The sequence below is a fragment of the Microcoleus sp. B5-D4 genome (genome assembly GCF_036705145.1).
In the GTDB taxonomy this organism is placed as follows: Bacteria; Cyanobacteriota; Cyanobacteriia; order Cyanobacteriales; family Microcoleaceae; genus Microcoleus.
Genome location: NZ_JAUBTV010000041.1, coordinates 1 through 57,671, shown reverse-complemented (window position 1 = coordinate 57,671; position 57,671 = coordinate 1). Strand labels below are relative to the sequence as shown.

47 protein-coding genes (1 of these 47 running past the window's edge) are annotated in these 57,671 nt (G+C 44.6%); 26 read left to right on the top strand and 21 right to left on the bottom strand.

The genetic code is table 11. The features are described from left to right. A protein-coding gene (locus QUB10_RS19260; protein WP_333204627.1) for an AAA family ATPase crosses the window boundary here: on the bottom strand, positions 1-1,519 show its 5' portion. The gene continues 119 nt to the left of window position 1, outside the view; 1,519 of the gene's 1,638 nt are visible here — the first part of the coding sequence; the start codon lies at positions 1,517-1,519; its stop codon lies beyond the left edge, outside the window. Positions 1,520-1,708: 189 nt separating this feature from the next. Next, entirely contained in the window at positions 1,709-1,993 is a 285-nt protein-coding gene (locus QUB10_RS19255) for a DUF2470 domain-containing protein (protein WP_333179554.1), read from the bottom strand. Between the two features lie 162 nt (positions 1,994-2,155). Here QUB10_RS19255 and QUB10_RS19250 point away from each other — a divergent pair, with 162 nt between their 5' ends. From QUB10_RS19250 to QUB10_RS19230, 5 genes are all read left to right on the top strand, one after another. Beyond that, positions 2,156-2,464 carry a type II toxin-antitoxin system HigB family toxin gene (locus tag QUB10_RS19250; RefSeq protein WP_333204625.1) on the top strand — a complete coding sequence of 103 codons (309 nt, stop codon included), beginning with the start codon at positions 2,156-2,158 and terminating at the stop codon, positions 2,462-2,464. Between the two features lie 134 nt (positions 2,465-2,598). After that, complete coding sequence (locus tag QUB10_RS19245; protein ID WP_333204623.1) at positions 2,599-3,015, top strand: transcriptional regulator; 417 nt, start codon at positions 2,599-2,601, stop codon at positions 3,013-3,015. Between the two features lie 208 nt (positions 3,016-3,223). Beyond that, positions 3,224-4,522, top strand: a complete 1,299-nt coding sequence (locus QUB10_RS19240) for a serine/threonine-protein kinase (protein WP_333204621.1) — start codon at positions 3,224-3,226, stop codon at positions 4,520-4,522. 304 nt (positions 4,523-4,826) lie between these two features. After that, on the top strand, positions 4,827-5,114 hold the full coding sequence (locus tag QUB10_RS19235) for a DUF433 domain-containing protein (protein ID WP_333204620.1): 288 nt from the start codon (positions 4,827-4,829) through the stop codon (positions 5,112-5,114). Positions 5,115-5,116: 2 nt separating this feature from the next. Continuing rightward, complete coding sequence (locus tag QUB10_RS19230) at positions 5,117-5,479, top strand: DUF5615 family PIN-like protein (protein ID WP_333204618.1); 363 nt, start codon at positions 5,117-5,119, stop codon at positions 5,477-5,479. 96 nt (positions 5,480-5,575) lie between these two features. Here QUB10_RS19230 and QUB10_RS19225 read toward each other — a convergent pair whose 3' ends face one another. The 7 genes from QUB10_RS19225 to QUB10_RS19195 form a co-directional block, all read right to left on the bottom strand. Then, a complete protein-coding gene (locus QUB10_RS19225; protein WP_333204616.1) occupies positions 5,576-7,753 on the bottom strand; it encodes a flotillin family protein in 2,178 nt (725 codons plus the stop codon). A 300-nt stretch (positions 7,754-8,053) separates the two neighbouring features. Then, entirely contained in the window at positions 8,054-9,295 is a 1,242-nt protein-coding gene (locus QUB10_RS19220; protein ID WP_333204614.1) for a hypothetical protein, read from the bottom strand. Between the two features lie 267 nt (positions 9,296-9,562). Beyond that, positions 9,563-10,192, bottom strand: coding sequence for a response regulator transcription factor (locus tag QUB10_RS19215; RefSeq protein ID WP_333204637.1), 630 nt, complete (start codon positions 10,190-10,192; stop codon positions 9,563-9,565). A gap of 312 nt (positions 10,193-10,504) precedes the next feature. Beyond that, positions 10,505-11,536 (bottom strand): response regulator, encoded by a 1,032-nt coding sequence (locus QUB10_RS19210; protein WP_333204612.1) that lies wholly within the window; start codon positions 11,534-11,536, stop codon positions 10,505-10,507. Next, complete coding sequence (locus QUB10_RS19205; protein WP_333204610.1) at positions 11,533-18,105, bottom strand: AAA family ATPase; 6,573 nt, start codon at positions 18,103-18,105, stop codon at positions 11,533-11,535. The genes QUB10_RS19210 and QUB10_RS19205 overlap by 4 nt, the downstream gene beginning before the upstream one ends. 169 nt (positions 18,106-18,274) lie before the next feature. Beyond that, positions 18,275-19,243, bottom strand: coding sequence for a sulfotransferase (locus QUB10_RS19200; RefSeq protein ID WP_333204608.1), 969 nt, complete (start codon positions 19,241-19,243; stop codon positions 18,275-18,277). A gap of 99 nt (positions 19,244-19,342) precedes the next feature. Next, complete coding sequence (locus QUB10_RS19195; RefSeq protein WP_333204607.1) at positions 19,343-20,623, bottom strand: glycosyltransferase; 1,281 nt, start codon at positions 20,621-20,623, stop codon at positions 19,343-19,345. A 618-nt stretch (positions 20,624-21,241) separates the two neighbouring features. Here QUB10_RS19195 and QUB10_RS19190 point away from each other — a divergent pair. From QUB10_RS19190 to QUB10_RS19155, 8 genes are all read left to right on the top strand, one after another. After that, positions 21,242-21,487: a hypothetical protein gene (locus tag QUB10_RS19190; RefSeq protein WP_333204605.1), complete on the top strand. Its 246-nt coding sequence runs from the start codon at positions 21,242-21,244 to the stop codon at positions 21,485-21,487. A gap of 24 nt (positions 21,488-21,511) precedes the next feature. Then, positions 21,512-21,760, top strand: coding sequence for a hypothetical protein (locus QUB10_RS19185; RefSeq protein WP_333204603.1), 249 nt, complete (start codon positions 21,512-21,514; stop codon positions 21,758-21,760). A 108-nt stretch (positions 21,761-21,868) separates the two neighbouring features. Next, positions 21,869-22,402: an NHLP leader peptide family RiPP precursor gene (locus QUB10_RS19180; protein WP_333204602.1), complete on the top strand. Its 534-nt coding sequence runs from the start codon at positions 21,869-21,871 to the stop codon at positions 22,400-22,402. Between the two features lie 174 nt (positions 22,403-22,576). Further along, complete coding sequence (locus tag QUB10_RS19175) at positions 22,577-23,137, top strand: NHLP leader peptide family RiPP precursor (RefSeq protein WP_333204600.1); 561 nt, start codon at positions 22,577-22,579, stop codon at positions 23,135-23,137. 115 nt (positions 23,138-23,252) lie between these two features. Beyond that, a complete protein-coding gene (locus tag QUB10_RS19170; protein WP_333204598.1) occupies positions 23,253-26,744 on the top strand; it encodes a type 2 lanthipeptide synthetase LanM family protein in 3,492 nt (1,163 codons plus the stop codon). 4 nt (positions 26,745-26,748) lie between these two features. Then, positions 26,749-27,453, top strand: coding sequence for a hypothetical protein (locus tag QUB10_RS19165; RefSeq protein ID WP_333204596.1), 705 nt, complete (start codon positions 26,749-26,751; stop codon positions 27,451-27,453). 103 nt (positions 27,454-27,556) lie between these two features. Next, a complete protein-coding gene (locus QUB10_RS19160; protein WP_333204594.1) occupies positions 27,557-28,477 on the top strand; it encodes a GNAT family N-acetyltransferase in 921 nt (306 codons plus the stop codon). 24 nt (positions 28,478-28,501) lie between these two features. After that, entirely contained in the window at positions 28,502-28,636 is a 135-nt protein-coding gene (locus QUB10_RS19155; RefSeq protein WP_333204592.1) for a hypothetical protein, read from the top strand. Positions 28,637-28,998: 362 nt separating this feature from the next. Here the strand turns inward: QUB10_RS19155 and QUB10_RS19150 are convergent, their stop codons facing one another. The 5 genes from QUB10_RS19150 to QUB10_RS19130 all read right to left on the bottom strand — a co-directional run bounded on the left by QUB10_RS19150 (position 28,999) and on the right by QUB10_RS19130 (position 37,338). Continuing rightward, entirely contained in the window at positions 28,999-31,971 is a 2,973-nt protein-coding gene (locus tag QUB10_RS19150; RefSeq protein WP_333204590.1) for an NHLP bacteriocin export ABC transporter permease/ATPase subunit, read from the bottom strand. Positions 31,972-31,996: 25 nt separating this feature from the next. Next, complete coding sequence (locus tag QUB10_RS19145) at positions 31,997-32,152, bottom strand: hypothetical protein (protein ID WP_333204588.1); 156 nt, start codon at positions 32,150-32,152, stop codon at positions 31,997-31,999. A 45-nt stretch (positions 32,153-32,197) separates the two neighbouring features. After that, positions 32,198-34,408: an NHLP family bacteriocin export ABC transporter peptidase/permease/ATPase subunit gene (locus QUB10_RS19140; RefSeq protein ID WP_333204586.1), complete on the bottom strand. Its 2,211-nt coding sequence runs from the start codon at positions 34,406-34,408 to the stop codon at positions 32,198-32,200. 224 nt (positions 34,409-34,632) lie between these two features. Next, positions 34,633-36,420 carry an NHLP bacteriocin system secretion protein gene (locus tag QUB10_RS19135; protein WP_333204584.1) on the bottom strand — a complete coding sequence of 596 codons (1,788 nt, stop codon included), beginning with the start codon at positions 36,418-36,420 and terminating at the stop codon, positions 34,633-34,635. A gap of 768 nt (positions 36,421-37,188) precedes the next feature. Beyond that, a complete protein-coding gene (locus QUB10_RS19130) occupies positions 37,189-37,338 on the bottom strand; it encodes an isochorismate synthase (RefSeq protein WP_333056328.1) in 150 nt (49 codons plus the stop codon). 126 nt (positions 37,339-37,464) lie between these two features. On the opposite strand from QUB10_RS19130, the gene QUB10_RS19125 reads away from it, so the two are divergent. From QUB10_RS19125 to crn3, 8 genes are all read left to right on the top strand, one after another. Next, the gene (locus QUB10_RS19125; RefSeq protein ID WP_333204582.1) at positions 37,465-37,626 is read left to right on the top strand and encodes a hypothetical protein; all 162 of its coding nucleotides are present in this window, start codon (positions 37,465-37,467) and stop codon (positions 37,624-37,626) included. 210 nt (positions 37,627-37,836) lie between these two features. Next, the gene (locus QUB10_RS19120) at positions 37,837-39,240 is read left to right on the top strand and encodes a nicotinate phosphoribosyltransferase (protein WP_333204580.1); all 1,404 of its coding nucleotides are present in this window, start codon (positions 37,837-37,839) and stop codon (positions 39,238-39,240) included. 146 nt (positions 39,241-39,386) lie between these two features. Next, on the top strand, positions 39,387-39,986 hold the full coding sequence (locus tag QUB10_RS19115) for a nicotinate-nucleotide adenylyltransferase (protein ID WP_333204578.1): 600 nt from the start codon (positions 39,387-39,389) through the stop codon (positions 39,984-39,986). Continuing rightward, the gene (locus QUB10_RS19110) at positions 39,947-40,696 is read left to right on the top strand and encodes an NrtR DNA-binding winged helix domain-containing protein (RefSeq protein WP_333204576.1); all 750 of its coding nucleotides are present in this window, start codon (positions 39,947-39,949) and stop codon (positions 40,694-40,696) included. Before QUB10_RS19115 ends, QUB10_RS19110 begins: the two co-directional genes overlap by 40 nt. Positions 40,697-40,766: 70 nt before the next feature. After that, on the top strand, positions 40,767-41,060 hold the full coding sequence (locus QUB10_RS19105) for an isochorismate lyase (RefSeq protein WP_333105335.1): 294 nt from the start codon (positions 40,767-40,769) through the stop codon (positions 41,058-41,060). 87 nt (positions 41,061-41,147) lie between these two features. Then, complete coding sequence (locus QUB10_RS19100; RefSeq protein ID WP_333204574.1) at positions 41,148-42,974, top strand: NAD+ synthase; 1,827 nt, start codon at positions 41,148-41,150, stop codon at positions 42,972-42,974. Positions 42,975-42,993: 19 nt separating this feature from the next. Continuing rightward, positions 42,994-43,923, top strand: a complete 930-nt coding sequence (locus tag QUB10_RS19095; protein WP_333204572.1) for a DUF192 domain-containing protein — start codon at positions 42,994-42,996, stop codon at positions 43,921-43,923. A gap of 180 nt (positions 43,924-44,103) precedes the next feature. Next, positions 44,104-44,436, top strand: a complete 333-nt coding sequence (gene crn3 / locus QUB10_RS19090; protein ID WP_333083735.1) for a CRISPR-associated ring nuclease Crn3/Csx3 — start codon at positions 44,104-44,106, stop codon at positions 44,434-44,436. A gap of 887 nt (positions 44,437-45,323) precedes the next feature. Here crn3 and ureC read toward each other — a convergent pair. From ureC to QUB10_RS19065, 5 genes are all read right to left on the bottom strand, one after another. Further along, on the bottom strand, positions 45,324-47,114 hold the full coding sequence (ureC, locus tag QUB10_RS19085; RefSeq protein WP_333204570.1) for an urease subunit alpha: 1,791 nt from the start codon (positions 47,112-47,114) through the stop codon (positions 45,324-45,326). 179 nt (positions 47,115-47,293) lie between these two features. Beyond that, positions 47,294-48,421, bottom strand: a complete 1,128-nt coding sequence (locus QUB10_RS19080) for a glycosyltransferase family 61 protein (RefSeq protein WP_333204568.1) — start codon at positions 48,419-48,421, stop codon at positions 47,294-47,296. Positions 48,422-48,759: 338 nt separating this feature from the next. Continuing rightward, on the bottom strand, positions 48,760-49,077 hold the full coding sequence (locus tag QUB10_RS19075) for an urease subunit beta (protein ID WP_333204566.1): 318 nt from the start codon (positions 49,075-49,077) through the stop codon (positions 48,760-48,762). 34 nt (positions 49,078-49,111) lie between these two features. Next, positions 49,112-49,414, bottom strand: coding sequence for an urease subunit gamma (ureA, locus tag QUB10_RS19070; protein ID WP_015179363.1), 303 nt, complete (start codon positions 49,412-49,414; stop codon positions 49,112-49,114). Between the two features lie 163 nt (positions 49,415-49,577). After that, positions 49,578-50,453 carry an urease accessory protein UreD gene (locus tag QUB10_RS19065; protein ID WP_333204564.1) on the bottom strand — a complete coding sequence of 292 codons (876 nt, stop codon included), beginning with the start codon at positions 50,451-50,453 and terminating at the stop codon, positions 49,578-49,580. A gap of 203 nt (positions 50,454-50,656) precedes the next feature. Here QUB10_RS19065 and fmdA point away from each other — a divergent pair, with 203 nt between their 5' ends. Both fmdA and QUB10_RS19055 read left to right on the top strand, forming a co-directional pair. Further along, positions 50,657-51,832, top strand: a complete 1,176-nt coding sequence (fmdA, locus tag QUB10_RS19060) for a formamidase (protein WP_333204561.1) — start codon at positions 50,657-50,659, stop codon at positions 51,830-51,832. A 287-nt stretch (positions 51,833-52,119) separates the two neighbouring features. Continuing rightward, complete coding sequence (locus QUB10_RS19055) at positions 52,120-52,383, top strand: zinc ribbon domain-containing protein (RefSeq protein WP_333204560.1); 264 nt, start codon at positions 52,120-52,122, stop codon at positions 52,381-52,383. A gap of 113 nt (positions 52,384-52,496) precedes the next feature. On the opposite strand, the gene QUB10_RS19050 is transcribed toward QUB10_RS19055, so the two are convergent. Next, positions 52,497-53,810, bottom strand: a complete 1,314-nt coding sequence (locus tag QUB10_RS19050) for a photosystem II assembly protein (protein ID WP_333204558.1) — start codon at positions 53,808-53,810, stop codon at positions 52,497-52,499. Next, positions 53,803-54,726: a radical SAM protein gene (locus QUB10_RS19045; RefSeq protein WP_333204556.1), complete on the bottom strand. Its 924-nt coding sequence runs from the start codon at positions 54,724-54,726 to the stop codon at positions 53,803-53,805. Before QUB10_RS19045 ends, QUB10_RS19050 begins: the two co-directional genes overlap by 8 nt. 197 nt (positions 54,727-54,923) lie before the next feature. Between QUB10_RS19045 and QUB10_RS19040 the strand changes: the two genes are divergently transcribed. From QUB10_RS19040 to QUB10_RS34280, 3 genes are all read left to right on the top strand, one after another. Beyond that, a complete protein-coding gene (locus QUB10_RS19040; protein ID WP_333204554.1) occupies positions 54,924-55,049 on the top strand; it encodes a hypothetical protein in 126 nt (41 codons plus the stop codon). Between the two features lie 236 nt (positions 55,050-55,285). Beyond that, positions 55,286-57,061 carry an ATP-binding protein gene (locus QUB10_RS19035; RefSeq protein ID WP_333204552.1) on the top strand — a complete coding sequence of 592 codons (1,776 nt, stop codon included), beginning with the start codon at positions 55,286-55,288 and terminating at the stop codon, positions 57,059-57,061. Positions 57,062-57,146: 85 nt separating this feature from the next. Further along, entirely contained in the window at positions 57,147-57,437 is a 291-nt protein-coding gene (locus QUB10_RS34280) for a 7-cyano-7-deazaguanine synthase (RefSeq protein ID WP_445300784.1), read from the top strand. Positions 57,438-57,671 lie beyond the last annotated feature (234 nt).

The following is a 57,671-nucleotide window of genomic DNA, read 5'->3' as shown; positions in this document are numbered from 1 at the left end:
TTTGCGATCGCGCGATCGCAGCTAGAGGTACAGTATCCTCGATCGACCTCAAAATATCCTCCGTCATCAAATCGCGGCGCTGTCCGTTGACAAAAGTGCCAAAAGCCCGGTACAATCCATCTATTACCACTTGTTCAATTTCTGCACCGCTAAAATTCTCAGCGCACTTCGCCAAAACCCCCAAATCAAACTCGCGCAATCTAGTCGGTCGCAAACGCTGCAAATGCACTTTAAAAATATCTTGCCGTTCCGATTCTGAGGGCAAATTCAAAAAGAAAATTTCATCAAATCTGCCCTTTCTCAGCAACTCTGCCGGCAAAATTCGCACGTTATTAGCAGTTGCGACAATAAACACCGGGCTGGTTTTTTCCTGCATCCAAGTGATCAAACTGCCGAATACCCGGCGCGAAGTTCCCGAATCGCCGTCGCTGCCGCTGATAATGTTGCCGAAGGCTTTATCTATTTCATCGATCCACAAAACGCAAGGTGCGATCGCCTCTGCTAATTGTATCATTTGCCTGACGCGGCTTTCGCTTTCCCCGACCACGCCGCCAAACAATCTCCCAGTATCCAATCGTAGCAGCGGCAAACGCCATTCGTAAGCAATAGTTTTTGCAGATAAAGATTTGCCAGTGCCTTGAATTCCTACTAACAAAACTCCTTTCGGATTCGGTATACCGTAGCGACGCGCTTCGTCAGTAAAAGCATCTTGCCGCATTTTTACCCACTGTTTTAAATTCTCCAAGCCGCCCACACTTTTTAGGGATTCTCTGGAGTTAAAAAACTCCAAAATGCCCGTTTGGCGAATTGCTTGCTGTTTTTCCTCCAAAACTCCGTCAATATCTGACTCGTTAATTTGCTGTTTGGCGGCCAAAGCTTTAGCCAAAACCCGCCCGATTCTAGCGCGGCTCAAACCCTGACAAGCTTTAACCAATTGTTCCCTTGCTAAACCGCTAACTTGTAACTGTTGCGGTTTTTCTACAACGTGGGAAATTAAACTGTCGATTTCTTGGACGTTGGGCAAAGGAAAATCAATTACTGTGACTTCTTCTTTCAATTCCTCCGGCAATTCCAGCGTGTGAGAAGTAAGAACTATAGTTTTTTTGCTGCGCTTCAATTCTCGCGTTAAATTCCGCAATTCTCGCACTACCGCCGCGCTTTTTTCGCTGTATGGATATTTCAAAATAGGGTGCAAATCCCGCAGTACAAATATGGTATATTCTTCAACAGCAGTTTTGCTGACGCGATCGAGCGCCGCCATTACCGAACCTTTCCCAGAACCGTTATCCTCCCAGCCCCGCACAAGATCCCAGAACAACACCCGGCGCGCGGGAGTTACTTGCAGCGCTACTTGGGCAATTACAGCCTCGACCGGTTCCTCCTCCGCGCCGACAATGTACAGCAGCGAATAGCGGGCGCGAATCATCAAATCTAGTCGCTTTACCAGTGCCTCGAAATGGTTATTTTTACTGCCCTTGACGACATCTAATTCTTTGGGGTTTGGGTAATTTTCTGTCATTTTATTGGATATCTTAAATATATATTTAACCTTATTAAATATTTTGTTTGCAGTTAGGACTTTAGTCCTTAAAAAGGATTTAACCGAACTAAAGGTTAGTAGTAAGGACTTTAGTCCTTAACAACTATTTAGCCGCACTAAAGTCCGTACTGCGAACGTTAAAATTATAACAGAATCGTGAGCATTTGGCTACTTAGCAACTTTTCGAGCTTGTTTCACCATTTCAATCAGAGTGTGGTGAGCATCTTCGGCGTCTTTTAAAGTGCGATCGAAATTTACTCTGACGGGCACTGTTTCGTCGTTGACTTTAGCGGTTAAATCCATGCCGTTGGCATCAATAGCGAGCATTTGAGCTTCTGTTGCCTGCGGTTGGTCGCCAAATGCTTGAGCATATAGCACGACAGCGCTAGCGTGGTCTTCGTTCATGTGAGTACAGATGCGATCGCTAATCTCAGTGGAAAACTGTTCTGACATGGGGAGATTCCTCAGATGCTATATCGATCGATTGTACTGCGATCGGTAAAACAAATTCGCAGTTGACAAATCACTTCGCAATTTGCTAAGATAATATGAATACAATTTTAGAGGGAGTCTTATAGATTAGATGGGTAAATTTGTTTATGATTGAGGAACTGTATGCACGTTATTTCTGAATCTAGACTCAAAGAATTCTGGGAAAAGTATCCTGACGCTAAAACAAGCCTGCGATCTTGGTACAAAAAAGCGACAATAGCCCTGTGGTCTAACCTAGCTGAAGTGAAAGCCGTTTTCTCATCAGCAGATATAGTTGGAAACTTTACTGTTTTTAACATCAGAGGTAATAACTACAGACTGATTACCTTTATAGATTATGAATCTCGGCCTAAAAAAATTTTTATTCGAGCTGTACTTACTCATGAAGAATATGACGAAGATAAATGGAAAAAAGACTCGTGGTATGAATGATAATTTCATCATTTTAAAACTTACGCAATAATCCTAGTGATAGGGGCAATTCCCCGTGGTTGCCCCTACATTCACACCATACATATATTGAGGAGATGCGTAATTCCTGTCTTTTTTTAATATAGGATACTCACATGAACAACTCTAGCGCTTATATCGAACTACTCAAAACATTTCCTCCCCGACCAATAACTGCTGAGGAGGAATTAATTGCAACTCAAGAAGCGATCGATTCTTTGTTGGACAAAGGCGCACTGACTCCAGACGAACGCGACTACCTCCATGTACTAGGAACTATGGTTTATGAGTACGAGCAAACTTTAGAACCCATACCTGACATTTACGGAGTAGAACTCTTAAAGGCTTTAATCGAAGAATTTGAACTCAGACAAAAAGACCTCGTTCCTATTTTTAAAACCGAGTCTATTGTCTCAGATATCCTCCGTGAAAAGCGCCAACTTACAACCGAGCACATACAAAAACTTGCAGATTTTTTCGGCGTATCGCCGGCTGTTTTCTTTCCGTTGCATCGAGTTAAAACAACTGCTTGAATTGAAAAACATATTTTTGTTTGTAGTAAGGACTTTAGTCCATAAACCTGGTTTTTACGGTAAGACGCATTGTCACCGAGAGATTCTCTAAAAACCCGGTTTCTTGAATCGGAGTGCGTAAATCCTGAGAATGCTTCCTTTTCATTGCTTTTTAAAGGCGACACAGTTTATCATAATTAGCAATTAAAGAGAATTTAAACAACCTGCCATGCTGTGGACACCCGGACAAATTCTGAGAACTCGCCCCTACCGCATCGACACTATCCTCGGAATGGGGGGATTTGGCATCACTTACAAGGCCACACACTTGCAACTTAACTATCAAGTTGTCCTCAAAACGCCGAATCTAAGTTTGCAAAATGACCCGGAATACGCCAACTTTGTGCGCCGATTTATCCGCGAAGGGCAAATCTTAGCAAAATTTTGCCAAAACGCGCATCCTGGAATTGTCCGCGTCAGCGATTTGTTTGAGGAAAAAGGCCTTCACTGTTTGGTAATGGATTTAATTGTCGGGCAAAGTTTATTTAATGCCGTACAGCAACAGGGGCGACTCCCGGATACGGAAGCAGTGGCAATTATCCGCCAAATTGGAGAAGCATTAAGTGATGTTCACCAAGCCGGAATAGTCCATCGAGATGCCCATCCAGGTAATATTATGTTGCGTTCCAACGGGCAAGCGGTATTAATTGATTTTGGGCTAGCGAGTGAATTAATGCCAACTATTATTAGTAGCAGACATCCTCATAACCCTGCTTTTGCTCCTTGGGAACAGCATATCGAAGGTAGTGGTAAACCAACGGTTGATATTTATGCTTTAGCTGCATCTTTATATTATGCGGTAACGGGAAAAGTGCCAACAGCTTCCCTCAATCGGCATTTTAGAAATGCAGCGTTGCCACCTGCGAAGGATTTTGGGGTGAAAGATTGGGTGAGTTTAGCAATAGAAAAAGGGATGGCATCCGAACCGGAAAAGCGGCCGCAGTCGATGCAAGATTGGTTGGGTTATCTGCGGGAACCGATTCCGTCAACGGTTGCCAGTGTTTCGGTACAGCTTAAATCGGCGCGGGGTGTTGATTATACTCGCCTGCGGGATTTATTGGCGGCGGGGAAGTGGAAAGAAGCGGATGAGGAAACACTCAAGGTGATGCTAAAAGCTGCTAGACAGGAGAAGGAAGGTTGGTTCACAAAGGAATCGATCGAGAATTTTCCTTGCGATGATTTGCGGACGATCGACCAATTGTGGGTAAAATACAGTCAGGGTCGTTTTGGGTTTAGCGTCCAGAAAAAAATCTGGTTAGAAATAGGCGGTAAAGTTGATTATGAGACTGAATGCAAGCTGGACGATCGTGTCGGTTGGCGAAAAGGAGGACAGTGGTTGGACAAAAGTAACCTAACCTGGAATAAGCAAGCACCTGCAGGCCACCTCCCTGTGGGTGGTGGTGGGGGGGTTGGGTGGGTGGTTTGGTGTTCTTCTCTCGCATCAAGAGCTGTAAGCTGTAACCTATAGCGATTTCAGCCCTTTGTCAAGTCTTTTTTCTCGAACTTTTGTTTACGAAATTATCTGCTTTTAGTCATTTCAATATCTGTTACACCTTGATATCACTCTTCAAGCAATAGACTCGCGAAATTCGGGTCATAGCAATTGGCCAACACAGACTGTTTGGGGTTCAGAAACCGGGTTTTTGACAAAAATACTTCGCTTTCACCCGCAGATTCGGCCAAAAACCCGGTTTCTTTAGTCGCAGCCCGATCGAGCAATGTTAATAATTTATGCTAGAATTAAACTCTAATTTTTAACCCCAGATTCACCTATGCCAACTTTAACTGATATTGGCACTCTCATCATTTCCACACCAGAAACCTGTGGAAATCGCCCCCGCATAGCAGGAACTAGAATAACAGTTCAACGAATCGCTGTTTGGTACAAAATGGGGATGAAACCAGAAGAAATTATTGCAGAAATTCCCCACTTAAATTTAGCACAAGTTCATGCAGCATTAGCTTACTACTACGCCAATAAAGAGCAAATTGATGCTGATATTGCTGCTGAAGAAGCTGAGTGCGCTCGCTTAGGAAATGAACACAAAGCGGGGAGTTAATCTTGAGCCAAATTCGTTTATATTTAGATGAGGATATTCTGGAACGCTCTTTAGTAAAAGCGCTCCGAAATGCAGGTATTGATGTAGCTACCACTGCTGAAGCTAATAATCTCAGTTGCACCGATGAAGAGCAATTAATATGGGCCACTGCTCAAGGGCGAGTTATCTATACTTTGAATGTGGGAGACTTTTGTCGCTTGCATAAAATGTATATGGAAGAAGGCCAGGAACATTCAGGAATTGTAATGGGCAGACAAAGTTATTCGATTGGGGAACAATTGCGAGGATTTTTGAGGTTAATTTCTACAAAGTCAGCAGAAGAGATGATCGCTCAGCAAGAGTTTCTGGGAAATTATATGGACTAGCAATAATCCTTATCAGCATCCATAGAGATAATTAGATACCCTGACTTCTTTAAGAAGTCAGGGTATATGAGTATTCTATCCTACAAACTGCACAGCCTAACTAAAAGATCGATCGTCAAACGGCAATTCATCAAACCGCGAATCAATATCAGACTCAGAATTCCCAACAGGCGAATTAGCGCGAGATGCCGGCGGCTTTGCTGAATGCACCTTTGCTACCGGTAACTTTGTCGCAGATTCCAAAACAGTCGGCTCGGATTTCTGTAACTTAACTACCGGCAACTCCCCGCCATTTTCTCCATTTTTGCCCGTTTGATTCCACAACATCATTCCCAGCAAACCATCAACCAAACCGCCGCCGCTACCGTTGCCTGTTACCGCAACATCCGGCACAACTCGCACTTTGCGATCGCCTATAATTTGCATTAACTGCAAAGCCGTATAACCCGAACCTCCCAAAGCCACAACACCCGCTCGATAAGCTTCAGCTTGAGCATTTCCTTTCACCCGAATTGACTCAGCTTCGCCTTGAGCTTGTTTCACCTGAGAATTCGCTTTCAACTCAGAAATCTTCACGCCTTGTTCCGATTTCACCATCTCTTGTTGAATCTCAGCCAGCGCCGTTTCCCGCACCAATTGTTGCCGCTGAGTTTGTGCTAATTGCTGCACCTCATAAGTCTTGCACTGTTCCTCAGCAATTTTGCGATCTGTTTGAGTTTGCATCAACTCTGCCGGTGGCAAAATATCCCCGATCAAAGTATCAATTGCTTGCACGTCATAGGTACGCAAAGCTGCTTTGATATACTCGGCTGCTTCCGCTTGCCTGCCACTTCTTGCGGAGAGAAAATCTAATACAGAATAAGCTTGAGCCGAATTGCGGAAATAATTGCCAATTGTCGGCTGCAAAACGTGGTCTACTAAATTCTGCATCGAACCGACGCGAGAGATGACTTTTGGAGCATCCAAAGCGCCGACGTGAATAATCTGAGCTACTTCTAAATCAAAGGCGAAACCGTCTTGAGAACGCACGGTTAAAGACGAAAGTTGAGAATCGTAACTGTGCCTTTCTGTTTTACCCGACCAATTCAATACTATATTAGTAGTCGGCACTAACTCTACTTTCAAAATGCGCGTATTCAGCGGATGTTTCCCCGGATAAAGGGGAGTTACCCAAACGCCTTTATTGCCGACATTTACTAAGTTTCCGTGAGTGAAAGCAGCGCCGCTCACATCTTCTGAGGTTTTGCCGACATAGGAAATAACCGCGCCGACATAGCCGATCGGGATTTCGGTCATCGCCACTTGGTCAACCCCGACAAACCAAGGATTTAAGTTCCACGAACCAGAAAGCAAAACCTGTTCCTGCAAACCGCGCCGCCCGCCAGCGGTGATAAATTTTTGCGCGTTTTGGAAGTTGTCGTGATTCGGGATAATCGGGCCGGCAATTTCGCCATCTTGAATTGGAACGCCGTCAAAAGTTGTGACAATTCCCACTTTATCTGGGGCAATTCTGTACAGCTTTAATTGTTCGGCTGTCATCCCGTGTTTGGCAGCATTTGCCGCTGTAATTACTGTAAATAATGCTGTATTAATTCGATAGCTACCGCCAGTCAAGATGCCGAGTTGTCTACCTTTTTCGCCGCCGCCTTTGAGGAATTGGCGAGCATCTTGAAAATTATCACATTCTGTGATTTTGCCGAGGATGCGCTGCGGTGGAATTGACTGACCACCTGCTGCGATAATGAGAGCAATTTCGCCTTGGGGAACCACAGTTAGAGACTCTTTGCGAACATTGTATTGCAAAGGCCAATAACCCCAGTGCCAACCGGGGGGCAAAGTATCAGCTTGATATCCAGCTTCTCCGTTTAAGGCAATTAAATCTCCGGGGGGTAAAGACTTGCCGCCGAAGCTAAACTTTTTACTGACAATGCCAACTTCACGATCGCCAATTACTACCAATCCGCCAAAAAATAATGGCAGCACCAGAATAATTATCATACCGCCGATCGCGATCGGGATAAATCCACCCGGATCTAGCTGCATTGTCTGCACGGGAACAGTGCTGCGTAACTGCCCTAGCTGCAAGCTAGAATCAGGTTTTGCTGCTAGCTGAGTCGAGGTTTGATTTGCGAGGGGGATATTGCTAGCTGCTAATACCGGCGAGGGTTTCAAACTGGTTGTTGCACTAAGAGCTAAAGACGCCGAAATAGCGGCTGCAAAATGTTTTAAAACGCGGGCTTTGACTTGAGACTTGGACAAAAATGAATAAAGCATTTTTTTTGAGCCGGGCTAATTTGTCCTAGGAGCTCCAGCTTAGCCTTACTAAAAAGTTTTGGCGTAAAACTTAAGGTCTTATTTATCATTATTTGCAGTCATAATAGTCATATTTATCAGTAAAAATACTTATTTCACACATCAAAACCGCTCGACCTTAATCTGCGTGTATCTGCGGTTACAAACTCCCCTAGCTGTTTTTTATTAACTATTTACGATCGCTCCCGCTCAAAAACTAGGTTGGCTAACAGTTAAGATTCAAATAAATTATGCAACATGGAACCAACAGCTATCAATTATTTAAGAATCCCAAGTCGCTCCATAGGCCGGGATTCCTTTGGCTAAACACGCACTCACAACAGTTTTAGTGACGGCTTTATTAGATACGCAAAATACAGCTTGAGCTCGAAATTTTCGGGCTAGCTGAATTGCTAAATCGCCTACATTAGGTCTGCCAAGTTCGCCTGTATCATAAATTTTCAGGCGTGGATGACTGGAGATTAATGACCACATTTTCTTGCCGTAAGTTAACTGGTGCTTATTACCAATCCAGAGGATGTAAAGTTTATGCTTGTTTTCGAGAATGTGAGGTAAAACAGGGGCAATCCCAGCTCCGGTTGCTACTACCACTACTCGCGAATAAGCATTAATTGAAAACATGAAACCTGGCGGTTTAACTCTCCGAACCCAAAAATATTTAGGAATATCGCCTCTCTGAACTTTCTCAATCAAGTTTTTAGTCCAGTCACCAGCGGCTCCAATAATTAGCTGGATTTGCGATCGCCCCGTTTCTTGATTAAAACTCATTCCTGCTACGGAAAATGAATGCCATTCAACCAAATCTGTACTGATTCGGGCAAATGTTCCAATATCTGCCTTGCCCGGAACTGTCAAAAAAGCTACGTTTGGGGAAGGACAATACATACTAAACTTTTCAAATTTCTGTACAGTTAACCAAGGTAAAAATATACTAAATATAATTAAAATTAACATTAAACAAATGGGATTTAAAAAATTTTCTAGGGTAGGAATCTGATTGGCGGTGGCGAGAAACTGCGATAAAGTTAGATACAAAATTACCCCGGCGAGACAACTCCATCCTGCATAGCGGTGAATTTTCTCAAAGCTGTTGTGAAAACGCTCTCGGAAAGGGGGTATGGCTGTTAAAATAATCGCTAATAATAAGATGGCTAACAAAGAACCAGTTGTTAAAAGAAGCAAATTATTGCTAGTTGTTAACTGTCGGTATAAGTCAATACTTAGCCAAAAACAACTCCAAGTTGCAGCCGCAGCATGAACTCCACCTATATAATGAACTGCGGTATTGATGTAATATTTGCCAGAAGTGGCGATTCGTGAAATCCCAACTGCTAATCGGTAAAGAAGATGTACTATCAGTTCGTTTCTTACTAATACTGCCAGCAAAAGATTGCCAATACTGAGGGCGGCTATCGGGGCTTGATTCCAAGTTTCTGTGATGTAAATACTGGATAACAGTAGAATATTGACAAGTGAAATTACCACCCACCAAAAGTGGTGCATATTCAAATTGTGTATTGTCAAAAAACGGGCTTTGGTTTGATGTTTTTGATATCGGTTTATGCAAGATTCGCTCATAATTTCGTCCTACAAACAATCTAAGGATTTAATAAGGCAGAAGTCTTTAGATGAATATCAATTAAGTCTAGAGAATACTGCGACTAAAGTCGCCAGCTTAAAGTTGAGTTTTTAACCTAAAAAAAAGGGTCAGTATTAGCTGACCTTTGGTTGAGGAGATAACCTGAACTTTTGGCTAGTTTTAATGCAAAACTACAGGCTGACAATCCCCCGTTTTAATGCAGAAATCGCGGCTTGCGTGCGATCGCTAACTCCCATTTTGCTCAAAATATTGTTGATGTGAAACTTGACGGTGCTTTCGCTGATGTGCAGAACTTCACTAATCTCGCTGTTGCTTTTACCCGCGACTATGAGGCGGATGACTTCTAATTCGCGATCGCTCAGTTCAGGCCCACTCAGGCGATCGGCTAACTTAACACCCACTGCCAGCGGAATGTACTTTTTACCCTCAAAAACAGCCCGAATTGCTGCTAAAAGCTCCTCTGGTTCCGCATCCTTAAGCAGATAGCCCTTAGCACCAGCTTGCAATCCGCGATAGATGTTTTCATCGCCATCATAAGTCGTCAGCACCACAATCCGGGCACTGGAAAACTCCCCACAAATCGCAGTAATGGCCGCGACTCCATCCCTCACCGGCATCCGCAAATCCATCAGCGTTACATCGGGCTGATGTTCGCGGAACATTGTCACAGCTTCCTGCCCGTTGCTGGCTTGCGCCACAACTTTAACATCTGATTCCTGCTCCAGCAGCGCCACTAAACCTTGCCGCACAATATAATGATCGTCGGCAATTAAAACGCGAATAATATTTGATTGGTTAATCATGTTTACCCTGTTAATTTTATTAAAAAAAACTGAAAATCTCACGACAAACTTACTATCTATAGTCATCCTCAATGATTCAGATAAATTTGTAGGGTAGTGCCTTTCTTTGCCTACCCGCTATCTATCGGGCAACCGGGCGTGGGATTGCCCCTACAATAATTATGCAAATGATTTAGGAGTGCTATATAGTCATCCTAAATCATTTGTGAATTTCTTACTCTCTCCCTTTGGTAAGGGGAGGGTGGGGGTGGGGTAAAAAATTTACTACTTATTTAGGATTGCTATATGGCGCGAAATGTGCACCTTACTTTACTGGCGATTAACTGAAACTATAACTTCTGTTCCGTTTCCGGGGCGACTGTTTACAGTTAGCTGCGCGTTAATGCGATCGGCGCGTTCTCTCATTCCCAATAAACCAAAGCCATTCCTAAAACCGAAACTTTCCGTATCAAATCCCTGTCCGTTGTCTTGCACCCGCAAAAGAAACTTGGATATTTCGTATACTAACTCAATTTTTATCGCCGTAGCTTTGGCATATTTGAAAGCATTTGTTAATGCTTCCTGCCCGATACGCAACAGATTATTTTCTACCTCTAATGGTAGGGAATATGCCGTGCCAACCACTTCAAAAATAGTGTGCGTATCAGTATCTGATGACATTTGTTTAGCAATTTGGTTGAGAGCGCTATACAAATCGCCATCTTCTAACAGTTGCGGGCGCAAAGATTCTACGGATCGCCGCGCTTCAGCAAGGCCAGAGCGAGCCAGTTCGCAGACTGTTTTCATGTGTACTTGTGCTTGTTCTGGATTGGCTGCTATTACCCGATCTGCTGCTCCCAAATGTATGATAATGCCTGCAAAAGTTTGCGCTAAAGTGTCGTGAATTTCCCGCGCCAGGCGGTTGCGCTCTTCGAGAATATTTTGGTCTATGAGTTGTTTAGACATCCTTCTCAGACGCAATTGATTTTCGACGCGAACTAAAACTTCTTGTTGTTGAAAAGGTTTTGTAATGTAGTCTATTCCGCCCACAGAAAAGGCTTTTACTTTATCAAAAATTTCTTGCAAAGCGCTGATAAAAATTATTGGGATGTTTTGAGTTTTTGGAGTAGCTTTGAGCTGCTGGCAGACTTCATAGCCATCCATGTGAGGCATCATAATATCGAGTAAAATTAAGTCGGGTAAGTTGGCATTGATAAAGTTTAGAGCTAATTTCCCACTGGGAGCTAGGTGAACTTTATACCCAGCGACAGATAGTATCCCGCTTAAAAGTTTTAAATTCTCCGGACAATCATCAATCACTAAAATACTTTCTTCGCGGGTAAAACTGAGTTTTTTGTTCATGTCTCATCCCTTAATGTGTGTATTAAATTTAGCAACTGTTCGTACTGAAAATTTTTAATGCAAGCTGCGCTCGCCCTAGCTAAGGGCTGATTGATTTCGCGAATTTGATTGATGACTGTTTGCATCTGTTCCAAATCGAGGTTGCTAATGGCTTGCTGGAGATTTGCTACTAACTCAGTAGGCAGTTCAGAAAAAGCGGTTTTTGTCAATACATTTACTTCATTTTCTGTGAAACTGGGGGCAGCATTTAGTTCTTCAAAAACGAATTGCACCCCGATATGTTTGTGTAGAGCATCAAATATGTTTGCTTCTCTAAATGGTTTGCGAATAAAATCATCGCAGCCGATAGAAAGGACAACGGCTTTCTCTTCCTCAAAACTACTTGCTGTTATGGCAACAATTGCTGTCTGGGGTAGGCACGGGGGCACTACCCCTACAAAATCCTCGTTTTCCGTAGGGGCAATCCCCCTGTGGTTGCCCTCTTTAATTTGTTTGGTTGCTTCATACCCATCCATCACCGGCATCCGCATATCCATAAAGATTAAGTGCGGCGAATATTGCTCCCACTTTTCTATTGCTTCTCTCCCATTTTTGGCTTCGTAAACTTCAAAACCGATCGCAGAAAGCAGTTTAACTAGCAGTTGGCGGTTGTCAAAAGCGTCGTCTGCAACGAGAATTCGATAGCGGGGTTGATTGGGTGCGATCGCCATAACTCTTCTGGTTGGCTGTTCCCGTTGGCGATCAGCACTTTCAACTGAATTAACTTTAATGTCAAATTTGAATATAGTACCGCATCCCGCACGAGAACTGACTGTCATTTCACCCCCCATTAACTGTACAAAAGAACGTGCGATCGTTAAACCTAATCCTGTTCCTTGTTGCGATTCTTCCCCGGTTTTGGTTTGAACAAAAGCTTCAAATATCTTGTCTAATTCACTAACATCAATTCCCGCTCCCGTGTCTTCAACCTCAAAGCAGATTTTATGAGCAAAATCGGGATTTTTAATCTTTACATAAATGCCGCCTTCCGAGGTGAATTTAATCGCGTTAGAAAGCAGGTTAATCAAGATTTGGCGCAATTTAATTTCATCTGTCCGCACATATTGGGGAACGTCTGGCATCCGCTCTACTAATAACTGCAATCCCTTATTTTCGGCCGGCAGTTGGAACATATCTTCGATGTCATCCAGCAGGCGGTGGAGGTCAAAATTTGTCTCGTTGAGAGTCGTGCGTCCCGCTTCTATTTTGGACAAATCTAATACTTGGTTAATCAGTTCGAGCAAATGTTCTCCGCTGCGGGTGATAATACTCAGGTGTTCTTGCTGTTCCTGCAATAGGTTAGAACCGCGATTCATTAATTGGGAAAAACCCAGAATTGCATTGAGGGGAGTCCGCAATTCGTGGCTCATATTTGCGAGGAATGTACTTTTGGCTCGGTTGGCTTCTTGTGCGGCATCTTCAGCTCGTTGTCGCTCGATAATTTCTCGCTGAAGTTCGAGAGTGCGATCGCTCACTTGCTGTTCTAAAGTGCGGTTGTAGTCGGCTAAAACTTTTTCGGCTTGTTTGCGATCGGTGATATCTTGAAATGTGGCGATCGCATAATTAATTTTGCCAGTTTCATCCACAATTGGTGTGCTGGAGACTTCCAAGGAAACAATCCGATCGTGTCGGTGCAGTTCCATATCGTCTACTTTGACCGTTTCACCCCCCAAAGAACGCATAATTGGCATTTGTGCGGTGGGATATAACTCGTTAGTTCCTGCTAAATAAGCTTGACCGATTTCGGCAAATTGAGCGGCATTTAATTCGGGTATATAATTGATGCCGCTGAGTTGGGAAGCTGTGGGATTTGCGTAGGAAATTTGTCCGGCGCTGTCAATTACTGTTACTCCTATCGGCATCGCATTGATAAATTGAGTAAGCCGGTTTTCGCGTTCTTTTACTTCTGTGTAGAGTTTAGCATTGGTAAGTGCGATCGCCGCTTGTCCCGATAACAATTGCAAAACTTCCAGGCGATCGGGCGTAAATGCTTGTGCGGTGAGGTTATTTTCGAGATAAACAATAGCAGCCACTTGACCTTGATTCATCAAAGCCGCACACAAAATAGATTTAGGCTGACGTGCTTTGATGTAAGGGTCATTCGTAAACTTTCCTTCACGAGTGGCATCATTTAACACTAAATTTTCTTGGGTTCGAGCGACATAATTGATAATAGCTTCGGAAACTTCCTGGCAATTTTCAATAGGCTCAGATTGCAACACTCTTATCCGTTCATCATTAATTACACCTTCCGCTTCAATCAGCAATTTCCCTTGGGTTTCTAAAATCAAATATCCTTTTTGAGCGCCGACATTTTCAATCAAATTTTTCATCAATCGGGACAGTAATTTATCCTGTACGATTTCGCCAGAAATTGCCTCTGAAGCTTTCATGACTGTAGCGATATCTAAGGAAGAACTAGAACGGCTGTCAGTCGTTGATGTAGTGGTTGAAATGGCTTTATTTGTATGGCGATGGAGCGTAAATAATTGCGGATATCGCGTTTCTAAATCTTTGACTTTAGCCGCCGCACCCCAGAGTTGATAGCAGTAACGGGATTCCTGCATATAAGCTTTGGCTGTGAGTTCTTTTCCCCTGGATAAATAGAACTTGGCGGCGAGTTCGTAAGCGAGGGCGGCTTCATGGATATACTCGTGTTCTTTGGCTAGGGAAATTGCGCGATCGTAATAGTCGATCGCCTGTGCATCTTTGCCAATAACCCGATATCGTTCTGCCTCCACTAGATTAAATTTGTGCAAGTGATTCATCGGGGCATGATGCGCCCATTTTTTCATTTTTTTCTGATTAGCAGTGACTTTTTTTAAACAGTGCTTTTGCTCCTCGAAAGAAGCATTAGAATAGAACGAAAGCTGAGCCAGCGACTCATAAAAATAACAGTATGATACTTGAAGAGTTCCAGCAGCACTCTCTACATACTGCATGGTGGAAGCTGCATTTGATACAGCTTCAGCATATTGCCCGAATAAATAACAGAGAATCATTTTATAAAAATGCAGGGCAAAAATCGAAGTGCGATCGTTAGCTTCAGTTAATAGTGATAGCGCAGTCCGCTCATCATAGGCTTCCCCAATTAAATAGCAGGGATTTTCCGACTTACCTAATAAATTAAAAACCGACTGCTCTAAAGGTTTAATCTGCCAAATAATCGGGTCATATTTTGATTGTTCTATTGCCTCGCCATAAGTAGCAATATCGCCTTCCAGCCCTGACAATTCAGCGCCGAAGAGGTACGAATAACCGCAGTAAGTTTGAGACGCACAAGCACGTTCTTCCACTTGTCCTGTTTCCAATCCGCTTTTGTAAGCCTCCAACAAAGATGGCAACGTTTCTTTAGCTGGCGCTTTCCAATGACGGATGAAGTCATTAAATGGAAGCAGGACTTTAGTTTTTAATTCTGGCTTGCCAAATTGATCCAACATCCTCAATGCTAGCTGACCAAATTTATAACCACCTTCAATATCTCCCACAACTCCGCACAAAATTAATCCATAAACTGCATAAGCATGGAGAGACTCAGGATAGTTGCCATACTTTACAGATAAAATCACCTGCTTAAACACAATTAAAGGCATGAGTTTAGGGGCCACGCCATAGGCGACAGTAGTCATAAATGACAAGATACGCAGTGCGGCTTGTTTAGAAGGATCGCTTCCTTGAGGTAGATTGGCTAAATCCTCAATGCGTTTCCCAGCTAGGGTTAACTTAACTTCCAGCAATCCGATTATGCTATCTAGATTGTTAGGCTTTGCGGGCAGTTTGACTCCCAACTGCCTCAGAATTTTTAGCCCCAGATTAATTGCCATATCTAGTTGATTTTGGGCAGCATGAGTACCCATTTTTACCTCGATCGTTTTGACGCGATCGAGCACTGTTTTAGCATTGGTTAGTACGAGGTTGCCTAAACTTTCCATCTGCTCAAAATCGCCCACTATGTAAGCTAGCTCTGCGGCTTCTTGATGCAGTTGCAAACTTAGCGGGTATTGCACCTGCCAAGCGTTTTCTGCCAGCAATTGTATCCCCGTTTGCAGATAGTTGAAAGCTGGCTGATAAGCTGCAGATGCCTTGGCTTTTTTGCCAGCAATCAGATTTAACTGAGCCAGTTCATCTTTGTCTTGCTGGCGATCGATTAATTCACTGCTGAAATTGAGTTGATTAACAATGTCAAATATTTTTTCTTCTCGCTTGTTAATGGGAATATTTTGCAGCAGCAGTTGTCCTATTTGTTTGTGGACGATCGGCTTATCCTCTTCGGCAATTAGCGAATAAGCAGCTTGCTGGATTCTGTCATGGACAAATTTGTATTCTACGGATTGGCTACTGGGTAATTTCCCTGCAATTTCTAATTCCACATCTCCCATATTCCCCAGCAACACCACTAAATTTTCAGCAACGGCTGCATACAAATCATCCGCCGTTTCTCTCATATGTTTTTCGCAAATTGAGGCGAGAGTTTTTAGCTCAAATTGATTGCCTATGCAGGCTGCTATCCTTAATGTTTCCTGCGTATTCTCTGATAGTTGTTTAATTTTGCCAGCCATAAATTCGACAACATTATCAGTGAATCCCCTGGCTTTAATTTCCTCTAAATCCCATTCCCATCGGCAAGCGAGCGAGTCAAATTGTAACAGTCCTTCTGTATAAAGCGATTTGATAAATTCATTCATAAAGAAAGGATTTCCGCCCGTCTTGAAAAACACTAACTCGGCCAGGGATTTGACTCTTGATTCCTGACAATTAAGGGCATCGGAAATCAGTTGAGTAACAGAGGCCAAATCCAAAGGTGACAGGAAAATGCGATCGACTTTTGCCCCATTTTTGACAATCTCTTCAATTGTTAGCATTAACGGATGAGCCGCAGAAACTTCGTTATCCCGATAAGCCCCAATTAAAAACAGTCCCGCTGGTGAAGCATTCATCAGCAGTTGCATCAGCTTCAGAGATGCCCCGTCAGCCCACTGCAAATCATCGATAAATATTGTCAGAGGATGTTCGGGTTTGGTAAAAACTTTAATGAAGTTTTGAAACACAAAATTAAAGCGATTTTCCGCTTCAGCCGCACCCAATTCTGGCGGCGCAGGTTGCTTGCCGATAATTAATTCAATTTCAGGAATTACATCAATCATGACTTGACCGTTGATTCCCAATGCGTCTAATAATTTTTCCCGCCATTCTGTGAGATTGGCTTCGCTTTCTGCTAACAGTTGTTTGGCTAAATCCTGAAAAGCATTGACAATGGCGCTGTAGGGAATATTGCGCTGATATTGGTCAAATTTACCGGAGATAAAATAACCGCGCTGTTGAGTAATCGGTTTGTATAATTCTTGCACCAAAGCTGATTTGCCGATACCAGAATATCCCGAAATCAGCATCATTGAGCTTGTGGCACAGGCATCTTGCCTGTGACTGCTGGTGGCACAGGCATCTTGCCTGTGACTGCTTGTGGTACAGGCATCTTCCCCATGTCCACTTGTGGCACAGGCATCTTCCCCATGTCCACTTGTGGCACAGGCATCTTGCCTGTGACTGCTGACTGTTTCAAAAGCTGTTAGTAAACTATCAATTTCTCGCTCTCTGCCATAAAGTTTTTGCGGGATTTGAAAACGGTCAGAAATATCTTGACATCCTAGCGGAAAAACTGATATATTTTTAGCGCTATGCAGTTGATTTAAACATTTTTCTAAGTCCGCTTTAATGCCGATCGCACTTTGATACCGCTCCTCAGCATTTTTCCCCATCAACTTCATCACAATATCGGAAATAATTTGCGGAATTTCGGGATTAGCCTGAGATGGAGACAAGGGCTGTTTAGCGAGATGACTGTGTACCAATTCCAGCACATCCTGAGTGTCAAAAGGCAATTTGTTTGTCAGCAGTTCGTAAAAGGTAGCCCCCAGGGAATAAAAATCCGTGCGGTAATCTAAACTGCGGTTCATTCTGCCGGTTTGTTCCGGCGACATATAAGCAAGAGTTCCCTCTAAAATGTTGGGATTTTTGATGGTGTAGTTCTCCCGCGTCAACTGCGTGGAAATGCCAAAGTCGATGATTTTGAGTTCGCCGCTAGCTGGATTGAAGACAATATTTGAAGGGTTAATGTCTTTGTGAATGATGTGGGCGCTGTGAATTTGTTGTAAACTTTCTGTAGTGACGATCGCAATTCGCAAGAATTCTGCAATAGTAAATTTTTGCTGCTGCATCCAAATTTTCAAGGATTCGCCGCCAAAATCCTCAACAAACATCACCAGCGTGTTTTGATATGGCTGCAAATCATAGGCTTTTATACAGCCACTCAGGTTCAGAGATTGTGTAATTTTATACTCTGTGCGATAGCGGGCGAGTTCTTGGGGTGTGGGATAATTTTCTTTAAGGACTTTGAGCACGACGGGGAGACTGTCGGGTTGTCGGAATGCTCGGTAAACCAGGGAGTTTGCGCTTTCGTAGATGAGCTCTGTGACTTCAACGCCAGGAAAAGTGAGCATATTCAGCCTGCTGTCAACTTTGCAGTCGAACATAGCATAAATTTGCTCCTCACACCAGAGGTGCGTGAGCCATCAGTCGATTTTAGATTTTAGATTGCGACTTACGCACGGGCTGTCAGAAACCGGGTTTTTCACCAAAATCCTTCATCGCAGCCCGCAGATTCAGCAAAAAACCCGGTTTCTTTGGCTTAATGCGTAGTTCCTAATAACCGCAATGGACGAGATACGGTTGGAGTTTCCGGCAGATTTCATCATAGCTATTTTCCACTTCTGGCAATAACTTCACTGGGCGGGGTTCGATCGCTCTTTCATAATCTACAGTAGTTTTTGCTTCTAATTGCAGAAACTCCAAAACCTTCAGGATAGTGGACTCTGGGGTTTGACATAAATCCTCATACTTAATAGAGATGTAATCAGTTGTTGGTAGCGATTTAATGTTTTCCAAAAAATAACTTGTTGATAGCAGAGATGTTTGAGTCACTCGACGTACTCCCAAGCCAAAGAAACTGGAATACAAAACCCGAAAGAGTAAACGTCGGATGGGGTTATCAAATATCTCGCGATACCGCTTGGAAATTAGCTGTAGGTAGGAATTTTTCACAGATAATACTAATCGGGCAGCTTTTAACTTAGAATTCATCACATGGAGCGGATGTCGGTGAATAAAAATAAACTTAGCTTTAGGCAAAACACTCTTGATATACATAAAGTGGGGTAAACACCAGGGATTTTTGAGCAAGAGGGGTTGGTCTGGATTGGAAGTAAACTGAAATTTTTTACACACTTGTGCAAATAAAAGCAGGTTTTCAAAGTTTAAATAAGACTCATAGCCAGCATTTTTTAAAATAAATCCATACTCTTCTGGTAAATCGAGAGTAGGCTTGACTGTATCGATGAGACGATCGCTTATTTCTAAAGATTGAAATAAGTTTTCCAACTCTTGACGAGTTTTCTCCTTGGTTCCATTTATATGGTTATCCAAGATTTCATCATATTTGATTATATGATAAGCATTGAGGTAATTAAAGCACTCATTTGCCACCAATGTTTGATAAAGCACCGTCGTTCCAGAACGATGATCTCCCATAATAAAAATGGGAGTAAAATCGACTCTTTCTAGCAATTGAAGGTAGGATTCATCTGGGATATTGTTTGTGTTTCTGGGTTGCATATTTTTGTGAAATTGCGTTTTTGGGCTAGTTAAGACCAACCAAAACAGGCCGATCGATTTTAGATTTTAGATTTTAGATTTTAGATTGGACTCCACATCTTAGATTTTAGAAGCCAAGACAGGCTTCCCAGTCAATACAGCTTGTTCGATAATGTCAGCGGCGCGCTTGACTCCGCCCGATCGCCCGATCGCCCCTTGCATCTCGATCGCCCTTTGTTTATACGACTCTTGGGTTAGGACTTTCTCAATTGCCGATCGTAGTTTAGTCACGCTCAATTCCTTCAAAGAAACGACTTCGCCAACACCCGTCCAAGCAATCCGCGCTGCCACTCCTGGCTGGTCATTTGCCACAGGAATTGCCACCATCGGTACTCCATTGCTCAACGATTCCAAAGTCGTATTCATCCCGGCATGAGTAATCGTGAGAGTGGCTTTTTGCAGCAATTCTAATTGCGGTGCATAACCAACAACGATCGGATTTCCCGGCAATTGCGGCAAGGATTCTGGAGTCGCACTTCCGCCGAGAGATATTACCAATTGGGCATCTAATCCTTGACACGCAGAGGCAATTATTTTAAAAACATCCAGCAAGCGATTTTGCACAGTTCCCATCGAAGCATAAATCAATGGTTTGCCGGTTAATTGTTCAAAAGGGAAAGGTACTGGTTTGCGCGTCGCAGGATTGTGATAAGGGCCGGTAAAATGGAAATGCGGGGGTAAATATTGCCTGGGAAAGTCGAATTCAGGAGGCTGCTGGCTGAGTTGAGCAAGTTTCGAGTAAGCATCATTCGGGTGGGAGTGCAGAGGTAATTTCCACTCGTCGCGATACTCAGCAATGACCTCTCGAATCGGTCTTGTAAGCAAACTGAGTAACTGATAGCTAAGTTGATTGCGCCAACTCGCTATCCAAGTTGGACTGTATTGCCAAGGTGTACAAAAGGGAGGAATTTTGGGGTCTTGATTTAGGAGTAACGCACTGCAAACTGTGATAAAAGGAAGATTGAGAAAATCCGCGATCGTTCCTCCTTCCGGTGAAACTTGGTCTACGAGCAAAGCTTCTACACCAGCCTTTTTGATAGTTGCTGGAGCTTGTGAAAGGAGAATATCTGAAACTTGGGTCAATAGTTTAATAGTATATCGAAAGGCTGTCAGTTCGCTGAGTTTCCCCAGTTTGGCCAAGCGTTCTGGCATTGAGCCTGCGGGAAATTCATCTTCAGCTAATGGCTGGAATTCTAAGCCGCTTGCTAAGGTTGTGGCTTTAGCATCAAGGAAGTTAAATACAGTAACTTGATGGCCTCGGCGAAGCAGTTCGTTGCCTAATGTTGTCATCGGGTTGAGGTGGCCGTTGGCTGCTGGACAGAAGATGCCGAAGTGGGTCATGAGTTAAGGCTCCGTGTGAATTTAACCTTTTTAGCATTTAATCGGCGGTGTGAGGGGTTTTTGTTGGGCGTTGGGGAGTTGGGCGGTGGGGCGATCGCTTGGAGAAACTCATGAATGGGACGCAGGCTTTAGTCATTGCAAGAGAGTGTTACCAGTATATAGTTGTATGCGATCTGCGATACCTAGCCAAAAGTTCAGGTAATCTCCTCAACTAAAGGTGAGTTAAAGCTAAGTTATTTTTATAGGTTCAAAACTCTACTTTGAGCTAGCTACTTTAGCCAGGAAATTTTCTAAACTAAATTTACGCAAAGGCCAGCCAGAGCCTAGCTGTAAAAAATCCACAAGGAGTAACTTCCATGTCGAGTGAAAGCATCATAAAAAAAGCAACATCTACACCGGAAAACTCAACTAATCAAGAATTGAGCGACTTGGAGCTCGAAGCGATCGCGGGTGGTATGCGTACTCTCACAATCGAAGGCCCAGTGCCGGACTATCTGAAACCCCGCATATCCACGCAACTGATTAACTACATGCAGTCCTATTTCGGGAAATGAGCTGCTTGTAACTAGAAGCGATCGCGCTTCTGCTGAGTTTAAACATTTAAGGAGGAAACATCTGATGGAAAGCAACGATCTATTTTCGCAAGAATTACCGTCTGAGTTGTCCCAAATCGCAGCATCAGAACCGGAAAATTCAACTAATCAAGAATTGGACGAATTGGAATTAGATGCGATCGCGGGCGGCTGTTCCGATGCTGTCGATCAAGCTCGGGCTGCTGGTATCCCTGTTCTCACAATCAACCAACCGCCTCCAAAACTGCGCTTGACAATCCCTACGAAGATGTTGGAACTTTTGGGTTCATAACACAATTTAAAGGAGAAAACTGCGATGGAAAGCAACGCTCCCTTGTGCCAAAAACTCTCGTTCGAGCCGTCAAAAATTACAGCATCCAAACAAGAAATATCGACCCATCGAGAATTGAACGACTTGGATCTCGAAGCGATCGCGGGCGGCTGTTCCGATATGGCCGATGATCGCGCTCGGGCTGCTGGTATCCCTGTTATCACAACCAGCCAACCGCTTGAAAAACCGCGCTTGACAATCCCTATGAATGTGTTTGAATTTTTGGGTTCCTAACACAAGTTAAAGGGAAAATATCGATCTCGCAAAAAACTGTAGCACAGTTTGCTTTTGGCATAACTTGCCTGAAAAATCAGCAAATAATTGACATTGGAGGAAAGTAAAATGCCTGTAGTTCAAGAAGTATTAGAGCGTGTCTGGAGTGACGAACAGCTCAGAAATAACCTGTTTAACAATCCCAAGGATGTTCTGGCAGAGTTTGGGATGAAGCTTCCCGACTCAGTGGCGGTGGAAGTTCACGAAAATAGTTCCAATTTGATGAACTACGTTCTGCCCAACTTTGATGAAATTCCCGCAGGAGTGGATCTAGAAAAGGTAGATCCTGTAGCGGGTAAAATCATGAAAAAGGCTTTGACTGAAGAAGCTTTTAAGACTCAGTTGCTTGCAGATCCAAAGAGTGCGATCGCCTCAGCAGCCGATATTCAACTGCCTGAGTCTCTGGATATCCGAGTTTACGAAGATACTCCCACCGTCAAGCACTTGGTTGTGCCTGCCAACCCTGCCGATGCTGAATTGAATGATTTGGAATTAGAGGCGATCGCAGGCGGCGGCACCAAACCAAATCTGCCGCCTATTGTTACCGACTGTTTCGGTACAGGAGGGTTAGAAAAGTTGCTCAATAGCACCCAACCGTGTTAGGAGTTGCTTGAATCGCTGATTGACAATCACACTAGCAACAGTAGGGTGCGTGACCTTATTAGTTATAGCTACCTGTTAAAAATCGGCGACTTTCACGCAAAAAGCTGTAGCTTGCATAAATTGGTAGAAAATGTCTGACAAATCAGCAAATAATTGACATTGGAGGAAAGTAAAATGCCTGTAGTTCAAGAAGTATTAGAGCGTGTCTGGAGTGACGAACAACTCAGAAATAACCTGTTTAACAATCCCAAGGATGTTCTGGCAGAGTTTGGGATGAAGCTTCCCGACTCAGTGGCGGTGGAAGTTCACGAAAATAGTTCCAATTTGATGAACTACGTTCTGCCCAACTTTGATGAAATTCCCGCAGGAGTGGATCTAGAAAAGGTAGATCCTGTAGCGGGTAAAATCATGAAAAAGGCTTTGACTGAAGAAGCTTTTAAGACTCAGTTGCTTGCAGATCCAAAGAGTGCGATCGCCTCAGCAGCCGATATTCAACTGCCTGATTCTCTGGATATCCGAGTTTACGAAGATACTCCCACCGTCAAGCACTTGGTTGTGCCTGCTAACCCTGCCGATGCTGAATTGAATGATTTGGAATTGGAGGCGATCGCAGGCGGCGGCGGCAAATCAGGTGACGCTAAGTTAGGATGTGCCGTATGTAGTAGCATCCCTATAATCGGGGTAGCATCAGCAGTGGCTTCTGTTGTGGCAGAAGAGACTCTCGAAGGTAAGTAACCTCTGAATTTAGTGACAAATGTAGGTTGGGTTGAGTTCGCGAAACCCAACCTACGCATCTTTCTACGATCTTGATGATTGGTATTAATTACCAATTGCTAATTAACAATTTATTATGAGTGATTTAACGCTTTCACAAACTGTTCGCAAAATTGTCGAAAAAGCTTTATCGCCGGATGAGTGGACAGCTTTTCCGGATGCAGCATCATCCGGCGCTGATGCGAAACCTGAAGCTGAAAAGTTATTAGCGCAGTGGAAAAAACTGATTTCGCTCAAAACTAATGATGCTGCGGCATTTGACAAGCGGTTGCAACACTTGGGGTTAGAGCGCGAGAGTGCGATCTATTATCTTGCCTCCCACTGCTTGCCCGAAAATGCGAGTTTGCCTTCTTGGGCTAAACTGCTCAGCGAAGTTTTAATTCCCAGTAATTTTGCCCAACCTGTAGTAACTGTAGAGCAGTTGCAAGATTGGACGAATGAGGAAATTGATGCCTATAAACTCACTCTCAAGCAAACTCCAATTTTTCCCGAATTTCTTCATCCTTTTATCTCGGTTGTCCTGCGGCAAATTAACGCGCTGATGCCTAATGTAATAGAAATATTTTCAGATAATGCCTGGAAACAAATAGCTCGATATTTGCTGTTAAGACTTTCTAAAATAGCCGCCCGCGTTGTAGCTTTTGAAGTCAAACAGCGGCGCTTTCGAGGTCAATTAATTGGCGTTACCTCCCAAGAGCGATATCAGTATTTTGTTCGCAATATTTTAGGCACGCCAGAGTGTTTGTCCGGGTTATTTCTTCAGTATCCCGTACTGGCACGGCTGCTGGCAGTTTGCTCGGAGCAAGCGGTGGAGGTTGCGGTCGAATTGCTGCAACGTTTACAGCAGGATTTGAATGAATTAAAAGCAACATTTCAACCCAATTCTCATCTCGGCTTGGCGACTTCACTGCTGATGGGGATGTCCGATTTACATCAAGGATCGCGGAGTGTTTGCATCATCGAATTTGAGTCTGGTTTGAAGCTGGTTTACAAGCCGCGCAGTTTCGAGATTGACAGCGCTTTCAACAGCCTAATTGACTGGCTGAATCAAACAGGAGAAACACCAAAGTTGCGACCAACACGCATCTTGCCGCGGGCTGGTTACGGTTGGAGCGAGTTCATTTCAACCGCAGATTGTACTGCTAAAGAACAGGTAGCAAAATTTTACCAGCGTCAAGGAGTTTATGCCGCGATCGCGTACTTTTTATGCGGCACAGACTTCCACTGGGAAAACTTTATCGCCGCGGGTGAATTTCCAGTACCTATCGACTTAGAAGCACTTCTGGCAACTAGCATACACGAAGTACCGGAGGAGTTTAAGCAACTGCCTAAATATTTATATCCCTTGGGTATGTGTAGTGTATTATCTAGCTGTATGTCATTTTTTTGGCGCGCTGGTAATTACGACCAAATTTTGTTTTCCGGCACCGGCATCAACGGCTGCGGCGATCGCCCTTGGCACACCGGAATCACAGTTTGGCAAGGAATTGGAACTGATGAACTCAAACTAACTCGCCAGTACCTCAATTTTTATTTTAATAAGAATCTGCCTCGATCGCAGGGTGATAAAATTCCTGTAAATGACTATATCGATGAGGTGATCCAAGGATTTTCTGCTGCTTATCGGACTCTCATGCAGCATCGAGAAGAGTTGCTCGCTCCTCAAGGAATTTTAGCAGCATTCCGCACGGTAACTACCCGTTCTGTTTTGCGCGATACCAATGATTATGCTAATACTCTGTTTTGGAGTTTGAAACCCGAGCATTTAACATCGGGTGCGGCTTATGATGTTGCCCTAGAGTTGCTTTGTAGAGAAATATTAGTCGGCAACAGCATCCCTTTTACCAAACTATTGGATGAAGAAAAGCGCTGTTGCTGGCAGCAAAATATCCCCAGTTACTACAGTTCGCCTTTATCGCATTCCATCTACTCCAGCAGCGGAGTTTCCTATGAACTAGCGATTAATCAAGTTAGTTTTGAGCAAATGCAGCAGCTCTTGGGCGAAGCTTCAGAAGAAGATTTGATTTGGCAGTCAGAATTATTGCGAGTTTCATTAGAAATGTCTGTTTACCCTAGGGGTAAGCAAGTACAGGAAAAACAAGTCGGCAGCCAGACAGTTGATAATAGTCAATTGTCCTTATTAAGCCTTAAGTCATCTGCACTAAGCGAACAGTGGCTATTGGTAAGCGGTTGGTCAAATTTCAGCGAAAAAAACACCCAAGACGGGCAAGTGACGACCTCTGATGCGCGATCGGCAATGGATACCGACGGGGAATATAATAAACCAACCGCAAAGGCACAGAAACTGCAAAGAAAGGAAGGCTTTGAGCAAGTGATTTGGCATGAAAACCAGTCAGTAAAAGAACGCCTGCTTCAAGGAGCGATCGCTATTGGGGATGCGCTGGAAAAGTTAGCTATGAGTCACGCTTGGGGGAACAGTTGGCTCTGTTTTTCTAGAATTTCTCAAAATTCTACAGTAGTTGCTCCCATACATCCGCTTCCCTGGAATTCAATGGGTGCGGCGGGAACCAGTATTTTTCTGGCTAATCTCGCTTGTCAGACAAAGGATGAGCGGTACCAAAAACTGGCGCGGGGTGCATTAAAATTTACGGCTTCTGCGCTCCAACATTTTATCGATAAGGGATTGTGGGATGAAGTTCCTATTTCTGGATATAACGGCCTTTGTTTATTCATTTATGCTTTGACAGAATGCGGGCGGTGTTTAGATGACGAAATTTTAGGCGATCGCGCGCTGGATTGGGTTTTAAAATTAACGCCCGAGCGGCTGCGTCAGGAGCAAAACCCGGATGTTTTAAACGGTGCGGCAGGAGCTTTGTTAGCTTTGCTGCATCTATACAAACTGCGTCCAGATTCCCGGTTAATTGAACGGGCGACATCCCTCGGCGAAAGCATTCTCAACTGCCAGGAAAAAGCAGGAATCGATCGGGGATGGCGGATGCCAAATTTTGAGCGATCGCTGTTAGGAATGGGACACGGTGCGGCGGGAATTGCCTGCGCGCTGCTGCGTCTTTATGCCTTAACCGGAAACGAGCAATTTCGCATTTCTGCCGAGTCAGGTTTAGCCTATGAACGATCGCATTTTTGTCACGAAACAAAAGACTGGCCAAATCTTCAGAAATCACCGGGCAAACTTCAGTTTATGACAGGTTGGTGCGCCGGGGCACCGGGCATTGGTTTAGCCAGACTCGGTATTCTAGGAATTCTGGGCGACGAGTCAGAAATTAGAGATGAGATTGAATTCGCGATCGCGGCTGCACAGCGGCATTTAGGGAAATACCAGCATCACCTGTGCTGCGGCGAAGCAGGTAGAATTGCTTTTTTGTGCGCTGCAGCACAGCGTTTAGAACGGCCAGAATTGTTCCCTGTAGCTATTAGCGCCGGTCTCAAAATGATTGATTTCTACGAACAAGTCGGCCACTGGCGGCTGCAAGAGTTTTCTGAGCGAAATATTATTCCCGGTTTGCTAGACGGAGTTTCGGGAATTGGTTTAACGCTGTTAGGACTGATTTCACCCGAATCTACTTCTCAAATCATGCTTTTGGACTAAAACGATGAACGATAAAATTAACAGTTTCAGCGTACTTACAGAGCAAGAAGCTCAAAAAGTTCGTTCTACAGTCTGCGAACTAAAAGAGTTTTGGATCGAACGAAATCCCGATATGCCCTTTTATACCTTGGGGGCAGCCAGTTACATTGATGCCGCCAAAGATCGGCAAGATTACTGCTGTATGGCCAAAACTTATAACGCGATATTGCGCGATCGCTTGGGTTGGCTTTACGAACGGTTAGCCGACAAGCTGGCGCAATTCCTGAAAGCACCTGTAAGCTACCGACACGAGTTAGCACTGCCTGGGTTTCACGTCTACCTAGCCTGTAAATTGTTTGAGCGGCCAATTGCTTCAATTCACTGCGACTCCCAGTACAATCTGGTCAATTGGGAATCTCCAGACGAGACAAATTTCAATAATCCAATCTCTTTCACTTTAGCAATTTCGCTGCCAAAATTTGGCGGAGGTTTGAATGTGTGGAATTTGCATTATCCGGAAATAATTCAAATTAGTGACGCAGATTTTGTCCAGCTTGTCAAGTCGAGAATCAAAAACTATTATCCCTACCAAATAGGTCAGCTAATCTTGCATTCCGGCCATACCGTCCATCAGATTGCACCCGCAAAAAATATCCAACCAGATGATGAGAGAATCACCCTTCAAGGGCACGCACTTTTCAGTCAGGGCCGCTGGCAAATTTATTGGTAATTAGCTCAATTAGCTAGTGCTGGATGCCATAAAAAATCTGTTAGCTATTTTTATTAATCACTTTTCATAGAGAAGTAGGCAATTGTATTGGGAGGATTTGAATATGCTTGCATTGAATCGCATCGATAATCATTTAACAGGATTTGCTTATCAAGCATTTACCTTTCCGCGATTTCGCTACCGCTTGCAAGTCTTAAAACCAGAAGGCTCTACTGTTGCGATCGCGGCTTCTGATTCAAATGAGCCAGTGGGTTTAGCCTTAGCTGACATTTTACCCGACGGTAAAGCGGGGGAGGTACTATCTATTTTTGTGGAGAAGAAATACCGCAATCTAGGAGTTGGTACATCTCTGCTTGCCCGTTTGGAGGAAGAGTTATTATCGCGAGGTTGCGCGAGCGTTAATTTAGTTTATACAACAGGACAGCCAACAACATTAGCTTTAGAAAATTTGCTGCAAAAGTGCAATTGGACACCTCCCCAGCCTCGGATGATTGTGTGTAAATCGACAACCGATAAAATCGCAAATGCACCTTGGATGCAGAAAGCAACCCTACCGGCTGCCTACACAATCTTCCCTTGGGTAGAAATTACGGCAGAGGAACGTATTTTAATTAAACAGCAGCAAGCCGCAGCACCTTGGATTCCACCGCAGTTGATTCCTTTTGAAAACGAGGAAAATTTTGAACCTTTAAACAGTGTAGGTTTGCGTTACCGAGGACAAGTAGTAGGATGGGTAATCACCCATCGAATAGCACCCGACACCATCCGCTACACTTGCAGTTTTGTCAGACAAGACCTCCAAAAAATGGGTCGGATTATTCCTCTCTATGTTCGAGCAATTAAAATTCAGGAACAAGCAGGGATTCCCAAAGGGATTTGGACAGTTCCGTTCGTCTATACCTCAATGGTTAGTTTCGTCAAAAAACGCATGGCATCGTACATGATTTCTATTGATGAAAGCAGGGGTTCTTTTAAATCATTAGGAGATGGGGGGACGAATGTCTTCCTTGAAGGACGAGTTTGACCTGCTAGTCGGAGAAATTTTTCTATGTTACAAGCACTCTACTTGATGCAGCAAGCCCCCGATATGGGTAACACTACAATATTTAGCGTTGGCTTAGTTATCGCCTGCTTGCTATTGCTAATTTTGTTGTGGTTGCCCGATTTGCTAACAAAAGAATAAGCCTAATTTGGCTCGATTCATAGTGATGGCTGTAGGGGCGGGTTCACCGAAATCTCTCGAACCGATCGAACAATCCCATAAACCCGCCCTCCCCCGCCTTGATTTACATCAACATTTTTCCAATAAATTAGCGGTACATTGGTATTGTTGGTGGGGTGGGGGCGGGTTTACGAGATTGTCGATTTTTGCCAGATATTGTTGGTGAACCCGCCCCTACGGGTTGGATTTACATCAACATTTTACCCCGTAAATTAGCGGTACATTTGTATTGTTGGTGGGTAGGGCGGGTTTACGAAATTGTATATTTTTGCCAGAGATTGTTGGTGAACCCGCCCCTACGGGTTTGTGAAATCGCGTTTACATTACTCTAACTGTCGCGCCACTAATCGAGCAAATAATCCTCCCTGTTTTACCAATTTCTCAAACGAACCAAATTCTACCAAACGGCCGGCTTCAATTACATAAATGCGATCGGCATTGCGAATCGTACTCAGGCGGTGGGCGATGACAACTCGCGTCACATTCAACTTATCCAAACTCTCAGTAACGATCGCCTGCGTGCGGTTGTCCAAAGCACTCGTAGCTTCATCCATCAGGATAACCTTTGGTTTGACAACCATTGCGCGGGCAATTAACAATCTTTGCCGCTGGCCTCCCGAAAGATTCGTGCCGCCCTCGCTGACAACCGTGTGCATTCCCATCGGCATTTGTTCGATATCGGCGGCTAAACCGGCCATTTGCGCGGCTTCCCAAGCTTCCTCCTGCGTTACCATCGCCCCGCAGGTAATATTGTCAAACATCGAACCAGCATTAATTCTGCCGTTTTGCAGCACTACTCCTAACTGCCGCCGCACAGCTTGAACGTCGAGGCCTGCTAAATCTTGATTGTCGTAATAAACAGTGCCACTTTGTGCTATTTCAAATCCCAATAACAGCCGAAATAATGTTGATTTGCCGCTACCCGACGGCCCGACGATCGCGATAAATTCTCCCGGTTGAATATTGATGCTGACATCATCTAAAATTGGGGGGCCGTCCTCCCGGTAGCGGAAAGTTGCCCTATCGACAGTAATTTGACCTTTTAAGCGCCCCGGATCGGCTTTTGTCGGGTCAGATTCCGGGATGCCCTGGACGATCGGTTTGGCTCGCTCCCACAGCGGTACAATTCCTAAAATATCAGTTAGGGTATTGCTCAAGTCAGTGACGCCAGAAAGAAACGTTCCGAAGGCGGAATTAAAAGCAAGAAAGGTTCCCATATTCAGTCCGCCTCCTCCTGTTTGAGAGGTTTGCATGAACACAATTGCAAACCAAAACATCAGAATAGAACTAACTAACGGCAGCGCTTCGTTAAACACAGAAACGCTGTCGTCAATTCGTTTAATTCCAGTTCTTAATTTGATTTGCTGGCTGTACTTTTTCGCCCAAGCTGCAAATGCTCGCCCTTCTGCGGCCGCTACCCGCAGCTTTGAGACTCCGTTAATCAGTTCTACTGTCAGCCCGTTAATGTCGCCATCTCCTGTTTCCATCTGCCGCTCTTTTGGGATTAAGAGCAAGCTGGATGTGACTGTTACTATAACCGCGATCAAAGTTAAACCAATTCCGACTAAAGCCAGTGGCAGGCTGTAAACAAACATCAGCCCCAAATTCAGCAGGGAAAATATCGCGCTCAAAAGTGTCCGCTGCGTCGCGCCGCTGAGTTGGGCACGAATTTGATTAACTGCTAATAAGCGAGTCAGCAAGTCGCCAGAAGAATAGCTGCGAAAAAACGCCGGTTTTAATCTCAGCAATCGATCCCAAACTGCCGGCTGGAGAGTGCCGCTGGCAGCATTTTCGATCCGCAGTGTCAGAATTGTTTGGGCGATGCTAAATACAGCCCGTCCGATCGCGGCAACTAACAACACCAGCCCTAGCTGCCACAGTAAAACGCGATCGCTGTCAGGAATAGCATCATTGACCAAAATCGAGGTAGCTTGCGGCGTCACCATCCCCAACAGCGTTCCCAATATCCCCAGCCCGAAAGCAACGATGATGTCTTTTTCGTAGCCCTTCGTCCCGAAGCGAAACAGTTCCGCAGCGTTGTGAAGCAATAGCGGCAGGGGCCGGTAAAACATGAGAGTTTCTGACGACAACTCTTGGGCGATTGCTTTAGTTACCCGTTGGTGGCTGCGATCGATCGGATCGAACAAAGTATAACGATCTCCCTTACCGGGCAGCAAAGCTACAGGTCGATTTTCGGACTTTGTATAAGCCAACAGCGGGCCACAGTTCTGCCGCCACCAATCTCCAACCAGCAGCACGCGGCGGGTGCGAAATTGGGACGATCGCGCGATCGCCTCCATCGGATCTTTAACTCGACTCAAGTCTTCGGAACCCGCCGGGGGCTCGACGGTAATCCCTTGTGCTTTACCCACAGCCCCAGCAGCGATTAACAGCGGCGTTCCTTCCTCAGACAAGGCAGTTTTCCGGGGATGCAAAACCTCCGTTAATTCTCCCAAAGCTGTCTGAGTTACTTGGCGGTTTAGCTGTTCGCGTTCCTGAAAACGGCGGAATTCCTCTGCTTTTTGCTGGGAAACCAGGAAGTTCAAGCCGCAGTAAAAATACTCGTGCAGCAACGCTAAACTCGCGGGCAGCCCGGAGGCATTTTCCACTTCTGCTGTTGAGAAGATTTGCACCTCAACTTCCCCGGATGCCACCAGCAGCATATTCCCAGCCAGGGGAAACGCTGGGGAAGTGGAATTTAACTTCAATTCCCCGACACTCGCATCGCCCGATCGCACCTGCACCCAGACAACTGTTCCCGGTGGCGATCGCAGAATTTGACCTTTTTGCAGCGATATCTGCTGCGACGCTGCTAAAACAACAGTTTCTGGCGCAACTTTTTCATCCGGGGCGTGAAGCGCATCTATCCCGTAGGGAATCACTCGTTCTCCCAAATGCTCTATCCACCCTTCCACAAGCGATCGCGTTTTGCTGTCACCAGCAGCAACTAAAGCGGCACAATCTGCGATCGCGATCGGTTCCAGTTCCGTTTCGGCGATCGCGATCGCCAGAAGTCCCCAACCTGGTTTTAAATTTTCTCCTTGTTTTTCTGCTTGTCTTTCTCCCCCCCTTAGCAAGGGGGGGTTGGGGGGGGTAATGGCGCCGAACAAAGCCTCGCCTGCACCAACGCTGAACAGATAATAGCGGTTTCCGGCAGGCTTCTCACTTTGTATCTTGGCTGCAAAAACTGCGATCGCGCCCGACTTAACAATCCATACCTGATGCGGGTCATTCAGCAGCAGCGGTTCATTTCCTTTAATTCGGTGCAGTTTCTTAACAGGATTTAGATCGAGCATAGCTAGTAATTTGCGATTAGTAATATCAAGTCGGGTTAATCTCAAAATCTGGCACCATTCTCAATAAGTCTTTCATGGGCGGGCAGGATGCCCAACCCCTACTCCCCACAAGAAAACTCATTTGTGGAACAGGCGACATCTTGCCTGTTCTGGCTCTCCTGCTCATTTGTGGAACAGGCATCTTGCCTGTTATTGAGAATGATGAAATGAGGTTAATTGCTGCTGTTTATTGTTCATTCCCAACCAAAAGAGCATAAGATCCTCCCAGCTTTTGCAACTCCTCATGAGTGCCTCTCTGAACAACTTTTCCCCCTGCTAGCATAATAATTTCATCGCAATCTCGAATCGTACTCAAACGGTGAGCAACCACAATACAAGAAGTACCGCGACGCCTCAAATTGCGATCGATAATTAACTCTGTTTCAGCATCCAGAGCACTCGTTGCTTCATCCAGCACCAACACCGCTGGATTCCTCACTAATGCCCTGGCAATTTCCAAGCGCTGCCGCTGTCCGCCACTCATATTTGTCCCCCCTTCATTGAGTTGAGCATCGTATCCTCCCGGCATATTCAAGATAAGTTCGTGAATTGCCGCATCAATGCACGCTTGCACTAAATCTGCTTCCGGTACTGTCGGGTCCCAAAGCGTGAGATTTTCCCGAACTGTTCCGGCAAATAGAAATATCTCTTGTTCGACCATTGCCAGCGAATTTGCTAGGATAGAACGGGGAATCAAATTGCGGGGAACCCCGTCAAATAAAATTTCGCCATTCATTGGTTCGTAAAGGCCTGTCACAAGTTTGGCAATAGTAGATTTGCCAGAACCGCTGCCCCCCACTAACGCTACCCGCTGACCAGGTTTTACGGTTAAGTTCAAGTTGTCAATTAGCGGCGCTTCCAAGCGGCTGTAGCCAAAACTGACACCGCGCAATTCAATCCAGCCCTGCAAATGAAAAGAATCTGGTGCAAGGGCGGCGCGGCCGTTTCCACTATTAAAAGAATCGCGGTCTGCTTCAGGATCGATCGGGTTTTGCAGAACGTCATCAAGTCGGTTTAAATCGGCTTCTAATTCTTGCAGAGTGCTGCCAAAGTTGACTAGATTGTTGACTGGTCGGAGGAATTGTTGAGTGAGACTTTGATAGGCAATTAACATCCCGATACTCAAACCGCCGTTCATCACCCGCAAGCCCCCAACAACTAAGATAGCAGTTGCAGCTAATGCCGTTAAAAATGCTGGTAATATTGACAATATTTGAGTGGGCAAAGCCAATTCTTGCTGGGCGTTGCTCATTTTGGCATAGTACCCGGCAAACTTAGAAAATAAATCGAATTCTAAACCGCTAGCTTTGACAGTTTCTATAGATTGAATGCCTGCAATCGCAGCACCGCCAACCTTACCTGTTTCCTGAGCTAATCGGGTGTTAGCATCGACGCGGCTGCGGGATAAAGATTGCAGTGCCAAAAAGTTTAAGGCTGCAAAAACAGCGGCAACACTGGTCAATACCCAGTCGTACATCACCATAATTATTGCATAGAAAACCATCATCACCGCGTCGATCGCAGTTGCAGCAAGTTTCCCCGATAAAATTTCAGCAACCTTGTCATTAACTTGGCAGCGGCTGCTAATTTCACCTGCAAACCGCTGGGCGTAAAATCCAACAGGCAAGCGCAAAGTATGCCAGAGGAACTGTCCCGACATCGAAATCGCAAGCTTGTTAGCCAGCCGCCGCAAATAGAAAAGCCGCATCCGCGCTAGCAGCCCTTGGACGGCCGCCGCAAACAGCATTCCCAATATTAAAGGTCGCAGCCACTCGTGACGGTTTTCGACGAGAATTTCATCCACAAAAATTTGGGTAAATGCCGCGCCAGCCAAACGGGGAACAGTCAGTAATAAACCAGCAATTAAACAAAATGCGATCGCCCAACGGGAACTTTGCAATCGGGAATCTAAAGCACTGGCAATACTGGGTTTTTTCCCACCCTTTTTAAACTCCGGCCCAGGCTCAAAAGTCAAAACAACGCCAGTATAAGCAGACTTAAATTCTTCTAGGGAAACAGTCCTCGGCCCCGATGCGGGGTCGTTGAGGTAAACGCGCTTTTTCTTCATCCCCTCAACCACCAAAAAGTGATTGAAATTCCAAAAAACAATAAAAGGTGGGGGTACAGTTTTCAACTCTTCGACAGTTTTTTTAAACCCTTTAGCATCTAAGCCGTAAATTCTGGCTGCTTTGAGGATATTAGAAGCTTTACTGCCATCGCGAGAAACGCCGCACTCGCTCCGCAATTGAGCTAAAGGTACTGGGTGTTGGCAGTAACTCAAAATAATTCCTAAAGCAGCAGCACCGCATTCTACTGCTTCCATTTGCAGCAGTGTGGGAGTACGAACTCGCCTTAAGTTGCGCGGTGTAACAAACTTGTGAATATCGGGTATTTTCATCGGCTATAAGGCTGAAACCCATAATAAATTTTGCTGGTATTCGAGTCTAGATCCCCCTAAATCCCCCTTAAGAAGGGGGACTTTGACTGCTCTTGTCCCCCCCTTCTTAAGGGGGGTTAGGGGGGATCTAGACTTCGATATAAACAAGAGAAACGGTCGGTGTAACGTATTTCTTGTCAGCAATTATCTATCCCTGGGGAAGAAAAAAAACTGACTAATAACGGTTAGTAAACGCCAGTCAAAGAACGAAAAATAGGAATCACGTAAGAAATCGGCGCTAACTGCCCGATTTGAACCCGAACTAGCGCCGTAGTACCGGGGGAAATCTTGAGAGGAGGCCCGTTCGATGAAGACCATTTGTAACCGCTGATAGTGTTCGGATCTTGTTGCAATTCCACAAATATTTGCACGGGAGCACCGCCACCAGCTATGTTTTTTGCGATGCTGTCAGCCAAATTTTCATTGCCGATAATTGCCGACATATCTTGATTAGTAACCGGAAAAGGAGAAACTTGGGTTACTTTGCCGACAATGCCGCCGTAGCGTTCCCGCTTGACGACGCTAGGGGTAACTTGCACGGTCATTCCCGGTTTAATTTGCTTGCCGTCTCTGTCAGCAAAATACACAAGACTGACCATTTTTTCGCGAGAATTTTTAGCTTCAACCGTCCCGATTCTTGTACCGATGTTCAGCATTTGGCCGGCAACGGCGCTAACTTCCAAAACGCGGCCGTCGTATTGGCTGGTAACTTTGCTTTCGGTAGCTAACTGATTCTGCAAGTGGGCAATCTTGCGTTTAACTTCCTGAATTTGATTTGTTTGGGCGATCGACTTCTCTAAATCTTGTTGAGCTAGTTTGACCGCTTGGGTTTCCATGTCTTTAATCTTAGTTTTGATTTCGTCAATTTTATTCAGGTTTTGCAGGTACTCCCGTTCGGTGTTACTTTTCTGAACTTTAAGTTCTTGGAGATTGTTTTTAATTTCGTTAAGGCGGTTGAGATTTTGCAGGTACTCCCGTTCGGTATTGGTAGCTTCTACCTTGAGTTGCTGCCGGCTGTTTTTGATGTCGTCAATTTTATTGAGATTTTGCAGGAATTCGCGATCGCTATTGGTTTTCTGAACGTCGAGTTCCTTTAACTGCGTTTCAATATCCGCCAGTTGCATCTGAGAGTCCGCGAATTCCTGTCTCGCTTGCAGCATTACATCCTCGCTGATCGCCCTCTCTTGTTCGTAAAGAACGCGGCGAGTTTCAAACCGCTGCTGCAAAGTTTCCACCAAAGAAGCGATGTGCTGTTTTCGCTGCAAAAGACTGTCGCGTTTTTTGGCGATCGCGGCCAGAGTTTGCTGCCGTAATATCGGCGCAACTTTTTCTCGCCGCAAACTTTCTTCCAAACTTTGGCGTTTTTCTGCTAAGGCTGTCAGAGTTTGCTGCCGCAGTACCGGCGCAATTTGTTCGCGACGCAAACTTTCTTCCAAACTTTGACGTTTTTGCTCTAATGCCGCCATACTTTGCTGGTGCAATATCGGTGCAACTGACTCTCTATTCAAGCTTTCTTGAAGGTCTTTTTGCTGCTGTTGGAGGGTTTTTAATTCCAGGGCAATCTGCTGTTTTTGCAGCTTATTAGTATCTTGCTTTTGTCCTTGCAGTTGGGCTAATTTGGCTTTTTCTTGTTCTAGCTGCTGCTGGAGGTCGAGTTTATTAATTCTGCCGATTTCTTGACCCCGTTTAACAACATCTCCCGGCTTGATATTTAGCTTTACCAATTGACCGGAACTAGCAGCTTGAAATTGCACGACGCGGCGGGGCAGAAGCAATACGCCTTGACCGGAAACAGTCAGCGGAATTCGCCCGATCGCACTCCAAACCCCCGCAGCAGCAACTAAACAGCCAATTGCAGTTAGTGGCAGCCACGATCGAGGACTAACCACCTGCATCATTTCGTCGAGGCGTTCCGGTGAAGATAAGCGATCGATCGCTTCGGTAGTGAAAAGTTTGTTTTGTTTTACCTGCATCAGCTATTCCTTTCGAGAGTGCGATCGCGGCTGTAAGCAGGGGTGTATTTGAAGGGGAAATTCCTTGCAAGTCAATTGAGGCACAAACAATTTCCCAACAAACGTTCAAAGCTTCCGTGCAATTACTTGAATGTTCTCACTCCTGTTTGCAGCTTGCCTGTAACATCACTTTACGACAATTAACCCTCGTAAGACCTAACTAACAGTAGAGTTTTCAGCTAACAAAAAGACCAGCTTACAGCCAGTCTTCAGACCGGGGAATGACCCGAACTTTCGGCTAGGTATCGCCCGCAGCCAGGGCCTACACATTGGTCACCAGTTAAGCTAAAAACACTTTTGTCAATGGGTAGAATTACTCTAAAGTATCGAAGTAGCAACTTAAAATGTGCTGCGATTTGTTCAATGAGGTCGGTAAAACATTTACGACACCTGCAAGGATTGCTATATAGTTTGATTTTTGATAAAATTAGTGAACCAACCCCAGTGCAACAAAAGGTTCTAGTTTTGCTTGGGGTTTCTCTAATTTATACGCAGTAAACCGCGGCCAAAAATCTTTATTTCAAAAGCTTACTCTACACTGAATATGCCTTTTGTCAATTGTGGAAGTTCAATGTAATTGGTAATGGTAGGTGGGGTAGAAGGAAGGGAAACCCTACCATTACTATTAACATAACAGTCAAAAGTTAACAGTCAACAGTTAATTGTTAACCGTTGACTGTTAAACTGAATGCCTGTGCCGAACTCGCTAGAAACGGCGGGAATGGCTGTTCATTCTTTGGATTTAGCACTTTTGGAAAGCTTACCCTCAAAAGGTTGAACTCCACTATTGGGATAGTTGTCATCGCTGGGGCTAAAAATCCGCACCGCTGCTTCCGAAACGTAACGCATCGCGTTTGCCAAAGATTTAGAAAGATTCATAGAATCTGCCTCTCTTGTCTGAGTTCTGATACTTTTAATATTACTCTGATTTTTTGGCTGTGGATGAGTTTAGCAATATTTATTTGAATTACTTATTGGTCTGCAACAATAAAGCAAGCTGAAGGTTTGAGAAATTACGCATTTTTGGACGATCGACCTTTTGGTGGTAGATTTTTCCTTGCTCAACTCAAGCAGTCGCGATCGCCCTCCGACGCTCAGAAACCGCGTTCTCTAACTCTATTCAAAGGCTGCAAGGAAATATTTTCGCAAAAAACCAGGCACGCTTGAGTGTTTGTGCTTAATTCCTGAGTTTGTTAAATTCAGTATTTATATGGACTTTACCATAATATTAATCTACAAATTAACCTCAATCCGCTATTAAAGGGCATAAGCAGCGAATTTATCCGACAAATATCTGCAATCTTCATCAAATATTTACAAAAAGATATGGTGTTTGTCACTATAATTAAGAAAAAGAAGTTTGTCCGGGGTTTTTTTATGAAAACTACCACAGAAAGCCTGCAGCTCACAGGTTTTGACGAAATCTTAGAAGACCGGGAACTGACGGTTTCTTCAGCAGATTACAGCCTTTTGACCGATCTCTACCAGCTAACGATGGCCGCTTGTTACGTCGGGGAAGGGCTCGACGGGCGGGCCGCGAGTTTTGAGTTGTTCGCGCGCAGGCTGCCAGAAGGTTTTGGCTACGCGATCGCGATGGGTTTGGCGCAAGTTATCGATTATTTGGAAAAATTTCGGTTTTCGCCGGCGCAAATTGAGGCTTTGCAGTCCACTGGGATTTTTGCTGGCGCAGGAGAGCGATTTTGGACTTTACTCGCCACAGCCCGTTTTACTGGCGATGTTTGGGCGGTGCCGGAGGGGACGGCGGTGTTTGCCAACGAGCCTCTGCTGCGAATTGAGGCTCCTCTGTGGCAGGCTCAGTTGGTGGAAACTTATTTATTGAATGCCATAAATTATCAAACTTTGATTGCGACGCGGGCAGCGCGGCTGCGGGATGTGGCGGGCCCGGAGGCTAAGTTGCTGGAATTCGGGACGCGCAGGGCTTTTGGGCCTCAAGCTGCTGTTTGGGCGGCTAGGGCGGCTCTGGCTGCGGGGTTCGACGGAACTTCTAATGTTTTGGCTGCTTTGAAGTTGGGCCGCAAACCTGTAGGTACGATCGCCCATGCTTTGGTAATGGCTGTGGCGGCCCTCGAAGGCAGTGAGAATCAGGCGTTTGCAGCTTTTCACCGCTATTTTCCGGGGGCGCCGCTGCTGATCGATACTTATGATACTGTGGCGGCGGCGCGGATGTTGGCCGATCGAGTCAACAGCGGTGAAATGCAGTTGGAAGGCGTGCGGCTGGATTCGGGCGATTTGGCGGTGCTGTCTCGGGAAGTTCGATCGATCCTTCCGGGCGTTCCAATTTTTGCTAGTGGCGATTTGGACGATCGAGAAATTGCTAAATTAAAAAGTAGCGGTGCTTGCATTGACGGTTACGGTTTAGGAACGAAGTTGGTCAGCGGTTCCCCTGTGAACGGTGTTTATAAGTTGGTGGAAATTGACGGAATTCCGGTGATGAAAGAGGCAAGCGGCAAGGTAACATATCCAGGAAGAAAGCAAATTTTTAGACATATTGAAAATGGGCAAATTCTCACAGATTGTTTGGGATTGTCGGGAGAAAATATTAAGAATTGCGATTCTTACTTACCATTAATGGAGTTGGTTGTAAAGGACGGCACACGAGTGCAGAAGCCGGAAAGTTTGGACGATATCGCCAAACGAACTGCTGCTTCTGTCGCCAGTCTGCGCCCCGAAACTCGCCAACTTGACAACCCGATTTCGCCGCAGGTGGAAATTTCTACAGATTTGCAGAGTCTCACCCAAAAAACGAAAAAGAGCCATTAGTCAGTAGTCATTAGTCATTAGTCAGTAGTCAGTAGTCATTAGTCATTAGTCATTAGTCAGTAGTCAACAATCAACAGTCAACAGTCAACAGTCAACAGTCAACAGTCAACAGTTAACAGTCAACAGTTAACAATTACCGATTCCCTATGCAGAAGATTGCTCTTTTTGGAACAAGTGCCGATCCACCCACAGCGGGACACAAAACAATTCTGAGTTGGCTTTCCCAACATTTTGATTGGGTAGCAGTTTGGGCGTCGGACAATCCTTTTAAGTCGCACCAAACTTCTCTAGAACACCGATCGGCAATGCTGCTGTTAATGATTCAAGAAATTAATTCGCCCAGACACAATCTTTGCTTGCATCCAGAACTCAGCAGTCCGAGGACTGTGGAAACTGTGGAACAAGCAAGATTGCTGTGGCCGGATGCAGATTTGACGCTGGTAATCGGTTCTGACTTGGTGGGGCAACTGTCTCGCTGGTACAAATTTGAACAATTGTTAAAACAAGTGGACTTGCTGATAGTACCGCGACCGGGTTATCCGTCAGAACAATTAGATTTGTGGCAGTTGAGGCGCATGGGTGCAGACGTGGCGATCGCATCTTTGAATGGTCCCAATGTTTCTTCTACCTTCTATCGGGAAACAGGAGACACCCAAGCCCTGACTCCGACCATCGAAGATTACATCAATAGGGAGCATTTGTACGCATGGCACGAGGCACGAAAAAGGGCGAAGGTTGCTCATTAGCTGACTTTAAAGTAGGAGTAGATAATGTTATTTTTTCCGTCGATACCGTGCAGAACCGCTTGTTGGTGCTGTTGGTAATGCGGCAAGACGAACCGTTTATCGATTCTTGGAGTCTTCCCGGTACTTTGGTGCGTCAGGGTGAGTCTCTTGAAAATGCGGCTTACCGAATTTTGTCTGAGAAAATTCGGGTAAAAAATTTGTATCTGGAGCAATTGTATACTTTCGGAGAACCGGGGCGCGATCCTCGGGAAATTACCAGGGGCGATCGCTATCTTTCGGTGAGTTATTTTGCTTTGGTTCGCTTTGAGGAAGCTGAGTTAATTGCTGGGAGTGTAGTGGCGGGTGTGGGCCACCGCGTCGGCGGCATTGCTTGGTATCCCGTGCAACAAGTTCCTAAGCTGGCCTTCGATCACAATCAAATTCTCGAATACGGATACCGGCGATTGCGTAACAAACTTGAATACAGTCCGGTAGCTTTTGAAGTTTTGCCGGATGTTTTTACTTTGAGCGATTTGTATCAGCTTTATACAACTATTTTGGGGGAAACTTTTTCTGATTATTCTAATTTTAGATCTCGATTGTTAAAATTGGGTTTTTTGTGCGATACCGGTGTTAAGGTTTCGCGGGGGGCTGGCCGCCCTGCTAGTTTGTACCGCTTTGATGCGGCCGCTTTTGCTCCTTTCAAAAATAAGCCACTGGTGTTTATCTAGCTGTTACTTGGATGACATTCTGGGATCAATTTAGTAACATTAGAATAGAAGCTATTAAGGAGTGCAGACGATGAAAGACCCTGATGAATGCGCTAATATTCACGAAGTTCGGGAGGAAATTGATATTATCGATCGAGAAGTGATCGAGGCTTTGAGCAAGAGATTTCAATACGTCATCGCTGCCGCAAGGTTCAAAACGAGTGAAGCTAGCGTTAAATCGTTCGATCGCTTTCACGATATGTTACAGCAGCGGCGCGAGTGGGCTCAAGAATCGGGTTTGAATCCTGATGTGGTTGAAAATATTTACCGGGATTTGGTAAATTATTATATTGAGGAAGAGTTGAAACATTACAAATCCAAGTAATCTTTCGCTACATTCAAATCTAGGACTATAGGAAAGTGAGTCCGCGCGGGCGGACTGTTAGCAATATTTATTAGGTGATTTGGTGAGATGAAAATTGCGATCGCACAACTCAACCCTACTATTGGTGATATCTTTGGCAACTCCAACCTAATTCTGGAGGCTGCGAAAAAAGCTGAGGTTGAGGGCGCAAACTTATTGCTAACACCGGAACTTTCCCTGATCGGTTATCCGCCGCGCGATTTGTTAATCAATCCGAGTTTCATTGCAGATGCAGGTGCACAGTTGCTGCAACTAGCGCAAGCTTTGCCGCCGGAGTTGGCAGTCATAGTCGGCACTGCCTTACCTAATGCTAATGCTGTTAAACTCGGCGGAAAATCCTTGTTTAATAGCGCTGTTTTGTTGCAAAATGGCGTGGTCAAACAAGTTTTTCATAAACGCTTGTTGCCTACTTATGATGTATTTGATGAAGATAGATATTTTGAACCGGGAGAAAACAGCAATTACTTTTCTATTGGCGAAGTCAAAATCGGCGTAACAATTTGTGAAGACTTGTGGAACAATGAGGAGTTTTGGGGTAAACGCAGTTACGCGGGCGATCCGGTTTCCGATTTGGCAAAATTGGGTGTAGATTTAGTGGTGAATTTGTCGGCATCGCCTTATTCTGCGGGGAAGCGGGGAGTGCGATCGGGTATGTTGCAGCACAGCGTCATCCGCTGCGGGATACCGATTATTTACGCTAATCAGATAGGGGGAAATGACGATATTATTTTTGATGGCAGCAGTTTTGCTGTAAATCGAAAGGGTGATTTAATTCAGCTATTAGCTTCTTTTGAAACGGATTTTGCGGTGCTGGAATATGACGCAGCTAAACAAGATTTAGTTGCCAGCGGGAACGGGCAAGATGCCCGTTCCACAACTGATTTGGGATTAGGTGAAGGACGACAAAAACTAGGTTCGATCGGCAGTGGCGTTGGCAGCGGCGGGAACGGGCAAGATGCCCGTTCCACAACTGATTTGAGTTTTCATCCGGCAGAAGGAGATGCCGAAATTTGGGCGGCTTTGGTTTTGGGAGTGCGAGATTATGTTCGCAAGTGCGGTTTTTCTAAGGTTGTACTCGGTTTGAGTGGCGGAATAGATTCGGCTTTGGTGGCTGCGATCGCCAGTTGCGCGATCGGGCCCGAAAATGTTCTAGGGGTGTTGATGCCTTCTCCTTATAGTTCGGATCATTCGGTTAATGATGCTTTGGAATTAGCCCGAAATCTTGGCATTGCGATCGAAATGTTGCCGATCGAGGATTTGATGGAAACTTACGATCGCACTCTCGCCAATTTGTTTGTCAATACAACTTTCGGAATTGCTGAGGAAAATATTCAATCGCGGATTCGAGGCAATCTGTTGATGGCAATTTCTAATAAGTTCGGACATTTGCTGCTTTCGACTGGGAATAAGTCGGAAATGGCGGTGGGTTACTGCACTCTCTACGGCGATATGAATGGGGGATTGGCGGTGATTTCTGATGTGCCGAAAACTCGTGTTTATTCGCTTTGTAGGTGGCTGAATTCTGGCGGATATGTAGGGGCGGTGCCCCCGTGCCCGCCCCTGGACAAGGAAATTATTCCGGTTAATATTATTAATAAAGCCCCGAGTGCTGAACTGAAACCGGGGCAAGTTGACCAAGATTCTTTGCCGGATTACGATGTTTTGGATGACATCTTGCAGCGGTTGATCGAACATCACGAATCGGTTCAACAAATTGTCGCTGCAGGACACGATGAAGCGGTGGTTAAACGTGTAGTAAAATTAGTGAGGCAAGCGGAGTTTAAACGGCGGCAAGCAGCCCCTGGTTTGAAAATTAGCGATCGAGCTTTTGGTACCGGTTGGCGGATGCCGATCGCCAAATCTTCCTTCTATTAAACGCATCATTAAACGCAAAATGGTTAACATCGACGGTACTTTCGGCTTCGATTTTCTCGCGGGAACTCTCAGCAACGATACGATGAGAGGATTTGCGGGTAATGATACTATTCAAGGTTTGGGGGGAAATGACCGAATTTTTGGCGATCGGGAAAATGATTCGCTAGCCGGAAATGAAGGCGCTGATACGCTGTCGGGTGGTCAAGGAAGCGATACAATCTATGGAGGACAAGGTGAAGATTGGATTTTTGGCGATCGGGGTAACGATTTGCTAATAGGTGGCGAAGGCGGGGATATCTTAACAGGAGGCGCGGGGGATGATTTATTTGTGATGGAAAAAACCGCCGCCGCATCTACTATTACAGAAGCCGATATAATTACAGATTTTGGCAACGGCAATGATCAAATTGTCTTGACCGAAGGCATGAATTTTAGCGATTTAGAGCTTTCAGTTTCCGACAACCAAACTATTATGAAAGATAAAAATTCTGGTAATTATTTAGGAGTTGTCTCGGGAAATTCTAATCTGACTGAATCCAACTTTATGTCGCTGTTTGGCGGGATAGATATGGGTCAGCTTTTGCCAATTTCTGTTAACACGATTATAGCCGATCGCGCGATCGGACTGGAAGTGGCGCAAACTCCCCAAGAACAAGCCACAGGTTTAATGTTTCGCACAGAATTGCCAGACGACAGGGGAATGCTTTTCCCCATCGAACCCGCGCGAAACGTGCGTTTTTGGATGAAAAACGTGTTGATTGAACTCGATATGGTTTTTCTGCGGGAAGGCGTCGTGCAGGCGATAATTCCTAACGTACCGCCGTGTTTGAGCGAAACCTGCCCCAACTACGGCCCGGATGTTCCCGTTGACGGAGTTATTGAACTCAGAGGCGGAAGGGCGGCCCAATTGGGACTCAAAGTTGGCGATCGGATTCCCAATTTACCCTAAAAAGGTAGATGATATCATGTCTGTTTGATTCGGACTTGTATGATATTAAATTTTGTAGGGGCGGGTTCACCAACAATAATTGCCCATAATCTACAATATAATAAACCCGCCCCCGCCCATACTACCGGACATGATATGATTTTATCGCGTCCTTCAACATTTTTGCATCCTATGAATCCTATGAATCCTATTGAATTAAAAATAATCCCCCATCAAACTCAAGACGGTTTAGCTTACCAACATTTGCGCTTGCGAATTACCACTCAAGACGGTATCATCACACCCGATGATTTACAAGGTTTGAAACTTCCTCAAGACGTTCAATTAAGCCAAGGAATTGTCATTGAAGGTAGAGGAGCAATTTGGCTGTACGGGTATTTAGTGCACGAATGTCATCCGGCGGCTTGGGTTGGATGTTACGATCCGCGATTAGAAGGTGCGGTGGTAGTAGCGACGCACAAGCACGAGGTATCAGTTGGACAGGTATTAAAATTGAGTTTACCAAGCGATTAAGACTCTCCTGAGTTTGAGGTGATAATAAATAAAAAATAAGGTGTTGCTTAATCAGGGTAAGCTGTGGAGCATTTAAACCATTAACGATCCAGGTAAGGTGCGTCAGAAGCGAACACAGACTATACATGGGAAACGCTTATTTACGCTGGGCACCCTACTAAGCTGTGTTGCATCTAGATTGCCTATGGTATTAGAGAGGGAGAGGGGGAGAAGAGGAGAGGGGGAGAGGATTTGACGATTTTTGATGGGGACTCGAAATATACAATTTAAATGCACAACAGCTTATCCTCCTTTAAATGCGTAACCGCTTATGAAAAAAAAGTTGAAAATTCTCAAGCTTTGTCGATACTGGTTTCTATGACTGGCATATTTAGTCTTTCATACCGTAAATCAGCAACGCCAAAAATCAAAGTCTTGTGGGGATTAGGGGTTGGGCGTCCCGCCCGCCCTGAATATACAATTTAAATGCGCGACAGCTTACCGAAGCTATTGAGCGGGATTAATATTGCACTTTATTTTTGGTTTTTGTGTCAGGGTTTGATAGTGCGATCGCTCAATTTTTCTAACAGGAAATCAAATCCCGAATGAAGTAAGATGAGGATTTGCCATTGGGTGGGGGCGGGTTTTTGAGATTGTCGGTTTTGGGCAAATATTGTTGGTAAAACCCGCCCCTACATGATTGTATAATCGGTTAAAACTGAGAGATTGCACCATTGTCAATTAGCTTTTTCTGAACAGGCTTTTCGGCCTGTTCCACAAGAAAATTTATATGTTGTGGAACAGGCCGAAAAGCCTGTTGCTGACGCAAAATGCCTGTTCCACAAGAAAATTTATATGTTGTGGAACAGGCCGAAAAGCCTGTTGCTGAAAATGGTGCAAAATATCAGTTAAAACAAAAAGTACCGCTGGGCCATTGGCAAAACTGTTGCCGGTTCGCAAGTTAACAATTCCCCATCCGCCCTAACTTCATAAGTTTCTGGATCGACTTCCATTTGTGGCAAATAATCGTTGAGTTTCATATCTCTTTTACTAATTTGTCGCGTGCCAGAAACTGCTACAGTGGGCTTTTGCAAACCGAGCTGTGCGGCAATATCTCGATCGCGCGCAGCTTGGGAAACAAACGTCAGACAAGTCGCCCCAATCGCCCCGCCAAAACTGCCAAACATCGGCCGCATATGCACCGGTTGCGGCGTCGGAATGCTGGCGTTAGCATCTCCCATCTGCCCGTAGGCGATCGCCCCTCCTTTAATTACCAGTTCCGGTTTCACCCCAAAAAAAGCCGGCCGCCACAAACACAAATCCGCCAATTTCCCCTCTTCCACGGAACCGACATACTGACTAATTCCGTGAGTAATTGCCGGATTAATTGTATATTTCGCAATGTACCGCTTCACCCTAAAATTGTCATTTTCTCCCCCTGTGGAACGGGCATCTTGCCCGTATAAATCACCTGTGGAACGGGCATCTTGCCCGTATAAATCACCTGTGGAACGGGCATCTTGCCCGTTCAAATTCCCCCTTTGCACTTTCATTTTATGTGCAGTTTGCCAAGTCCGAATAATCACCTCCCCAACTCTTCCCATCGCCTGAGAATCAGAAGAAATCATACTAAACGCACCTAAATCGTGCAAAATATCCTCAGCAGCAATAGTTTCCCTTCTAATTCTCGATTCAGCAAAAGCCACATCTTCAGGAATGCCTCGATCCAAATGGTGGCAAACCATCAACATATCTAAATGTTCTTCTAAAGTATTGACAGTGTAAGGGCGAGTCGGGTTAGTTGACGAGGGCAAAACATTAGCTTGTCCGCACACTTTAATAATATCCGGTGCGTGTCCGCCGCCAGCACCTTCGGTATGGTAAGTGTGAATAGCGCGATTTTTAAATGCGGCAATTGTAGCTTCCACAAATCCCGCTTCATTGAGAGTGTCGGTGTGAATTGCAACTTGCACGTCGTACTCGTCAGCTACACTCAAACAAGTGTCGATCGTTGCTGGTGTAGTTCCCCAATCTTCGTGGAGTTTCAAACCCATTGCACCGGCAAAGATTTGTTCAATTAATCCTTGAGGTTGACTGCTATTTCCTTTACCTAAAAACCCTAGATTTACGGGGAAAGCGTCAGCAGCTTGCAGCATTCGGTACATATGCCAAGGCCCCGGAGTGCAGGTTGTGGCGTTTGTACCCGTTGCGGGGCCAGTGCCGCCGCCGATCATTGTCGTGATTCCAGAGGCGATCGCCACTTCTATTTGTTGCGGACAAATAAAGTGAATGTGAGTGTCAATTCCCCCAGCCGTGAGAATCATTCCTTCACCGGCAATTACTTCAGTACCAGGCCCGATAATAATATCTACCCTATCTTGAATATAAGGATTTCCGGCTTTACCAATTTTGTAAATTTTGCCGTCTTTAATGCCAACATCTGCTTTAACAATTCCCCACCAGTCTAATATTAAAGCATTAGTAATTACCGTGTCAACAGCGCCGTCTGCATTAGAAATAGGCGACTGTCCCATGCCGTCCCGAATGACTTTGCCACCGCCAAATTTAACTTCATCTCCGTAGGTTGTAAAGTCTTTTTCAACTTCTATGAATAATTCTGTATCGGCTAACCGGACGCGATCGCCCACAGTCGGCCCGAAGGTTTCCGCGTAAGCGCGGCGCTCCATTCTGTAACTCATGCTCGCTCCCAATATTAATAAATTTTTAGTTAGCAGTTGAGACCCACTTGAATTATAGTATGTGACGAGTTCCTCAATCTGCAACAGTAAAAAAAAATACAACATTAGGCACGCTTTAAAACCCCGATCGGCATCAATTCTTGCCAAGCGAAAATCGAAAATGCTATGAACGGGCAAATTTACTCCAGCTTTTTCTGGATTTCCCTTTTCAAAATCTCCACATCCACCGTCATATCCATGCCAATGAAACTCCAATCTTCCGCTACATTGTGGTCATCAACCATACGGGAGTATTCTAATCCCAATAGCTGGCAAATGTAATAGAAATATGGCGGAGTGTACCCTCCATAAAAGAATTCCAATACTTTCGTTCCCGGCTGACACCACAGCAAATTTGTAAAACCAGCCCCGTGAGGGCCGACAACCACCGCCGCTTCTGCAAACAGACGAATTTGTTCATCAACAGGGCGCGAGATATCTTCCAAAATTTCAAAATCAAATTCTTTCAAAACCTCTCGCACTTGTAATTCATTTTTAACCTGACGCCTGCCGCTTCTAGACAGATAAAGTTTTCTATAAGGCTTTACCTTTTCCTTAAGACAGAATTTTTTCCGCAAAAGCTCTATATCGTAAGGACTGGGAAAATACCAGTCTTGATTGTTTCCCACCACCACACTTTCTGCATGATATCCCGTATCTCTAGCCCTAGTGTCGATTAGTGAACTTTCAGGAATACCGAGTTTTGTCATAAAGCCCAACTCAAAATCTGTATGTCGTAAAGGATAACAAATTTTGGCTTCTTGCCAAATTTCCTTACCAAAAGCCTCCTCAATTCGACAAAGTTTAGCCAGCACAAAAATGATATAATCATAATAACTGCACCACAAATGCGACCAAGGAGCAACTACCAACGGATAGGTAATTTGGTTAGGTTTGTAAGGCCATTCCAGAATGCCCGCTCCGCTAATCCGAAAATCCAAGTCTAAAAGCAACTTGTTATTCAGCAGCGTGTTGCCAGACGTACAAATAGTTAGAGAATTTATTTTTTGATTCCGGGAAATCTTCCAAACATAATCTGGGTCAAAAGACACGGTTTTTTCCGTTGCAAAAAACCGAGAAGGCACTTTATTTACCGAGGTTAATGCGGGTATATTGATGGGTTCATGCTGCTTTTTATAAACGATGCTGTCATCTAACAATTTGATGCTGGTGCGCCGATCTAACGGGGTTCTCCAGACACGCCTTGATGTGGCAAGCAAGCTCTGCTTCAAGGTTTGTTTGATCTGGTCAACTAATTTTGGGTTCATCACGCGCTTGTGCTGTATATCTTTGCAGTTTTAACAACCACGGTATACCGCAAACGGCAGATTGTAACTAGCTCAAAAGTAGGAGATTGAACTAACAAAAAAAAGCCAGAAGGCAGTTATACAGAAGGCAGAGAAAAAGTTTTGAGCTTACTTTATCACTCTCCATGCCTAGGGCTGGAAGTGATACAATTTTCGATTTTCGATTTGGGATTGGGATGAGCGATCACTATCATAGTGTGGAGAGAGCTTACAGTTGCATTCTTTTTTGAAAGTGCTTGGACTTTTAAGTTAAAAAGTTTCAAATTCCCAACTCAACAATCGTGAACTACCTTCTGGCTTCATACTTCAGCATCCAGATGACCGTTCACTTTTCCATTAAAACCGTAGACTTGACGACTACCAACAAACGGCACTAATTGAACTTCCCTTTCATCTCCGGGTTCAAACCTGACTGCTGTACCTGCGGGGATATCCAACCGCATTCCTTTTGCTTGTTCTCGATTAAATTCTAAGGCTTCGTTTGCCTCATAAAAGTGATAGTGTGAACCGATTTGAATGGGTCTATCTCCCGAATTTCCTACCAGCAACCGCACCGTTTGGCGATCGGCATTTAATTCTATTTCGCCTGCTGAAACAATCATTTCTCCTGGAATCATCTTTTCCTCCTATGAGTGTCTGTGGTTGATTTTTTTAACGGATCGGATCGTGCACTGTAACGAGTTTAGTTCCATCGGGAAAAGTCGCCTCAACCTGAACTTCATGCACCATTTCTGGTATACCTTCCATCACATCTTCCCGCGTCAGGAGAGTTGTTCCATAACTCATTAAATCGGCGACGGTGAGGCCGTCTCTGGCTCCTTCTAAAATGGCTGCGGAAATGTAGGCTAGTGCTTCTGGGTAGTTTAATTTTAAACCTCTTTGTTTCCGGCGCTCTGCTACTAGGGCGGCGGTGAAAATCAGCAGTTTGTCTTTTTCTTGGGGGGTGAGTTGCATTTTTATTCTTGTAAGTGCGATCGCATTATTGGGTTATGATATCGTTTACGGTTGTTTCTGAATGATTAAACCGCAAAGGGCGCAGAGGGCGCTGAGTCTCCAGAAGAGAGAGATGAATAATCTCGTTAGGAGGGCAATTATACATTGAAACTCAAATATCATCCTATTTTATCCAAACTCTGGGCAAACAGCAAGGGCGTTCTGAAAAAGATAAGCGCAGCAAGTGCCAAATGCTGACAAACCAGTCTCTCGCTGCGGTTGTGGATGAACCCCGATATCGGCACAGCAAACCGTTAGGAATACGAGTCACGCCGACGGTGGAATTACCAGGATAAATTGTTGCCTCAGATGGCAAATCTCGCACTTTTTCCACGAACTCTGTGGTGACGGGTTCGCCTACCCAAGCGAGGGTGGCGACTACGGGTTTTCCTGCGAGTCCGTGAGGACTTTCGAGCATTTTTTCTCCACCTTTGAGCAATTGTCTGTCAATCCATAAAGGGGTGTTTTCTTGCCAGATTTCGGTGTGCGATCGCCATTCTCCAGACAAGAACTTTTCGCCCCTAGCACTGCGTCCAAATCTGGTAATTTCCCACAGTAAAATCCTCGCTGTTGGTGCTAATTCTACCCGCAAATTTTGCCGATATATTGCGCCGTCAAAAACTATTGTTTCTTGGGGCAGCCATTCTAAATTAGCACCGGTATCTAGCTGAATGTCAATATTTTGTTGTGATTCTAGTCCGCTGCTACGATAGATTTTACCAGCGGCTGCCGTGGTAATCAAGGCTTTGGCGTTGGGTTGGAGGTGAAAATGGCTGGAAAGTCGATCGCCCCCGACAACTCCCCCAGCCGTGTGCAAGATGACGCTGTGACAAACGTCTTTCCCTTCGGGATAAAACGGGCGCTGCACCTTGAGGGGCGCTTGCATTTGATTGTGAATGATTTGAGTTGCACCGCTGCGGTTAGCGTAGACTAAATCCAGGTAGCCGTGCCATCCATTTTCAACTTGATCTATATGTTGTTTGGTCAAATTTTCAGTCACTAATTTTTTAATTTAAAAACATTCCCGATCAAAAACATACCACGACTGTGGCGCTTCCCTGCAATTAGTTAAATAATGATAATCGTTATCGGAAATATTTTTGGTTTCTGCACTTATTAGTATAATAATTTACATTTATCAACCATCAGATCGGCGAAGATGCGGGTACCATGTAAAAATCAGTAACTAGAGGAGTGCAGAATATGCCTCAAGTTCTCTTCAAAGTTGATTTGACCAAACCGATGTCCGAACAGGAATTAGTCGGTCACAATCGCTGGCATCCAGATATTCCAGCAGTAGTTTCCGTCAATCCCGGCGATGTATTTCGCATCGAGTGCAAAGACTGGACAGACGGACAAATTAAAAATGACGACAATCCCGACGACATTCGCGATGTAGACTTAACAGTAGTTCACGTTTTGAGCGGGCCAATTTACGTTAACGGCGCGCAGCCGGGGGATATTTTAGTAGTCGATATCCTCGATATCGGGGCTTTGCAAGGAGACGAATGGGGTTTTACGGGAATTTTTGCTAAAGAAAACGGTGGCGGTTTCTTGACCGAACATTTTCCGACTGCTGCTAAAGCAATTTGGGATTTTCAGGGAATTTATACCGCTTCCAGACACATACCAAAAGTCAGGTTTGCTGGGATTACTCATCCTGGTTTAATCGGCTGCGCTCCTTCTCAGGAATTGTTGAATAAATGGAACAAACGGGAAGCGGAATTAGTAGCAACAAATCCCGACAGAGTGCCGCCTTTAGCAGCGCTGCCGAACGCCAAGAATGCAGTTTTGGGGTCGCTGCAAGGGGCAGAGTTCGAGCGAGTTGCGGCAGAAGCGGCGCGCACAGTTCCTCCCCGCGAACACGGCGGCAATTGCGATATTAAAAACTTGTCGCGGGGTTCGAGAATTTATTTCCCGGTTTATGTCGAAGGTGCGAAACTTTCGATGGGAGATATTCACTTTTCTCAAGGAGATGGGGAGATTTCATTCTGCGGGGCAATTGAAATGTCGGGGTACATCGACCTCCACGTTGATATTATCAAAGGTGGCATGGATAAATACGCGATGGTCAACCCGATTTTCAAACCCGGGCCGGTGGAACCCCGCTATTCTGAGTACCTGGTTTTTGAAGGGATTTCTGTTGATGAATTTACGGGTCAGCAGTATTATATGGATGCCCACGTTGCTTATCGCCGAGCTTGTTTGAATGCGATCGAATATTTGAAAAAGTTTGGTTTTACCGGAGAACAAGCGTATTTACTGTTAAGCTGTGCTCCTGTTGAAGGTCGCATCAGTGGCATTGTGGATATTCCCAATGCTTGCTGCACTATTGCTTTACCGACAGAAATTTTCCAGATGGATATTCTGCCGTCTTGATTAGTAGGGCGGGCCGGGCCAGTCATTGGTGTCAAATTAACAAAGTAGTATCAGTCTGCTGGCTGAGTTCATAATCCTTCCGATCCCCCCTAACCCCCCTTAAAAAGGGGAGTAGGGGGTGGGACAAGAAATATTCTCAAAGTCAACCCCTACTCCCCTTATTAAGGGGGATTTAGGGGGATCGAGACTCTCATACAAGCGAGATATACATAGAGTTTCATTCTTAAATTGACACAATGTGTGGCCCGCCCTAGTCATTGCATCCAAATTTACCCTCAAAAATTGATATGCCTCTTTACGATTTTAAGTGTGAAACTTGCGGCATTTTTGATAAGTGGCGCCCTCTTGCAGAAGCAGATACACCGGTGCTTTGCCCGAATTGCGAAACTGTTGCTAAACGCATCTTTTCGCCGCCGATGATTCTAACTGGAAAGCTGCGGTTGAAAGGTCAAGAAAATCGGGAACCGGAGGTAGTTAAGCGTTCTGAGGAACCTAAACCGCAGCGGAATCGCGAACACCGAGGGGGACGGCCTTGGATGATCGGTCACTGATCCAGTCCGACAGTCAGGCAGGGGTTTGAACCCCTGCCTCGCAGCTCGCATTCGTCTAAAAAAGCAGCAAAAAAGGTCAAAAACTCTGTCACCAATTTTTAACTATTTTGTACTTATTTTTTTGCTAAAATAACATAGTCATCAACTGAATAATTTAAGTCATAAGGTAACTTAAAGTGCTGGCGAAAAAGTGGACTTATAAATTTCTGAACTGACAATTTTTCTCTAGCAAACTTTCCAAAGTTAGGATGGGATGTCCTGCTACCGGTTGAACTTAAATATTTATACCAAACTAAGTTTAAGCCCAGTTCATCAACAAATTGTCTTACTACACTTAGCTCCTGTTGGCAATCATCAACTCGATGAAGATTGTATGGTATCAGCAACTTCTTTTCTTGAATAATTAGCAAAGCGTAACCCGAATCATTCAAGCTGTTTGTAAATATATCCTTGTAAATCTGAAGGGATTTTTCTCTTCTCTCCTCATCCTTAAAAAAACAGTGAGAAATCACTATAAAATCAAAGAAGTTTTTCGGCAGTCTTTTAGATTGATTTTCCGTATCAAAGATACTAGAAGTGTCAAACCGAAAGTAAGCATTCATTGCCTGGGGTTCCATGTACTGCCGCCAAAACTGGAGTCCGCGATATTGAAAAGCTTTTTGCTGTTCCAGAGAGTAGTAGGATATGTGCATTGGTGGCATTGAAAAAAAGTTGCTACTGCTTTGCAGCAACAAACCGAGTCCGTAAGCAACAGTACCCGGCCCCGCCGCTATATCAAGGATATTAACTTTAGTTGGTAATAATCCAGCCTTGTAAATCAGGAACCAAGCTAGATATGTACAATAGACGTTATCGAGGAAATACCTGATTAAATAGATGTGAGGACTGAGTTCAAAGTTGTATTGAGGATCTTGTCCTTCTTTCAGCTTTTGAATATCGTCAATAGCTTGCTGAAGTAAATAATCAACATTATTTTTTTCACGACTCAAGTTATTAAGCTCGTTCTTGATGAAGCCAGCCAGATGTTTTTCAAAATTATTAAATACTTTGTCATCAATGCCAGTGCATTGAATCATACTTGCATCGCATTCTATCAAGTTGAAGGATTGTGAAATATGTTCAATGAACTTTGTGTCGGGAAACAAGGTTAATTCATCAATCCGCCCCAGCGAATCGTCAAGTTGCCCGAAGCTTAGTTGCATTTCTAATTCTTCTAAATGGCGATCGGCTTCTTTGATGCGATCATTTTTTTGATGCAATAACTTCTCAAGCTGTAGGCGCTCTTTAAATAGCTTCTGCTGCCATGAGAGTTTTGCCCCGGAATTTTCTATTTGTTTTAATAGTTGTTGGGCAACTCGATTATTTTGACTCTTAACGGCTTCGTTAAACTTATGGGAATGCCACCAATTGACTAGCGGATTACTCATAGCCAAATCCCTCTTTACCTTCCATAATCTCAACTCCCGGAAGCATCGCAATTAATTTATTTTTAAACTTGCGATAACTATGTTGTTCGCTATTGTACCACCAAGCGTACTTGTGTTTAAGAGCTAATGCTTCCTCGCGAGTTGACGCAATTAGCGATCGCGCGTTGCTGGCATGAAAATCCTGAATCACCACCCGATCTACAACTTCCAGCTTGCTAATAAAATTAGCTTCATCTTCCGGTAAGGTAGGGAGGAGTGGCGTCACAGTTATAGAAAATCTGACTTCGCAATTTTCTCGGTAAGGAAAGCTGTATCTCAGTTTTTCAATCGCTTTGAGTCTCGCAGGAATACTAGGCGATTTTGGTTCAAAATCTTTCCTCACTTTTTCGCTACCAGTGGGAATGCTCATGTTAACTCGCAATCGCTGAAATTGCTGTAAAATATCGATATCTCTAGTTATCATAGGACTGCGAGTTTGGATAACTAATGTCGGTTGATAGGGAATCATCACTTCTAACAAGTGCCTAGTTAGTTGTTCTTTAGATTCAATGGGCTGATATGGATCAGTGACACTACTCATGTAAATGCTAGGTGAGCGATCGGGTTGTTTTTTGTACCATCTTTGCAACTCTTTATTTAGAATTTCCGCTGCATTTTGCTTAATGATTACCCAATTTCCCCAATCCTGCCGCATCTCTGAATTAGGGCTAAAAGCAGCAGCATAACAATAGCTGCATCCATACTGACAACCGCGGTAGGGATTTAGCGTAAAATCGTAAGCATTGATAAATCCAGTAGCTTTGTTAAGCACTGACTGTGCATTTTGTCCATACACTTTGGCACTTCCGAAATTCTCCCGGACTGCTAAAATGTGTTTTTCACCGAGGGAATATTTTTTAGACTGATACTTTACCATTATTTAACCTGCTACAGTATTAGAATAGAAAAGGTTTAAAAATTAGAAAGGCGATCGCGCTTCGAGCTTACTACTTCACTGTACCGCACTCAACAAATGTCAGCAAAACAGTGGAGGATTACTCTACTTTATAACATTTTTTTAATGAGCCAACAAGTCAACTTTATAAACTTCATGCTAAGCTCGATCGACAAGTAATGCAAGCTTACGGATTTATTGACAGCGACGATATTTTAGCAAAAGTGCTGGAATTAAACCTAGAACTGGCAGAAAAAGAAAAACGGGGAGAGCCGGTAGTTGGGGCTTGTGTTCCAACTGACTAAAAATACTAATCGTTGTTACCATAAAGTTGGTAAATTTGGGTATAATCACAGAGATTGTTGATAGAGATCACAAACACTTTAGTATAAAAACCGAGATAATAGGGGAAGAGTTAAGTTTTGAGCTAAAGATTTCCAAATTCAAAATTAAACAGTCAAAACTGCTTTCCGCCTTCAGCATTAGTGCTTTCTGCTTTTCTTCGCTCAATTACTCCTGATTTCTTTGGGAGGAACTTCCAATGTTATTATTTAACCACAGTCAGTCCAAAAATAGCAAAGTAGAGCATGAGAACTATGCTCAAAAAAAATTGTTACCGACTTCAACTATTAATCTAACTGGGCTAAAGGCAGAATGCAACCATTTGCGGATCGGTCAAAAAATTAGCTATGGCTATGCTTTAGCTATCGGCATAGCGATTGTGGGAACTGGTGCGGGAATGAGATTGGGAGACTACTTTCGCAAGCAAGCTTTAGTTGAGGTGAATGTTGCTGGGCAGCAGCAGCAAATGCTACAAAATTTGCAAAATACCGTATTTGAAGCCCGATCGCACGCGGCGAGATTGCCAGTTGTTTTGGGAAACACTGTGGCGCTGAAATACGAACACGATCGCTTTGTTGGGCAAATCAATCAGGCGAAAATCCTGATTTCAGAAATTGAATCTTTCGCACGAGAAAATCCCGATAGACTAGCAACAGAAGAGGCCACATTGCAGGCTTTCTTGAAGAAATCTGCCCTCGTCATTGATTACTACGGTCAGCTAATTAAATTGCAGTTAAAAGAAGCGGAAGTTTGGAATTTGCAGCCCAACAGCCTCGAATCCGCACAGCTACAAATGTTGAGGACTAGCAGCGGTCAAGAGGCGATCGTACTAGATAAGCTTGCTCAAAGTTTAACCGAGCTAATTTCTACAGTAGAAATTCACAAACAGCAAGGAACCCAAGCATTAGAAGAAGCTGAAAATTTGCGAAACCGAATTATTCTGGGGAGTATGCTAATTTCAGCACTCATCGCCGCCGCGCTAGCCGACAAAACCAGCCGCGCGATCGCCCAACCCCTCGAAACCGTTACTAATTTTGCTCAGCAAGTCACTCGCGAATCGAATTTTAACCTGCAAGTACCAGTCACAACCGACGACGAAATCGGAGTTTTAGCTGTCTCTTTCAATCAATTGATTCAGCGAGTTAGCGAGTATACCAAAGAACTCAAAGAAACTCAATCCCAATTAATTCAAACCGAAAAAATGTCATCTCTCGGTCAAATGGTGGCAGGGATAGCCCACGAAATTAACAATCCTGTCAACTTCATCGGGGGCAACATTGACTATGCCAACCAATACATCGAAGATTTGGCAGGTTTGGTAACTCTCTATCAAGAATATTATCCCAACCCACCAGATGCCATTCTAGAGCGCATCGAAGACATTGAACTCGAATTTCTCAGAGAAGATTTGCCAAAAACCCTCTGTTCGATGAAAATGGGAGCCGATCGCATTCGCGAAATTGTCGTATCCATGCGGAATTTTTCGCGATCGGACGACGGAAAAATGAAATCTGCCGACATTCACGAAGGAATTGATAGCACCCTCGTCATTCTCAATCACCGACTAAAACAAGGTATTCAAGTTATTAAACAATACGGCAATTTGCCTGCGCTTGAGTGCTATCCCGCGCAACTGAATCAAGTATTTATGAATATTATTAGTAATGCAATAGATGCGCTGGAGGAGGTGAAAAAGGAAGACAAAGGCTATTCGCCAACTATTTGGGTGAGCACGGAAATTACGGCCGACAATACTGTCACCGTCAAGATTCGGGATAACGGGCCGGGAATTGCCGCCACCAGTACCCAACAGATATTTGATCCATTTTTTACTACAAAGTCGATCGGCAAAGGTACTGGATTAGGATTGGCTATTTCCTATCAAATCCTTGCCAAGCATCACGGCAAAATTGAGGTGAATTCTCAAATAGGACAGGGCACGGAATTTGTGATTACTTTGCCAGTTGCTGCGTAATATTACGCGGCGCGACTTCGTTTTTGTTTGGACGTGCAAAAATTAGACTATCAAAGTCCTCTTGAGGCGTGCTGGTGATACGGGATTGTACCCCATCAGAGCTCCGTTGAGGCGATCGCTCCCTTCAAAGCGGTTGCAGGATAGCCAGACGCTTAAGCGCGATCGCACCCTTGATCGAATGTCCGAAAGTCTGCCCATCACCTACGTTATCGATCGCAATACAATTTTTCTAAGTTTTGGCATCGCTGGGGCCGAAACTCTCAACGCCGATGGCGTTTACATTAGCGTCAACACTTTAGATTATTCCGGCTATCGGGACTGTCGCCCCCATTATATTCAAGCCATGCAAGAAGTATTTCGGCTAGGGGCAAAATAGGGGAGAGAACGCGATGCACTCTCTATTTTAATACCTCTGATTGAGCTAAAAAAGACATAAATCATTAAATTAGGCAATAATGGGGGAGTGCCTTGCAAAAAAACTTGGTTTTGTTACGGCGGCGGTAAAGTTGCTGACGGCGTTGGCAATTCCTGTGAGGAATGAGAATTAAATAACTTCCACTCTTGAAAGTGGGATGGGCGTCCCGCCCGTCCAAAAAGGACGGGCGGGACG

What these genes read in the sequence shown, in the direction of transcription:
- QUB10_RS19255 (WP_333179554.1), bottom strand. Translation starts at nt 1,993, where the DNA reads ATGTCAGAACAGTTTTCCACTGAGATTAGCGATCGCATCTGTACTCAC.
- QUB10_RS19250 (WP_333204625.1), top strand. Translation starts at nt 2,156, where the DNA reads ATGCACGTTATTTCTGAATCTAGACTCAAAGAATTCTGGGAAAAGTAT.
- QUB10_RS19245 (WP_333204623.1), top strand. Translation starts at nt 2,599, where the DNA reads ATGAACAACTCTAGCGCTTATATCGAACTACTCAAAACATTTCCTCCC.
- QUB10_RS19240 (WP_333204621.1), top strand. Translation starts at nt 3,224, where the DNA reads ATGCTGTGGACACCCGGACAAATTCTGAGAACTCGCCCCTACCGCATC.
- QUB10_RS19235 (WP_333204620.1), top strand. Translation starts at nt 4,827, where the DNA reads ATGCCAACTTTAACTGATATTGGCACTCTCATCATTTCCACACCAGAA.
- QUB10_RS19225 (WP_333204616.1), bottom strand. Translation starts at nt 7,753, where the DNA reads ATGCTTTATTCATTTTTGTCCAAGTCTCAAGTCAAAGCCCGCGTTTTA.
- QUB10_RS19220 (WP_333204614.1), bottom strand. Translation starts at nt 9,295, where the DNA reads ATGCACCACTTTTGGTGGGTGGTAATTTCACTTGTCAATATTCTACTG.
- QUB10_RS19210 (WP_333204612.1), bottom strand. Translation starts at nt 11,536, where the DNA reads ATGAACAAAAAACTCAGTTTTACCCGCGAAGAAAGTATTTTAGTGATT.
- QUB10_RS19205 (WP_333204610.1), bottom strand. Translation starts at nt 18,105, where the DNA reads ATGTTCGACTGCAAAGTTGACAGCAGGCTGAATATGCTCACTTTTCCT.
- QUB10_RS19200 (WP_333204608.1), bottom strand. Translation starts at nt 19,243, where the DNA reads ATGCAACCCAGAAACACAAACAATATCCCAGATGAATCCTACCTTCAA.
- QUB10_RS19195 (WP_333204607.1), bottom strand. Translation starts at nt 20,623, where the DNA reads ATGACCCACTTCGGCATCTTCTGTCCAGCAGCCAACGGCCACCTCAAC.
- QUB10_RS19190 (WP_333204605.1), top strand. Translation starts at nt 21,242, where the DNA reads ATGGAAAGCAACGATCTATTTTCGCAAGAATTACCGTCTGAGTTGTCC.
- QUB10_RS19185 (WP_333204603.1), top strand. Translation starts at nt 21,512, where the DNA reads ATGGAAAGCAACGCTCCCTTGTGCCAAAAACTCTCGTTCGAGCCGTCA.
- QUB10_RS19180 (WP_333204602.1), top strand. Translation starts at nt 21,869, where the DNA reads ATGCCTGTAGTTCAAGAAGTATTAGAGCGTGTCTGGAGTGACGAACAG.
- QUB10_RS19175 (WP_333204600.1), top strand. Translation starts at nt 22,577, where the DNA reads ATGCCTGTAGTTCAAGAAGTATTAGAGCGTGTCTGGAGTGACGAACAA.
- QUB10_RS19170 (WP_333204598.1), top strand. Translation starts at nt 23,253, where the DNA reads ATGAGTGATTTAACGCTTTCACAAACTGTTCGCAAAATTGTCGAAAAA.
- QUB10_RS19165 (WP_333204596.1), top strand. Translation starts at nt 26,749, where the DNA reads ATGAACGATAAAATTAACAGTTTCAGCGTACTTACAGAGCAAGAAGCT.
- QUB10_RS19160 (WP_333204594.1), top strand. Translation starts at nt 27,557, where the DNA reads ATGCTTGCATTGAATCGCATCGATAATCATTTAACAGGATTTGCTTAT.
- QUB10_RS19155 (WP_333204592.1), top strand. Translation starts at nt 28,502, where the DNA reads ATGTTACAAGCACTCTACTTGATGCAGCAAGCCCCCGATATGGGTAAC.
- QUB10_RS19150 (WP_333204590.1), bottom strand. Translation starts at nt 31,971, where the DNA reads ATGCTCGATCTAAATCCTGTTAAGAAACTGCACCGAATTAAAGGAAAT.
- QUB10_RS19145 (WP_333204588.1), bottom strand. Translation starts at nt 32,152, where the DNA reads ATGCCTGTTCCACAAATGAGCAGGAGAGCCAGAACAGGCAAGATGTCG.
- QUB10_RS19140 (WP_333204586.1), bottom strand. Translation starts at nt 34,408, where the DNA reads ATGAAAATACCCGATATTCACAAGTTTGTTACACCGCGCAACTTAAGG.
- QUB10_RS19135 (WP_333204584.1), bottom strand. Translation starts at nt 36,420, where the DNA reads ATGCAGGTAAAACAAAACAAACTTTTCACTACCGAAGCGATCGATCGC.
- QUB10_RS19130 (WP_333056328.1), bottom strand. Translation starts at nt 37,338, where the DNA reads ATGAATCTTTCTAAATCTTTGGCAAACGCGATGCGTTACGTTTCGGAA.
- QUB10_RS19120 (WP_333204580.1), top strand. Translation starts at nt 37,837, where the DNA reads ATGAAAACTACCACAGAAAGCCTGCAGCTCACAGGTTTTGACGAAATC.
- QUB10_RS19115 (WP_333204578.1), top strand. Translation starts at nt 39,387, where the DNA reads ATGCAGAAGATTGCTCTTTTTGGAACAAGTGCCGATCCACCCACAGCG.
- QUB10_RS19110 (WP_333204576.1), top strand. Translation starts at nt 39,947, where the DNA reads ATGGCACGAGGCACGAAAAAGGGCGAAGGTTGCTCATTAGCTGACTTT.
- QUB10_RS19105 (WP_333105335.1), top strand. Translation starts at nt 40,767, where the DNA reads ATGAAAGACCCTGATGAATGCGCTAATATTCACGAAGTTCGGGAGGAA.
- QUB10_RS19100 (WP_333204574.1), top strand. Translation starts at nt 41,148, where the DNA reads ATGAAAATTGCGATCGCACAACTCAACCCTACTATTGGTGATATCTTT.
- QUB10_RS19095 (WP_333204572.1), top strand. Translation starts at nt 42,994, where the DNA reads ATGGTTAACATCGACGGTACTTTCGGCTTCGATTTTCTCGCGGGAACT.
- crn3 (WP_333083735.1), top strand. Translation starts at nt 44,104, where the DNA reads ATGAATCCTATTGAATTAAAAATAATCCCCCATCAAACTCAAGACGGT.
- ureC (WP_333204570.1), bottom strand. Translation starts at nt 47,114, where the DNA reads ATGAGTTACAGAATGGAGCGCCGCGCTTACGCGGAAACCTTCGGGCCG.
- QUB10_RS19080 (WP_333204568.1), bottom strand. Translation starts at nt 48,421, where the DNA reads ATGAACCCAAAATTAGTTGACCAGATCAAACAAACCTTGAAGCAGAGC.
- QUB10_RS19075 (WP_333204566.1), bottom strand. Translation starts at nt 49,077, where the DNA reads ATGATTCCAGGAGAAATGATTGTTTCAGCAGGCGAAATAGAATTAAAT.
- ureA (WP_015179363.1), bottom strand. Translation starts at nt 49,414, where the DNA reads ATGCAACTCACCCCCCAAGAAAAAGACAAACTGCTGATTTTCACCGCC.
- fmdA (WP_333204561.1), top strand. Translation starts at nt 50,657, where the DNA reads ATGCCTCAAGTTCTCTTCAAAGTTGATTTGACCAAACCGATGTCCGAA.
- QUB10_RS19055 (WP_333204560.1), top strand. Translation starts at nt 52,120, where the DNA reads ATGCCTCTTTACGATTTTAAGTGTGAAACTTGCGGCATTTTTGATAAG.
- QUB10_RS19050 (WP_333204558.1), bottom strand. Translation starts at nt 53,810, where the DNA reads ATGAGTAATCCGCTAGTCAATTGGTGGCATTCCCATAAGTTTAACGAA.
- QUB10_RS19045 (WP_333204556.1), bottom strand. Translation starts at nt 54,726, where the DNA reads ATGGTAAAGTATCAGTCTAAAAAATATTCCCTCGGTGAAAAACACATT.
- QUB10_RS19040 (WP_333204554.1), top strand. Translation starts at nt 54,924, where the DNA reads ATGCAAGCTTACGGATTTATTGACAGCGACGATATTTTAGCAAAAGTG.
- QUB10_RS19035 (WP_333204552.1), top strand. Translation starts at nt 55,286, where the DNA reads ATGTTATTATTTAACCACAGTCAGTCCAAAAATAGCAAAGTAGAGCAT.